Annotated in this window: 56 protein-coding genes and 4 tRNA genes (2 of these 60 cut by a window edge); 47 read left to right on the top strand and 13 right to left on the bottom strand. The window is 69.5% G+C overall.

What is annotated here, in order from left to right:
- Positions 1-260, top strand: partial view of a translocation/assembly module TamB domain-containing protein gene (locus CKY28_RS02995; protein ID WP_095996819.1) — the 3' portion only. 3,859 nt of this gene lie to the left of the window's left edge; only the last 260 of its 4,119 coding nucleotides appear in the window; its start codon lies off the left edge, out of view; the stop codon is at positions 258-260.
- A gap of 45 nt (positions 261-305) precedes the next feature.
- Entirely contained in the window at positions 306-2,081 is a 1,776-nt protein-coding gene (locus CKY28_RS02990) for an SLC13 family permease (RefSeq protein ID WP_095996818.1), read from the top strand.
- A 152-nt stretch (positions 2,082-2,233) separates the two neighbouring features.
- Here the strand turns inward: CKY28_RS02990 and CKY28_RS02985 are convergent, their stop codons facing one another.
- Positions 2,234-3,655 (bottom strand): aldehyde dehydrogenase family protein, encoded by a 1,422-nt coding sequence (locus CKY28_RS02985; protein WP_095996817.1) that lies wholly within the window; start codon positions 3,653-3,655, stop codon positions 2,234-2,236.
- A gap of 83 nt (positions 3,656-3,738) precedes the next feature.
- On the opposite strand from CKY28_RS02985, the gene CKY28_RS02980 reads away from it, so the two are divergent.
- Both CKY28_RS02980 and CKY28_RS02975 read left to right on the top strand, forming a co-directional pair.
- Entirely contained in the window at positions 3,739-4,710 is a 972-nt protein-coding gene (locus CKY28_RS02980) for a quinone oxidoreductase family protein (protein ID WP_095996816.1), read from the top strand.
- Positions 4,711-4,837: 127 nt separating this feature from the next.
- Complete coding sequence (locus CKY28_RS02975; RefSeq protein WP_095996815.1) at positions 4,838-5,518, top strand: TonB family protein; 681 nt, start codon at positions 4,838-4,840, stop codon at positions 5,516-5,518.
- Between the two features lie 10 nt (positions 5,519-5,528).
- On the opposite strand, the gene ruvX is transcribed toward CKY28_RS02975, so the two are convergent.
- Both ruvX and CKY28_RS02965 read right to left on the bottom strand, forming a co-directional pair.
- A complete protein-coding gene (gene ruvX, locus CKY28_RS02970) occupies positions 5,529-5,987 on the bottom strand; it encodes a Holliday junction resolvase RuvX (RefSeq protein ID WP_095996814.1) in 459 nt (152 codons plus the stop codon).
- A complete protein-coding gene (locus CKY28_RS02965) occupies positions 5,984-7,099 on the bottom strand; it encodes a DUF3089 domain-containing protein (protein ID WP_095996813.1) in 1,116 nt (371 codons plus the stop codon). Before CKY28_RS02965 ends, ruvX begins: the two co-directional genes overlap by 4 nt.
- Before the next feature lie 68 nt (positions 7,100-7,167).
- Here CKY28_RS02965 and gatC point away from each other — a divergent pair, with 68 nt between their 5' ends.
- The 5 genes from gatC to CKY28_RS02940 are packed head-to-tail and all read left to right on the top strand — an operon-like array spanning position 7,168 to position 11,405.
- Complete coding sequence (gene gatC / locus CKY28_RS02960; protein ID WP_095996812.1) at positions 7,168-7,455, top strand: Asp-tRNA(Asn)/Glu-tRNA(Gln) amidotransferase subunit GatC; 288 nt, start codon at positions 7,168-7,170, stop codon at positions 7,453-7,455.
- Positions 7,455-8,939 (top strand): Asp-tRNA(Asn)/Glu-tRNA(Gln) amidotransferase subunit GatA, encoded by a 1,485-nt coding sequence (gene gatA / locus CKY28_RS02955; protein ID WP_095996811.1) that lies wholly within the window; start codon positions 7,455-7,457, stop codon positions 8,937-8,939. Before gatC ends, gatA begins: the two co-directional genes overlap by 1 nt.
- Positions 8,936-9,340: a hypothetical protein gene (locus CKY28_RS18140; RefSeq protein ID WP_141243831.1), complete on the top strand. Its 405-nt coding sequence runs from the start codon at positions 8,936-8,938 to the stop codon at positions 9,338-9,340. Before gatA ends, CKY28_RS18140 begins: the two co-directional genes overlap by 4 nt.
- Positions 9,333-10,796 carry an Asp-tRNA(Asn)/Glu-tRNA(Gln) amidotransferase subunit GatB gene (gene gatB / locus CKY28_RS02945; RefSeq protein ID WP_095996809.1) on the top strand — a complete coding sequence of 488 codons (1,464 nt, stop codon included), beginning with the start codon at positions 9,333-9,335 and terminating at the stop codon, positions 10,794-10,796. The genes CKY28_RS18140 and gatB overlap by 8 nt, the downstream gene beginning before the upstream one ends.
- Entirely contained in the window at positions 10,797-11,405 is a 609-nt protein-coding gene (locus CKY28_RS02940) for a hypothetical protein (RefSeq protein WP_141243830.1), read from the top strand.
- A gap of 16 nt (positions 11,406-11,421) precedes the next feature.
- Here CKY28_RS02940 and CKY28_RS02935 read toward each other — a convergent pair whose 3' ends face one another.
- Both CKY28_RS02935 and CKY28_RS02930 read right to left on the bottom strand, forming a co-directional pair.
- The gene (locus CKY28_RS02935; protein WP_342747126.1) at positions 11,422-11,670 is read right to left on the bottom strand and encodes a hypothetical protein; all 249 of its coding nucleotides are present in this window, start codon (positions 11,668-11,670) and stop codon (positions 11,422-11,424) included.
- Positions 11,671-11,681: 11 nt separating this feature from the next.
- Positions 11,682-11,948 (bottom strand): hypothetical protein, encoded by a 267-nt coding sequence (locus CKY28_RS02930; RefSeq protein WP_095996807.1) that lies wholly within the window; start codon positions 11,946-11,948, stop codon positions 11,682-11,684.
- Between the two features lie 94 nt (positions 11,949-12,042).
- Between CKY28_RS02930 and CKY28_RS02925 the strand changes: the two genes are divergently transcribed.
- The 8 genes from CKY28_RS02925 to CKY28_RS02895 all read left to right on the top strand — a co-directional run bounded on the left by CKY28_RS02925 (position 12,043) and on the right by CKY28_RS02895 (position 19,059).
- Positions 12,043-12,127: transfer RNA gene (locus CKY28_RS02925), tRNA-Leu, on the top strand.
- Positions 12,128-12,193: 66 nt separating this feature from the next.
- Positions 12,194-13,894 (top strand): trigger factor, encoded by a 1,701-nt coding sequence (gene tig / locus CKY28_RS02920; RefSeq protein ID WP_095996806.1) that lies wholly within the window; start codon positions 12,194-12,196, stop codon positions 13,892-13,894.
- A gap of 139 nt (positions 13,895-14,033) precedes the next feature.
- Positions 14,034-14,960 (top strand): glycosyltransferase family 2 protein, encoded by a 927-nt coding sequence (locus CKY28_RS02915; protein WP_095996805.1) that lies wholly within the window; start codon positions 14,034-14,036, stop codon positions 14,958-14,960.
- Positions 14,961-15,218: 258 nt separating this feature from the next.
- The gene (clpP, locus tag CKY28_RS02910) at positions 15,219-15,908 is read left to right on the top strand and encodes an ATP-dependent Clp endopeptidase proteolytic subunit ClpP (RefSeq protein ID WP_095996804.1); all 690 of its coding nucleotides are present in this window, start codon (positions 15,219-15,221) and stop codon (positions 15,906-15,908) included.
- A 110-nt stretch (positions 15,909-16,018) separates the two neighbouring features.
- A complete protein-coding gene (clpX, locus tag CKY28_RS02905) occupies positions 16,019-17,275 on the top strand; it encodes an ATP-dependent Clp protease ATP-binding subunit ClpX (protein ID WP_095996803.1) in 1,257 nt (418 codons plus the stop codon).
- 37 nt (positions 17,276-17,312) lie between these two features.
- Positions 17,313-18,395: a calcium:cation antiporter gene (locus CKY28_RS02900; protein ID WP_176472926.1), complete on the top strand. Its 1,083-nt coding sequence runs from the start codon at positions 17,313-17,315 to the stop codon at positions 18,393-18,395.
- Between the two features lie 42 nt (positions 18,396-18,437).
- On the top strand, positions 18,438-18,590 hold the full coding sequence (locus CKY28_RS18500; RefSeq protein WP_176472925.1) for a hypothetical protein: 153 nt from the start codon (positions 18,438-18,440) through the stop codon (positions 18,588-18,590).
- Complete coding sequence (locus CKY28_RS02895; protein ID WP_095996802.1) at positions 18,580-19,059, top strand: DUF2243 domain-containing protein; 480 nt, start codon at positions 18,580-18,582, stop codon at positions 19,057-19,059. Before CKY28_RS18500 ends, CKY28_RS02895 begins: the two co-directional genes overlap by 11 nt.
- Here CKY28_RS02895 and CKY28_RS02890 read toward each other — a convergent pair.
- Together CKY28_RS02890 and CKY28_RS02885 are read right to left on the bottom strand one after the other, a co-directional pair.
- Complete coding sequence (locus tag CKY28_RS02890; RefSeq protein WP_095996801.1) at positions 19,016-19,252, bottom strand: hypothetical protein; 237 nt, start codon at positions 19,250-19,252, stop codon at positions 19,016-19,018. The two genes, CKY28_RS02895 and CKY28_RS02890, sit on opposite strands and share 44 nt — an antisense overlap.
- Before the next feature lie 54 nt (positions 19,253-19,306).
- Complete coding sequence (locus CKY28_RS02885; RefSeq protein WP_095996800.1) at positions 19,307-20,998, bottom strand: M1 family metallopeptidase; 1,692 nt, start codon at positions 20,996-20,998, stop codon at positions 19,307-19,309.
- 112 nt (positions 20,999-21,110) lie between these two features.
- Here CKY28_RS02885 and lon point away from each other — a divergent pair, with 112 nt between their 5' ends.
- From lon to CKY28_RS02860, 5 genes are all read left to right on the top strand, one after another.
- Positions 21,111-23,507, top strand: a complete 2,397-nt coding sequence (lon, locus tag CKY28_RS02880) for an endopeptidase La (protein ID WP_095996799.1) — start codon at positions 21,111-21,113, stop codon at positions 23,505-23,507.
- 169 nt (positions 23,508-23,676) lie between these two features.
- The gene (locus CKY28_RS02875; protein WP_095996798.1) at positions 23,677-23,949 is read left to right on the top strand and encodes an HU family DNA-binding protein; all 273 of its coding nucleotides are present in this window, start codon (positions 23,677-23,679) and stop codon (positions 23,947-23,949) included.
- A 56-nt stretch (positions 23,950-24,005) separates the two neighbouring features.
- A tRNA-Val gene (locus tag CKY28_RS02870) sits at positions 24,006-24,080 on the top strand.
- A gap of 377 nt (positions 24,081-24,457) precedes the next feature.
- A complete protein-coding gene (locus tag CKY28_RS02865) occupies positions 24,458-26,089 on the top strand; it encodes a hypothetical protein (RefSeq protein WP_095996797.1) in 1,632 nt (543 codons plus the stop codon).
- 90 nt (positions 26,090-26,179) lie between these two features.
- Positions 26,180-29,113: a TonB-dependent receptor domain-containing protein gene (locus CKY28_RS02860; RefSeq protein ID WP_095996796.1), complete on the top strand. Its 2,934-nt coding sequence runs from the start codon at positions 26,180-26,182 to the stop codon at positions 29,111-29,113.
- A 141-nt stretch (positions 29,114-29,254) separates the two neighbouring features.
- Here the strand turns inward: CKY28_RS02860 and CKY28_RS02855 are convergent, their stop codons facing one another.
- On the bottom strand, positions 29,255-29,917 hold the full coding sequence (locus tag CKY28_RS02855; protein ID WP_095996795.1) for a prolyl hydroxylase family protein: 663 nt from the start codon (positions 29,915-29,917) through the stop codon (positions 29,255-29,257).
- A gap of 101 nt (positions 29,918-30,018) precedes the next feature.
- On the opposite strand from CKY28_RS02855, the gene CKY28_RS02850 reads away from it, so the two are divergent.
- From CKY28_RS02850 to CKY28_RS02755, 20 genes are all read left to right on the top strand, one after another.
- The gene (locus CKY28_RS02850) at positions 30,019-30,861 is read left to right on the top strand and encodes a type II secretion system protein N (RefSeq protein WP_095996794.1); all 843 of its coding nucleotides are present in this window, start codon (positions 30,019-30,021) and stop codon (positions 30,859-30,861) included.
- Positions 30,858-33,047 carry a type II secretion system secretin GspD gene (gspD, locus tag CKY28_RS02845; protein WP_095996793.1) on the top strand — a complete coding sequence of 730 codons (2,190 nt, stop codon included), beginning with the start codon at positions 30,858-30,860 and terminating at the stop codon, positions 33,045-33,047. The genes CKY28_RS02850 and gspD overlap by 4 nt, the downstream gene beginning before the upstream one ends.
- A 216-nt stretch (positions 33,048-33,263) precedes the next feature.
- The gene (locus CKY28_RS02840; RefSeq protein WP_095996914.1) at positions 33,264-34,799 is read left to right on the top strand and encodes a GspE/PulE family protein; all 1,536 of its coding nucleotides are present in this window, start codon (positions 33,264-33,266) and stop codon (positions 34,797-34,799) included.
- 107 nt (positions 34,800-34,906) lie between these two features.
- Positions 34,907-36,133 (top strand): type II secretion system inner membrane protein GspF, encoded by a 1,227-nt coding sequence (gene gspF / locus CKY28_RS02835; protein WP_095996792.1) that lies wholly within the window; start codon positions 34,907-34,909, stop codon positions 36,131-36,133.
- 8 nt (positions 36,134-36,141) lie between these two features.
- Entirely contained in the window at positions 36,142-36,567 is a 426-nt protein-coding gene (gene gspG, locus CKY28_RS02830; protein ID WP_095996913.1) for a type II secretion system major pseudopilin GspG, read from the top strand.
- Positions 36,568-36,681: 114 nt separating this feature from the next.
- Positions 36,682-37,158 carry a GspH/FimT family pseudopilin gene (locus CKY28_RS02825; RefSeq protein ID WP_095996791.1) on the top strand — a complete coding sequence of 159 codons (477 nt, stop codon included), beginning with the start codon at positions 36,682-36,684 and terminating at the stop codon, positions 37,156-37,158.
- Positions 37,148-37,528 carry a type II secretion system minor pseudopilin GspI gene (gspI, locus tag CKY28_RS02820; protein ID WP_095996790.1) on the top strand — a complete coding sequence of 127 codons (381 nt, stop codon included), beginning with the start codon at positions 37,148-37,150 and terminating at the stop codon, positions 37,526-37,528. Before CKY28_RS02825 ends, gspI begins: the two co-directional genes overlap by 11 nt.
- On the top strand, positions 37,525-38,145 hold the full coding sequence (gene gspJ / locus CKY28_RS02815) for a type II secretion system minor pseudopilin GspJ (RefSeq protein ID WP_095996789.1): 621 nt from the start codon (positions 37,525-37,527) through the stop codon (positions 38,143-38,145). Before gspI ends, gspJ begins: the two co-directional genes overlap by 4 nt.
- A complete protein-coding gene (gene gspK, locus CKY28_RS02810) occupies positions 38,129-39,115 on the top strand; it encodes a type II secretion system minor pseudopilin GspK (protein ID WP_095996788.1) in 987 nt (328 codons plus the stop codon). The genes gspJ and gspK overlap by 17 nt, the downstream gene beginning before the upstream one ends.
- Positions 39,112-40,191 carry a type II secretion system protein GspL gene (gspL, locus tag CKY28_RS02805; protein ID WP_245841524.1) on the top strand — a complete coding sequence of 360 codons (1,080 nt, stop codon included), beginning with the start codon at positions 39,112-39,114 and terminating at the stop codon, positions 40,189-40,191. Before gspK ends, gspL begins: the two co-directional genes overlap by 4 nt.
- Positions 40,188-40,661 carry a type II secretion system protein GspM gene (gspM, locus tag CKY28_RS02800; RefSeq protein WP_095996786.1) on the top strand — a complete coding sequence of 158 codons (474 nt, stop codon included), beginning with the start codon at positions 40,188-40,190 and terminating at the stop codon, positions 40,659-40,661. The genes gspL and gspM overlap by 4 nt, the downstream gene beginning before the upstream one ends.
- A complete protein-coding gene (locus tag CKY28_RS02795; protein WP_095996785.1) occupies positions 40,658-41,383 on the top strand; it encodes a type II secretion system protein N in 726 nt (241 codons plus the stop codon). Before gspM ends, CKY28_RS02795 begins: the two co-directional genes overlap by 4 nt.
- 50 nt (positions 41,384-41,433) lie before the next feature.
- Positions 41,434-41,510 (top strand) — tRNA-His (locus CKY28_RS02790).
- A gap of 29 nt (positions 41,511-41,539) precedes the next feature.
- Positions 41,540-42,589: a Leu/Phe/Val dehydrogenase gene (locus CKY28_RS18495; protein ID WP_095996784.1), complete on the top strand. Its 1,050-nt coding sequence runs from the start codon at positions 41,540-41,542 to the stop codon at positions 42,587-42,589.
- 211 nt (positions 42,590-42,800) lie between these two features.
- A complete protein-coding gene (ccmC, locus tag CKY28_RS02780; RefSeq protein WP_095996783.1) occupies positions 42,801-43,526 on the top strand; it encodes a heme ABC transporter permease CcmC in 726 nt (241 codons plus the stop codon).
- Positions 43,527-43,622: 96 nt separating this feature from the next.
- Complete coding sequence (gene ccmE, locus CKY28_RS02775) at positions 43,623-44,057, top strand: cytochrome c maturation protein CcmE (RefSeq protein WP_095996782.1); 435 nt, start codon at positions 43,623-43,625, stop codon at positions 44,055-44,057.
- Positions 44,054-45,967, top strand: coding sequence for a heme lyase CcmF/NrfE family subunit (locus CKY28_RS02770; RefSeq protein ID WP_095996781.1), 1,914 nt, complete (start codon positions 44,054-44,056; stop codon positions 45,965-45,967). Before ccmE ends, CKY28_RS02770 begins: the two co-directional genes overlap by 4 nt.
- On the top strand, positions 45,958-46,491 hold the full coding sequence (locus tag CKY28_RS02765; RefSeq protein WP_342747125.1) for a redoxin family protein: 534 nt from the start codon (positions 45,958-45,960) through the stop codon (positions 46,489-46,491). Before CKY28_RS02770 ends, CKY28_RS02765 begins: the two co-directional genes overlap by 10 nt.
- Entirely contained in the window at positions 46,488-46,865 is a 378-nt protein-coding gene (locus CKY28_RS02760; RefSeq protein ID WP_095996780.1) for a cytochrome c-type biogenesis protein, read from the top strand. The genes CKY28_RS02765 and CKY28_RS02760 overlap by 4 nt, the downstream gene beginning before the upstream one ends.
- Entirely contained in the window at positions 46,865-47,494 is a 630-nt protein-coding gene (locus tag CKY28_RS02755; RefSeq protein ID WP_095996779.1) for a tetratricopeptide repeat protein, read from the top strand. The genes CKY28_RS02760 and CKY28_RS02755 overlap by 1 nt, the downstream gene beginning before the upstream one ends.
- Before the next feature lie 14 nt (positions 47,495-47,508).
- Here CKY28_RS02755 and CKY28_RS02750 read toward each other — a convergent pair whose 3' ends face one another.
- Positions 47,509-47,727, bottom strand: coding sequence for a DUF3072 domain-containing protein (locus tag CKY28_RS02750; protein WP_095996778.1), 219 nt, complete (start codon positions 47,725-47,727; stop codon positions 47,509-47,511).
- A 100-nt stretch (positions 47,728-47,827) separates the two neighbouring features.
- Positions 47,828-48,928, bottom strand: coding sequence for an alanine dehydrogenase (ald, locus tag CKY28_RS02745; protein ID WP_095996777.1), 1,101 nt, complete (start codon positions 48,926-48,928; stop codon positions 47,828-47,830).
- A gap of 71 nt (positions 48,929-48,999) precedes the next feature.
- Here ald and CKY28_RS02740 point away from each other — a divergent pair, with 71 nt between their 5' ends.
- From CKY28_RS02740 to trxB, 4 genes are all read left to right on the top strand, one after another.
- Positions 49,000-51,009 (top strand): potassium transporter Kup, encoded by a 2,010-nt coding sequence (locus tag CKY28_RS02740; protein ID WP_095996776.1) that lies wholly within the window; start codon positions 49,000-49,002, stop codon positions 51,007-51,009.
- The gene (locus CKY28_RS02735) at positions 51,006-51,524 is read left to right on the top strand and encodes a 2'-5' RNA ligase family protein (protein ID WP_095996775.1); all 519 of its coding nucleotides are present in this window, start codon (positions 51,006-51,008) and stop codon (positions 51,522-51,524) included. The genes CKY28_RS02740 and CKY28_RS02735 overlap by 4 nt, the downstream gene beginning before the upstream one ends.
- Positions 51,525-51,583: 59 nt before the next feature.
- Positions 51,584-51,657: transfer RNA gene (locus CKY28_RS02730), tRNA-Met, on the top strand.
- A gap of 63 nt (positions 51,658-51,720) precedes the next feature.
- Positions 51,721-52,689, top strand: a complete 969-nt coding sequence (gene trxB / locus CKY28_RS02725) for a thioredoxin-disulfide reductase (protein WP_095996774.1) — start codon at positions 51,721-51,723, stop codon at positions 52,687-52,689.
- Here the strand turns inward: trxB and CKY28_RS02720 are convergent.
- The 3 genes from CKY28_RS02720 to CKY28_RS02710 form a co-directional block, all read right to left on the bottom strand.
- The gene (locus CKY28_RS02720; protein WP_095996773.1) at positions 52,674-53,420 is read right to left on the bottom strand and encodes an alpha/beta fold hydrolase; all 747 of its coding nucleotides are present in this window, start codon (positions 53,418-53,420) and stop codon (positions 52,674-52,676) included. The two genes, trxB and CKY28_RS02720, sit on opposite strands and share 16 nt — an antisense overlap.
- Positions 53,408-54,028 (bottom strand): hypothetical protein, encoded by a 621-nt coding sequence (locus CKY28_RS02715; RefSeq protein ID WP_245841521.1) that lies wholly within the window; start codon positions 54,026-54,028, stop codon positions 53,408-53,410. Before CKY28_RS02715 ends, CKY28_RS02720 begins: the two co-directional genes overlap by 13 nt.
- 68 nt (positions 54,029-54,096) lie before the next feature.
- Positions 54,097-54,369 (bottom strand): acyl carrier protein, encoded by a 273-nt coding sequence (locus CKY28_RS02710; RefSeq protein WP_095996771.1) that lies wholly within the window; start codon positions 54,367-54,369, stop codon positions 54,097-54,099.
- A gap of 85 nt (positions 54,370-54,454) precedes the next feature.
- On the opposite strand from CKY28_RS02710, the gene CKY28_RS02705 reads away from it, so the two are divergent.
- Positions 54,455-55,569: the 5' portion of an acyl-CoA ligase (AMP-forming), exosortase A system-associated gene (locus CKY28_RS02705; RefSeq protein ID WP_095996770.1), read on the top strand. Its footprint extends 625 nt past the window's final position; the window shows 1,115 of its 1,740 coding nt (coding positions 1-1,115); its start codon is at positions 54,455-54,457; its stop codon lies off the right edge, out of view.

The raw sequence follows: 55,569 nt of genomic DNA, 5'->3' as shown, positions 1-55,569 counted from the left end.
ACCCGATCAACGCCGTCCGCCGTGCGGCCGGGCTCGACCGCCTCCGCATCCTCCCCGCCGACCCGCAGACGGGGCAGGGGACCTCGGTCGCCGCGGGCAAATACGTGACGCGCCGCCTCTACGCGGAGATCGTCACCGACGGCCAGGGCTACTCCGCGACGCGCGTGGAGTTCCAAATGACGCGCTGGCTCTCCTTGCTGTCCAGCATCTCCACCATAGGCCGCCAAAGCCTCAACGTCCGGGTTTCGCGCGATTATTAGCGGCTGAGCGGAGCGGAACGTCATCCCGCCTGTTCAGCCCCGCACATGACCACGCCCCAGTTGCTGTCCGTCGCCACGCTCATCGGCATGATGGCGCTCTTCATCTGGGGCAGGTTCCGCTACGACGTCACCGCGATCATCGCGCTGCTCACGGCCCTGGCGGTCGGCGTGGTCGAGCCCGAGGACGCCTTCAGCGGCTTCTCCGATGACATCGTGGTTGTCGTCGCCTCCGCGCTCGTGCTCTCCGGCGCGGTGCAGCGCTCGGGCGTGATCGAGCGCGCGCTGGGCGTGGTCGGACGACGGATCAGGCGCATGCGCGGCCAGTTGCTAGTGCTCACCGCGTCAGTCGCTTTCTCCTCGGCGCTGGTGAAGAACATCGGCGCGCTCGCCATGCTCATGCCCGCCGCGGTCCAGATGGCGAAGAAGTCGAACAGCTCGCCCTCCTGCTTCCTCATGCCGATGAGCTTCGCCGCCCTGCTCGGCGGCCTCATGACGCAGGTCGGCACCTCGCCCAACATCATCGTCAGCCGCGTGCGCCAGCAGATGACGGGCGAGCCCTTCACCATGTTCGACTATCTGCCGGTCGGGCTGGGGCTGACGCTGATTGGGCTCGCGTTCCTCGCTTTCGGCTACCGCCTACTGCCGGGCGGGCGACGAGCGGCGCCGACCATGGGCGAGGCGCTGGACATCAAGGGCTACGTCACCGAGGCGGAGGTGACGGAGGGCTCGGCCGCCGCCGGCGAGACGGTGGCGGGCTTCCTCGAACGCCACGACCGGGAGATCACCGTCACGCAGGTGCTGCGCTCCGGCATGCGCAGCGCGCCCATGCCCGACATGACCCTGCGGGAAGGCGACACGCTGATCCTCGGTGGCGAACCCGATGCGCTGGAACGCGCCATTGCGCGCGACAAGCTCAAGCTGGAAGGCGAGCACCGCGAGACGGAGACGGTGTCCGACGAAGACGAGGTCGGCGTGATCGAGGCGGTGGTGAACGTGAACTCGCCATTAGTCGGCAGCAGCGCCGGGCGGCTCGACCTGCAGCGGCGGCACGGCGTCAACCTCGTCGCGGTCTCGCGTCAGGGCGAAAGGCTGACGCGCCGCCTGGCCGAGACGACGCTCAGGGGCGGCGACGTGATCGTGCTCCAGGGCTCGCTCACGCAGCTGCCCGAGAAGCTGCGCGAGCTCGGCTGCCTGCCGCTTGCGGAACGGACGCTCCGGCTCGGGACCAGCCGGCGCGGCTATCTCGCGGTCGGGATTCTCGCGGCGGCGATGGCGGCAACAGCGGTCCAGCTCGTGCCGGTCGCGGTCGCGTTCTTCGCCGCGGCGGGGCTCGTCATCATCACCGGCGCGCTGCCCGTGCGCGAGGCGTACGACCACATCGAGTGGTCGATCCTGGTGATGCTAGGCGCGCTGATCCCCGTCAGCGACTCGCTCCGCAGCACGGGTGCGTCGGACGTGATCGCGACTTGGCTCGCCCAGACCGCAACGATCCTGCCCGCCTGGGGCGCGGTGGCGCTGATCCTGGCCGCGGCGATGGCGGTGACCCCGTTCCTCAACAACGCCGCCACCGTGCTCGTCATGGCCCCGATCGCCGCTACCTTCGCGGGCGACCTCGGCTACCGGCCCGAGGCGTTCCTGATGGCGACCGCGGTGGGGGCGGGGTGCGACTTTCTCACGCCCATCGGGCACCAGTGCAATACGCTGGTGTTCGGCCCGGGCGGCTACAAGTTCGGCGACTACGCCCGCCTGGGCGCGCCGCTGTCGCTGCTCGTGCTTATCCTCGGCACGCCGCTCCTGATCGCAGTCTGGCCGCTGCGCTGATCCTAAATCCTCCCCCCGCCCTACGGCGGGGGAAGGAAACCAGCGAAGCTGGTGGAGGGGGAACAACGGGATGCGGCATCACCCTGTACCCCCTCCACCACTCGCTATGCGAGCGGTCCCCCTCGCCCGCGCCTTCGATGCGGGGGAGGAACTTAGGAAGGCAGTCCCACGACCGTCTTCACCTCCACGAAGTCCGCCAACCCGTACTTCCCATTCTCGCGCCCGTTACCTGACTGCTTATACCCGCCGAAGGGCGCGGCGATGTCGGGACTCCAGCTGTTGATCGTGACCAGCCCCGCGCGGAGCTTGGGCGCGATCTTCGCCGCCTTTTCTGGATCACCGGTGATCGTCGCCGACAAACCGTAGGGTGTGCCGTTGGCGATACGGATCGCCTCCCCCTCGTCGTCGTACGCTGTGATCGTCGCTACGGGGCCGAACACCTCTTCCTGCGCGATGCGCATGTCGGGGGTGACGTCGGCGAACAGCGTCGGGCGGACGTAATAGCCCGCGTTGCGCCCGTCCGGCCGGCCGGGGCCGCCCGTCACCAGGGTCGCGCCCTCGTCGATCGCCGACTGGATCAGGCCCTGGATCTTCTCGAACTGCGCCTTGTTGACGACGGGGCCGATATGCTGGCCCATCTCGGCCGGATCGCCGACGGGCGTCTGCTCCATCATCGACTTGATCACCTGCGTGGCGTCCGCGACCTGGCTCTTGTGGATCAGCAGCCGCGTCGGCGCGATGCAGCTCTGGCCGGAATTGGCGAGCACGCCCGCCACCGTGTTCGGCAGCAGCGACAGGTCCGCGCCTTCGAGCACCAGGTTAGGCGCTTTGCCGCCCAGCTCCTGATGCACGCGCTTGACCGTCGTCGCCGCGGCTTGCGCGACCGCGATGCCGGCGCGGGTCGAGCCGGTGAAGCTCACCATGTCCACGTCCGGGTGCGCCGACAGCGCTGCGCCTACGCCCGGCCCGTCACCGTTGACGAGGTTGAACACGCCCGCGGGCACGCCCGCCGCGTCCAGCACCTCGGCCAGGATGATCGCGCAGGTCGGCGCCTCCTCCGACGGCTTCAGTACCATCGTATCGCCCGCCGCGAGCGCGGGGGCGACCTTGGCGCAGATCTGGTTGAGCGGCCAGTTCCACGGCGTGATCATCGCCACCACGCCCAATGGCTCGTGAACCACCTTGGCGCGGCCGACCTGCTCCTCCCACTTGAAGTCGGCGAGCGCCTTCAGCGTCGCCATGAAGTGCCCGAGCCCGGTCGGTGCCTGCGCCATGGTGGCGAGCCCCATCGGCGCGCCCATCTCCTCGCTCATCGCCTTGGCGAAATCGGGGATGCGCTTCTTATACTCCTCCGCGATCCGCTGGAGCTGGGCGGTGCGCTCCTCCACGCTCGTCTGCGACCAGCTCTCGAACGCGCGGCGGGCGGCGGCGACAGCCTTATCGACGTCGGCGGGGGTGCCGAGCGTTATCTCGGTGACGGGCTGCTCGGTCGACGGGTCGATGACGGCCCAAGTGCGGCCGCCCTCCGACTCGACCCACTGGCCGTCGATATAGTGTCTGAGGTAGCTCTTCATCGCGCCTCTCCATGAGCCTCGTTCGAAAACGCGGTTTGCTGCGGGTGCAGGCCGGTTGCAACCCGAAACGAGAGGTGAGGGGCATGGAACGCGTCGCGATGATCGAGCGGACAGGTGGGCCGGAGGTTATCGGCTGGCGCGAGGTCGAGCTGCCGCCGCCCGGTCCAGGCGAGGTCCGGATGCGGAACACCGCGATCGGTCTCAACTACATCGACACCTACCATCGGTCGGGCATCTACCCGGTCCCGCTGCCGGGCGGGCTGGGCATGGAGGCGGCGGGCTTGGTCGAGGCGGTGGGCGAGAACGTCGATCTACGCCCAGGCGACCGCGTCGCGACCTTCGGGCCGAGCCGGGGCGCCTACGCCACCGCGCGCAACCTGCCCGCGACCGAGCTCTTTCGCCTGCCCGACGACGTGGACGACCGCACCGCGGCCGCCATACTGCTCAAGGGCTGCACCGCCGAATTCCTCATCGAGCGCTGCGCGCATGTGCGGGCGGGCCAGATCGTGCTCGTCTGGGCGGCGGCGGGCGGGGTGGGGCAGATCCTCGTCGGCTGGCTGAAGCGCGTCGGCGCGACGGTGGTCGCCGTCGTCGGCACGGAAGAAAAGGCGGCGCGCGTGCGCGAGCTCGGGGCCGACCACGTGCTGCTGCACAGGCATGAGGACGTCGCCGCTCGCGTGCGCGAGATCACGGGCGGCGAGGGCGCGGACGTGTCGCTCGACAGCGTCGGCCAAGCGAGCTGGGAGGCGTCAATGAACAGCCTCAAACGCCGCGGGCTGCTCGTCAGCTACGGCAACGCGGGCGGGCCGGTGACGGGCGTCAACTTAGGGCAGCTCGCGGCCAAAGGATCGCTGTTCGTGACGCGGCCCACGCTGTTCGACTACTATCGCGAGCCCGGCGAACGTGCTGCCGGCGTCGAGCGCCTGTGGTCGATGCTGCGCGACGGCGCGATCCGGCCGGAAGTTGGGCAGACATTCGCGCTCGCCGACGCCGCCGACGCCCATCGTGCACTGGAAGCGGGCGAGACGCGAGGCAGCACCTTGCTCCTCCCCTGACCTGATCGGCGCGTCGAAGCCGGCTTGCACGGAACAATGTTACACTATAACGTGTTCCGCACGTGATGTTGCAACATCGCGCATGCCGACCGGGCATGAGGCCCGGCGGCGACCGAGGAGAGGTCTCATGGCCTACGCAGACCAGAAGCAGAACAAGACGATCGCTATGGGCTCCGCCGCGCTCGTGCAGCTCGGATTGGGCGCGGCGCTCCTGACAGGTTTCGTGGTGACCACCGCGCCGAGGCCGAAGGCGCCACCCACCGTCGTGAAGCTCATCCCGCTGGACAAGCCGATCGAAACGCCGCCCCCGCCCGAGCCGGTCAAGGAGGTCGTTGAGCGCGTGGACACGCCCGTGCCGCCGCTCCACATCCCCGAAGCCGTCGTGCCTCGGCCCGATACGGTCGATCTCGTCGGCACCACGGTGATCACGCCTCCACCGCCTCCCGTCCCGCCGATCCGGATCGAGATCGCCCCGCCGCCGACCCCGCCCGTCGCGCCGCCCGTGAACCTGTCGCGCGGGCTGCAGCCGCGGGGCGACCAGGGCTACTGGTTTCCGCGGGACAGCTACCCCGCCGCCGCGCGACGGGCCGGCGCGGAAGGGCGGGTGAGCGTCACGGTCGACGTGGGCGTGACCGGCCGCGTCACGGGCTGCCGCGTCGCGGTCTCGAGCGGCAACGAGGACCTGGATCAGACCACCTGCCGGCTGGCGACCCGCAACGGCCGCTTCACCCCCGCGCTCAACGCGGCGGGCGAGCCCGTCCCAGGCACGTTGACGCTGCGACCGGTGCGCTGGACGCTGGAGGAGTAGTCGCCGACGGCTACTGCGCCGCCAGCGCATCGATTGCACCCTGAAGAATGTAGGCGGCCGCCATCTTATCCACCAGTTCCGCCCGCTTGGCCCGGCTCGCATCCTGCTCCAACAGGGTGCGGGTCACGGCCTGGGTGGACCAGCGCTCGTCCCACAGGAACACCGGCCCCAGATCCTCGACGTTGCGCGCAAAGGCGCGCGTCGACTGCGAGCGGGGGCTCTCCGTCCCGTCCAGGTTGAGCGGCAGGCCGATCACGAGCCCCGCCACTTGCTGCTGACGGATCAGGTCGGCGAGCGCGGCCTTGTCCTTCTGGAACTTGGTTCGGCGGATAAGCAGGGCGGGGGAGGCGAAGCTCCACCCCGCGTCGCACAGCGCCGTGCCGATCGTCTTGGTGCCCACGTCCAACCCGATCAGCCGCCCGCCCTCCGGCAGCGCCGCGCGAAACGCGTCGCGGTCGGCGGTGATCACCGCGCCTGGAACGCCCGGAGCCGCCGGCCCACGTCCGCGCGGACATTGGCCCAGAACAGGCTGTAGTCGTACACGTGGTAGTTGTTGCCGGGCAGCACGTAGCGGGTCAGGTTCGGCGGCTCGCCGATGAGGAGGAACCCGCGCCCACCGTCGCACCGGGCCGGAACCGCGTTCGGAACAATGGTGGCCGTGTTCAGGTCTTCGGACGGCACCAGCGTGCCCAGATTCGCGCTCGCCGGGGCCGCGCCGTTCGCCGTGCCCGTCAGCGGGTTGGTGCACACGAACGGCGTACCGCGCCGCGACTGTCCGTTGAAGCCCGTCGTCGCATCGTACGTCTCGGTGATCAGCGACGTATCCGCCGGCTCGGCGAAGCTCTGCCACGACAGGACGCAGCCCGCCTGCTCGCCCGTCCGACACTCCGGCAGTCCGAGCGCGGCGAGGTCAGTCGCGCGCGACACGGGCCAGCCCACGACGTACGCTGCGACCACGCGATCCCGCAGCGCCGGCTCACGCGCCACTCTCTCACGCAGCAGCGTCGTCAAATGCAGCCCACCCTGGCTATGCCCGGCCAGCACGATCGGGCGGTCCTCGTCCACCTGGCGCAGGAACGCGTCGAATGCCGCCTCCACATCACGGTATGCGAGGCCGAGTGCTCGGTTCGAGTCCTCCTCGTTCGTCAGGAACGCGCCGAACGTGGCCTGGCGGTAGCGCGGCGCGTACACGTCGCCGGCTTCGTTGAACGCGCTCGCCTGGCCGCGCACGAACACGCCCGTGCGAAAGCGCGTTTCCCCGTCCGGCTCCATCGGCGCGTTCCAGCTGTCGCGCGAGATGTACGAAGTGGGGTGGATGAAGAACACCGCGGCGGGCGGGTTCGCGGCGCGCTGATAACCCGACGGCGTCCACTGCGCCGGGTTGCCGGCGAGCCGCGGATGGGCGACCCACATGCGCGGGTCGTCATAGGCACGCGAAGCTGTGGCGGCTTGCGCCTTGAACGCTTCGCCCGGCACGAGCGCGGCCTTGATCAGGTCGTTGCCGAACAGGCGGTAGGCGAAGGCGCCGGCGATGAACAACACCGTGATCGCCGCGACGACGTACAGGAACTTGCGGGCCATGTGCCTGCGCCCTTGCCGGAAGCGCGGCGCGCTTGCAACGCCGCTCCCTGCGCGTTAGCCGCCCGCCCATGTCAGTCGACGAAGCAACCGTGAAACGCATCGCGAAGCTCGCCCGCATCGCGATCAGCGACGAAGAGGCGCACCATTACACGCCCGAGCTCAACAACATCCTCGGCTGGATCGAGCAGCTGGGCGAGGTCGACACGTCGGGCGTCGAGCCGATGACGGCCGTGATCCCCAACAAGCTGCGCCTTCGCGAGGACGAGGTGACCGACGGCGGCATCCGCGATCAGGTGCTCGCCAACGCGCCCCAAGCCGAGCACGGCTTTTTCACCGTGCCTAAGGTGATCGAGTAATGGCCGACATCACCGATCTCGGCGTTGCCGGCCTTCGCGACGGCTTCCGCTCCGGCGCCTTCTCCGCGCGCGAAGCCGCCGAGGCATTCAGCGCCAAGGTCTCGCGAGCGAAGGCGCTCAACGCCTTCCTGGTCGAGACGCCCGACCATGCGCTTGGCCAGGCCGACGCCGCCGACCGGGCGCGCGCGGCCGGCGAGGAGCCGAAGCCGCTCGCGGGCGTGCCGCTCGGCATCAAGGACCTGTTCGCGACCCGCGGCGTCGCGACCACGGCCGCGAGCCACATCCTGGAGGGCTTCACGCCGCCCTACGAGTCCACCGTCACGCAGAACCTCTGGAACGCGGGCGCGGGCATGCTGGGCAAGCTCAACATGGACCAGTTCGCGATGGGCTCGTCTAACGAGACGAGCTATTTCGGCAACGTAATCTCGCCCTGGCGGCGCAAAGACGGGAGCAACGCCCCGCTAGCACCCGGCGGATCGTCGGGCGGCAGCTCGGCGGCGGTGGCGGCGCGGCTGTGCCCGGGCGCGACCGGCACCGACACGGGCGGCTCGATCCGACAGCCCGCGGCTTTCACCGGCATCAGCGGCATCAAGCCGACCTACGGCCGCTGCTCGCGCTGGGGCACGATCGCCTTCGCGTCGAGCCTCGACCAGGCGGGTCCCATGGCCCAGGACGTGCGCGACTGCGCGATCCTCTTGGAGGCGATGGCCGGCTTCGACCCCAAGGACGCGACCTCGCTTCAGCTCGACGTGCCGCGGTGGGAGGCGAACCTCTCGTCCGACATGAAGGGCAAGCGGGTCGGCGTGCCCGTCGAGTACCGCGTCGACAACATGCCCGAGGAAATTGAGGCGCTGTGGCGGAAGGGCGTTGAATGGATGCGCGGCGCGGGCGCAGAGATCGTCGAGGTGTCGCTCCCGCACACCAAGTACGCGCTCCCCGCCTACTACATCATCGCGCCCGCCGAGGCCTCGTCCAACCTCGCCCGCTACGACGGCGTTCGCTACGGCCTGCGCGACCTGCCCGACGGAGCAGGGCTGCAGGACATGTACGCCGCGACCCGCGCCGACGGCTTCGGCCCCGAGGTCAAGCGCCGCATCATGATCGGCACCTACGTGCTGTCGGCCGGCTTCTACGACGCCTACTACACCCAGGCGCAGAAGGTCCGCGCGCTCATCGCCCGCGATTTCGAGCAGGCATGGGAGAAGTGCGACGTCCTACTGACGCCCACCGCGCCGAGCGCCGCTTTCGCCCTGGGCGAGAAGTCGGCGGACCCGATCGCGATGTACTTGAACGACGTGTTCACCGTGCCGAGCTCGCTCGTCGGACTGCCCGCGATGTCAGTGCCGGGCGGCCTCGACAAGCAGGGCCTACCGCTCGGCCTGCAGATCATCGGGAAAGCGCTGGACGAGCAGTCCGTGCTGAACGCGGGACTGGCGATCGAAGAACGGGCCGACTTCAAGGCGCGGCCGGAGGCTTGGTGGTGAACCAGCCATCTCGCCGGACACGCGTCGCCGAACTGTTCAAGGTTAGATCGCGGTCCGCTGACCTTGTATTCGGTGGGGCGTTGGGCGCATACATAGGGCTGGGGTTTTCAAGACAGCAGGTTGATCTCGGTAGTGACCTGTTGCTCGCCGCAATCTTGTTCGAGCTCGCGATCGGAGCCAATTTCATCATCTTATTCGGGGAGTATGTCGCTCGCCGCCAAGGTAAGTACGTGAGACGCTATCTTGGTGGCGCGCTGGTATATGTCTTCGTGCTTAGCGTTTCGGCGATCGCAGCCGGCCTGGATTGGCGAATTTTGATGGCCATGATGGGAGCTTGGCTCGCGTTCGCAGGGCTGTCCGGATACGTGACGAGGGTGGACGAGAAGGAACTTGATGTCTGACTATCGTATCCAGGGCGCGACGGGCGAGTGGGAGGTCGTGATCGGCCTGGAGGTCCATGCGCAGGTCACGTCCAACGCCAAGCTCTTCTCGGGCGCGGCGACCGCGTTCGGCGCGGAGCCGAACTCGCAGGTGTCGCTCGTCGACGCCGCCATGCCCGGCATGCTGCCCGTGCCGAATAAGGAGTGCATCCGCCAGGCGGTGCGCACCGGCATGGCGCTGGAGGCGCAGATCAACCGCTGGTCCCGCTTCGACCGCAAGAACTACTTCTACGCCGACCTGCCCCAGGGTTATCAGATCAGCCAGCTCTATCACCCGCTCGTCGGCGAGGGCGCGATCGAGGTCGCGGTGGACGAGAAGAACCCGGACGCGACCAAGACGATCGGCGTCGAACGCATCCATGTCGAGCAGGACGCGGGCAAGCTGATGCACGACCAGCACCCGACACGCTCGTACGTCGACCTCAACCGCTCGGGCGTGGCGCTGATGGAGATCGTCTCGCGCCCCGACATGCGCTCGCCCGCCGAAGCCGGCGCGTACCTGCGCAAGCTCCGTAACGTTCTGCGCTACGTCGGCAGCTGCGATGGCAACATGGAGGAAGGCTCCATGCGCGCCGACGTCAACGTCTCGGTGCGCCGCCCCGGCGAACCGTTCGGCACGCGCACGGAGACCAAGAACGTCAACTCGGTCCGGTTCGTCATGCAGGCGATCGAGCACGAGGCGTCGCGCCAGGTCGACGTGCTGGAGGGCGGCGGGCAGATCGTCCAGGAGACGCGGCTGTTCAACCCGGACACGGGCACGACGCGGTCGATGCGTTCCAAGGAGGACGCGCACGACTATCGTTACTTCCCCGATCCCGACCTGCTCCCCCTCGAGCTGGACGACGCGTTCCTGGAGGAGTGCCGCGCCTCGCTCCCCGAGCTACCCGACGCCAAGCGCCGCCGCTACGAGGCTGCGGGGGTGAGCCCCTACAACGCGGGCGTGCTGACCGCCGAAGTCGAGACCGCCCGCTGGTTCGACGCGCTGCTCGAAGCAGGTTCCGACGCGAAGCAGGCGTCGAACTGGGTCGCGGCAGAGCTGTTCGGCGCGTTGAACCGCCTCGGCCGCTCGATCGAGGACTGCCCCGTTTCGCCGGCCCAGGCCGCCGAACTCCTCAAGCTCGTTGCCGACGGCACGCTGTCGGGCAGCCTGGCGAAGCAGGTCTTCGAGGTTATGCTCGAGACCGGCGACGACGCGGGCAAGATCGTCGAGGAGCGCGGCCTCAAGCAGACCAGCGACACCGGCGCGATCGAGGCGGAAATCGCCAAGGTGATTGCCGCCAATGCCGACAAGGTAGCCGAGTACCGTTCGGGTAAGGACAAGCTGTTCGGCTTCTTCGTCGGCCAAACGATGAAGGCGATGGGCGGCAAGGCCAATCCGGGCGTCGTCAACGAGCTGCTGAAAAAGGCGCTGGGCTGAGTGCCAGCCCGCGTGGTCGCCGTCTCGCTCGCGATCCTGTCGAGCGGAGCCGCGGCCGCGCAGACCTCGACCAGCTACGTCGTCGCGCCGATCCGGTCGGAGCTGTCCGGGTCGGACACGGTCGGCGCGTTGCGCTCCGGCCTGATCTGCGCCCCCGCCGGCAAGCTGCGCTGGTCGGACGTCGCGCATGATCCCGCCCGCGCGGCGCGCCTCGTTGCAACGACTTTAGGCGAGCGCGGCGTCCGAGCCGACATGCCCGCGGACGATCGCATCGGCAGCCCACCCGTGGGCGAGCGACGCATCGTCGGCGACGTAATCCGCCTCGAGGCAAGCGCCTGCCTCAAACAGTACGGCCTGCTACGGAAGCTCAGCCCCAAACGCTCGATGAGCGGTCGCGGCGAGATCGCGATCCGCTGGCGCGTTCACCGCACGGGTGTGCGCGAGCCCGAAGCGACCTACGTCACCTGCGCCGATTTCGCGCTGAACGGCGATGCCCGACAACCGGACGCGCTGCTGGATCAGGGCATCGCGGCCGCCGCTCGCGACTTCGGCGACCTGCTCACGGGCAAGCCGGCGAGCCCGCGCTGCGAGGAAGCGACGGCCTCCTGAGCGCGGGCGGCTTGCACTACTGCTGCGTCAGCCCCTGGTTCTTCACTTCGCCGCCGTCGCCGCTCACGCCCGAATACTCGCCCGACTTGGTCATCGGGTCCGGCTCCGGTCCCCCCTCGCCGCGAGCCATCGCATCGGAGCGGGATTGAACCATCTGCTCCAGGTCCGACCGCGGATCGCCGCGGTCGTCGCCCGTCGGGCGGAGTTCCGGGTCGGTGCCGCTCGCCTGCGGCATGCCGTTCGGCTGCGCTTCCTGATCCTGCATACCCGCGCTCCTCAGCGGCTCGTGCCGGCGAGGCCGCCGGTCTCGCTCGTCATCCGGTCGGTCGAGCCGATATCGTCCGTGTCGCCCGGCTCGCGGTCGCCGACGCGGCTCGATGAGCCGAAGCCCATCGGGCTGGCCGTGCCCGGATCGTCGGGCATGGTGCCGGGCGAGGGCTGATCGAAATCGGGCGAGGGCGCCGGAAACTCGGTCGGGGCGGGATCGGGCGAGACGGGCTGGCTGGGCACGGGCGTCTCGGGCGGGGGCTGGGTGGCCATCATGTTTCTCCTTCGACCCACCAACGCCCCGTGTCGCCCGCGGTTGCGCTCCCGCGCCGCCCGTTATAGGACCGCCCGCGACGGCGGGTCCGTATGTGCGGGCGTGGCGGAACTGGTAGACGCGCTGGATTTAGGTTCCAGTATCGCAAGATGTGGGGGTTCGAGTCCCTTCGCCCGCACCAGTCCCGCCCGGCTCAGCGGGACAACCTCTCCGCCGAACAGGTTTCCACTTCTTTCGAAGGCGTAAGATGCAGACTGTCGAGACGTTGAACGAGGGCCTCCGCCGCGCCTACCGCCTGACCATCACCTCCAAGGAGATCGACGCGCGTGTCGATCAGGAGCTGAAGCGCATCGCGCCGCAGATCCGCATGCCCGGCTTCCGCCCTGGCAAGGTCCCTGCCAACCTCGTCCGCAAGATGCACGGCCCCGCGATCCAGCAGGACGCGCTCAACAGCTCGATCCAGCAGGGGGTGCAGTCGCTCATGGCCGAGAAGCAGCTCCGCCCGGCGATGCAGCCCTCCGTCGAGCTCGGCGAGGGTTACCAGCCCGGCGGCGACGCGGAGGTCACCGTCTCGCTCGAGGTGCTGCCCCAGGTGCCCGCGCCCGCGATCGAAGACCTGAAGCTCGAGCGCCTGACCGTTCCCGTCAGCGACGAACAGGTCGACGAGCAGATCGCCAAGTTCGCCAGCGGCGCAAAGCGGTGGGAGGATGCCGGCGACAAGGCGGCGGAGCAGGGCGATCTTGTCGTCACCGACTTCATCGGCAAGACGATGGACGGCGTCGCGTTCGAGGGCGGCACGGGCGAGGACATGTCGGTCGAGATCGGCTCGGGCCGCCTCATCCCCGGCTTCGAGGACCAGATCGTCGGCGCCAAGGCGGGCGAGGAGCGCCGGATCACCGTGACCTTCCCGTCCGACTACCAAGCCAAGGAGCTGGCCGGCAAGGACGCGACGTTCGATCTCACCATCAAGGCCGTGAAGACCGCGGGCGAGAGCAAAATCGACGACGAGCTCGCGAAGAACTTAGGGTTGGAGTCGCTCGAGCAGCTGCGCGGCCTGATCCGCGGCCAGATCGAGCAGGAGCACAACCAGCTCACCCGCACGCACATGAAGCGCAAGCTGCTCGACCAGCTCGCCGAAGGCCACGACTTCGAGGTCCCGCCGTCGATGGTCGACGCCGAGTTCAACCAGATCTGGGCGCAGCTCGAGCATGAGGCGACGCACGAGGCCGACCCGGACAAGGCGCGTGCCGACTTGGAGTCCGAGCGCGACGATTACCGCCGCATCGCCGAGCGCCGCGTGCGCCTGGGGCTGCTCTTGTCGGAGATCGGCCAGGCGAACGGCGTCGAGGTCAGCCAGCAGGAGATGAACCGGCTGATCGCGCAGGCGGCGCAGCAATACGGCCCCGAGGATCGCCAGCGCTTCATCCAGTACGTCCAGCAGGAGCCGATGGCCGCCGCCCAGCTGCGCGCGCCGCTGTACGAGGACAAGGTCGTCGACTTCCTGTTCGGCAAGGCGGAGATCACCGATCGCGAGACCAGCCGCGAGGAGCTGGAGCGCGCCATCGAGAGCGAGGACGGCTTCGCGACCGGTACGCACGTCCACACGCACGATGACGAGGACGGCCATGTGCACGGGCCGGGCTGCGGCCACGACCACGCCGAGGCCGCTTCCGCCGAGCAGGCCGCGCCGGTGAAGAAGCCGCGCGCGAAGAAGGCGAAGGGTGAAGACGCGGCGGTCGCGCCCGAGGTGATCGCCATTGAGACCGAGGACGCGCCCAAGGCCAAGAAGCCGCGCGCGAAGAAGGGCGCCCCGATCGAGGCGGAGACGCAGGTGCTGGAGTCCAGCCCGGTCGCCGCGGAGGCCGCCGAGGGAACGACCGCCGAAGATGCGACCGTGCCCGTAGCCAAGAAGCCGCGCGCGAAGAAGGCCAAGGCGGCCGAGGCCTAAGCGCGTCGGCTAATCTCTCCCGTCATGCCGGACTTGTTCCGGCATTCATCGTTGTGCGCACGATCCGGCCGGTATGCGCGTACGACGATGGACCCTGGAACAGGTCCGGGGTGACGGCTGGGATGGAGAAAGGGCGGTCATGACTCAACCACGCATCGCCGTTCTGCTCCCCTGCTACAATGAAGAGGCCGCGATCGCGCAGACGGTCGCGGGCTTCCGCGCCGCGCTGCCGACCGCGACGGTCTACGTCTACGACAACAACAGCCGCGACCGCACCGTCGAGGTCGCGCGCGCGGCCGGCGCGGTCGTCCGGTCTGAGCGCATCCAGGGCAAGGGCGCGGTGGTCCGCCGCATGTTCGCCGACGTGGACGCGGACGTGTACGTGATGGCGGACGGCGACGCGACCTACGACGCGGCCTCCGCGCCCAAGCTCGTCGGCAAGCTGCTGGACGAGCAGCTCGACATGATCGTCGGCTCCCGGATCGGCGAGGCGGTCGAGGCGTACCGCCGCGGCCACCGCTTCGGCAACAAGCTCCTGACCGGCATGCTCGCGCGCCTGTTCGGGCGCAGTTTCACCGACATCCTGTCCGGCTATCGCGTCTTCTCGCGCCGCTTCGTGAAGAGCTTTCCCTCGCTCTCCGCCGGATTCGAGATCGAGACGGAGATCAGCGTCCACGCGCTAGAGCTGAAGATGCCCTGCGCCGAGGTGCCCACGCCCTATTTCGCCCGCCCGGAAGGCTCCGCGTCCAAGCTCAGCACCTACGGCGACGGCTGGCGTATTCTGTCCACCATCCTGACGCTGTACCGGATCGAGCGGCCGCTCCTGTATTTCGGCGCATTCGCGGCGTTCCTGGCGGCGCTCTCGGTCGCGCTCGCCATCCCGCTGGCGATCACATACGCCGAGATCGGTCTGGTGCCGCGCTTTCCGACGGCGATCCTCGCGACGGGCCTGATGATCCTCGCCGCGCTCAGCTTCTTCGCAGGTCTGATCCTGGACACGGTCGTCCGTGGTCGCCGCGAGGTGAGGCGGCTCGCCTATCTGGCCCATCCGGCGCCAGGCGCCTGACGGCGGCGGCTTGCCAAGTTGGAGAACCGCGCCCAGCCTTCGGGCATGATCGCCATCTTCGACCCGTTCGGCCGTTCGACCCGCCTTCCAAACCTTGCCTGGGGGCGGTTCCGGCCGGGACGTAGGCTGAAGTTCCTGAACTTCCAGCGCCGCGACTCGGGACCTCCGACTTCACTCAACACCTACCCCGGACGGGGGTTGAACAAGCCTTCCGGGCACGCGATGTAGGCTCGTCCAAAGGGCATAAGAGAGTTTTCCATGCACAATCCGTTCGAGACCGGCGACTTCGCGCAACCGCTCCTGCAGGCCGGCGTCGGCCTCCAGCCCAGCCACGCCGGGCTCGTTCCTATCGTGATCGAGCAGTCGAACCGCGGCGAACGCAGCTTCGACATCTTCTCCCGCCTGCTGCGCGAGCGCATCGTCTTCGTGACGGGCGGCGTGGAGGACGGGATGGCTTCGCTCATCACCGCCCAGCTGCTCTTCCTCGAGTCGGAGAACCCGAAGAAGGACATCTTCATGTACATCAACTCGCCGGGCGGCGTGGTGACGGCGGGCATGGCGATCCACGACACCATGCAGTACATCCGCCCGCGCGTTGGCACGGTGTGCATCGGCCAGGCGGCGTCCATGGGCTCGTTCCTGCTCGCGAGCGGCGAGAAGGGCATGCGCGTGGCGCTCACCAACTCGCGGATCATGATCCACCAGCCGTCGGGCGGCGCGCAGGGCATGGCGTCGGACATCGAGATCCAGGCCAAGGAGATCCTGCGCATCCGTCAGCGCATGAACCAGCTCTACGCCCAGTACACCGGCCAACCGCTGGAGGAGATCGAGCGCCGCATGGACCGCGACACCTTCCTGGAGGCGAACGAGGCCAAGGAGTTCGGCTTGATCGACGAGGTGTTCGACAAGCGTCCCGTGCCGACCGACGAAATGGCCGCGGCGGCCTGAGCTGAACGATTGGGCGTTAACGGCGTATTTCGTTTGTGAGACAAGGGTGGGGCGCTACACTCCCCTCCCGAACCGGCGGCTCCCCCGATCCGCCCCGAATAGGTGACTGAATGACCAAGCTGAGCGGTGGCGACTCGAAGAGCACCCTCTATTGCTCCTTCTGCGGCAAGTCGCAGCACGAGGTGCGCAAGCTGATCGCGGGCCCCACCGTCTTCATCTGCGACGAGTGCGTGGAGCTGTGCAACGACATCATCCGCGAGGAGACCAAGTCCGCGCTCGTGTCCAAGAAGGACGGCGGCGTGCCGACCCCGCAGGAGATTTGCGACGTCCTCGACGACTATGTCATCGAGCAGAAGCAGGCCAAGCGCGTCCTCTCGGTGGCGGTCCACAACCACTATAAGCGCCTCAACCATGGCCAGAAGGGCGCCGACGTCGAGCTCGCCAAATCGAACATCCTGCTCGTCGGGCCGACCGGCTGCGGCAAGACGCTGCTCGCGCAGACGCTGGCGCGCATCCTCGACGTGCCCTTCACGATGGCCGACGCCACCACGCTCACCGAGGCGGGTTACGTCGGCGAGGACGTCGAGAACATCATCCTCAAGCTGCTCCAGGCGTCCGACTATAACGTCGAGCGGGCGCAGCGCGGCATCGTGTATATCGACGAGATCGACAAGATCAGCCGCAAGGCCGAGAACCCGTCCATCACTCGCGACGTGTCGGGCGAGGGCGTGCAGCAGGCGCTCTTAAAGCTCATGGAGGGTACCACCGCCTCCGTGCCGCCCCAGGGCGGGCGCAAGCACCCGCAACAGGAGTTCCTGCAGGTCGACACGACCAACATCCTGTTCATCTGCGGCGGCGCGTTCAGCGGCCTAGAGAAGATCATCGGCGACCGTCTCCAGGGCAAGTCGATCGGCTTCGGCGCCTATGTCGCGGCTCCGGAGGAGAAGCGTACGGGCGAGGTGCTTCGCCAGACCGAGCCGGAGGACCTGCTCAAGTTCGGCCTCATCCCCGAGTTCGTCGGCCGCCTGCCGGTGATCGCGACGCTCGAAGACCTCGACGTGGACGCGCTGGTCAAGATCCTGACCCAGCCCAAGAACGCGCTGGTGAAGCAGTATCAGAAGCTGTTCGAGATGGAGGACGTCCATCTCGGCTTCACCGACGACGCGCTCGTCACGGTCGCTAAGAAGGCGATCGAGCGTAAGACGGGCGCCCGCGGTCTTCGCTCCATCCTGGAGGCGATCCTGCTCGACACCATGTTCGACCTGCCGAGCATGAACGGCGTCGACGAAGTGATGGTCGACAAGGACGTGGTCGAGGGCCGCAAGGAGCCCATCCGCGTTTACGCCGAGAAGGCCGGCGCGGCCTGAGGCCGCGCACCGTCCGAGCTGAACGAGGGGAGCCGGCGTGACCCGTCCCGCCGGCTCTCCGCTCTGGACCTTCCTCTTCCCAGCGGCCGGCGTCGTCGCCGTCGTGCTGGGATTGCCTAAGCTGGGCCTTGTCGGCGTGCTGCTCGCCGCCGCGGTCCTGATCGGCGCGGTCCTGGCCGCGGTACATCACGCCGAGGTCGTCGCGCACCGCGTCGGCGAGCCGTTCGGCACGCTGCTTCTCGCGGTCGCGGTCACCGTGATCGAGGTGTCGCTGATCGTCTCGCTCATGCTGTCGGAGAGCGGCGGGGCGACGACACTGGCCCGCGACACCGTCTTCGCGGCGATCATGCTGATCCTGAACGGGATCGTCGGGCTCTGTCTGCTGGCGGGCGGGTTGCGCCATCGCGAGCAGCACTTCTCGCTCCAGGGTGCCAGCCACGCTCTGACGGTGCTCGCGGCCCTAGCCGTGCTCGCGCTGGTGCTGCCCAACTACACCGCGACCGTGCCCGGGCCGATCTACTCGCCGGCCCAGCTGCTGTTCGTGGCGATCGTGTCGGTTGTCCTTTATGGCGCGTTCGTGCTGGTGCAGACGGTCAGGCATCGCGACTACTTCCTGCCGCCCGGCGGCGACCTGCCGGACGACGCCCACGCCGAGCCGCCGACCAGCCAAGCCGCCTGGATCTCGCTCGCGACCTTGGGAGCCGCGCTGTTCGGCGTAGTCTTCCTCGCCAAGGCACTTGCCGGAACTCTGGAGGCCGGAGTGCGGGCGGCGGGCCTGCCGCTCGCCACGGTGGGCGTCGTCATCGCCGCGTTGGTCCTCGCGCCCGAGAGCCTCGCCGCCTACCGCGCGGCGAAGCGGAATCGGTTGCAGACGAGCCTGAACCTCGCGCTCGGCTCCGCGCTGGCGACGATCGGCTTGACGATCCCCAGCGTAGCCCTGGTATCGCTCGCGTTGGACCTGCCGCTAGCGCTCGGGGTCGAGGCCAAGGGGCTGACGCTGCTGGCGTTGTCGTTGCTCGTCGCGACGCTCAGCTTGGGCACGGGTCGGACCACGATCCTGGGCGGCGTCGTGCACCTAGTGATTTTGGCGACCTACCTTTTCACCACGGTGGTGCCGTAGCGCAGGTCGGGAACCGGCGCGGCGTTCAACCGTCCCGTCTTGATGCTCGCCATCGCCTGCACGCTCTGCCACAGCGACCTCGCGGGACAGGTGCGCGCCGCGCTCTCCGCGCCCGACGCGTTGGCCGCCCTCGCGCCCGCCCCAGCGATCCTGGCGGCTTGGTGGCTGCTGACCGGAGGCGCGCGTGCTCGCTGACGCCCGCGCCGCCGTAGTCCGGGCAGGTACCGCGATCGGCATCGGCATGGGCGGCTTCGTGGACGGAATCCTGTTCCATCAAATTCTGCAGATCCACAACATGCTCTCCGCCCGGATCAGCCCCGACACGCTGGTAGGCGCGAAGGTGAACATGGTGTGGGACGGCCTCTTTCACGCCTTCGTCTGGAGCATGACCGCGCTCGGCGTCGTCCTGCTCTGGCGGGCTCGGAGCCTGGCCGTCGCGGTGCCCGGCCGCGTGTTCGGCGGGGCGCTGCTGATGGGGTGGGGGCTGTTCAACTTGGTCGAGGGCGTGATCGACCATCACCTGCTCGGCCTGCACCACGTCGTCGAGCGCATGGGCCCGAGCGTCTGGGATTGGGTGTTCCTCGCCTCCGGCGTCGCGTTCGCCGCGACGGGATGGATGCTCACCCGCGACGGTGAAGCGGCGCAGCCATCGCGAGGCCGATAGCGACCTGCGCCAGTCCGGCGAGCCGCCGCCGGATCAGGGGCTTGCCGTCGAACTGCCGAACCACCGCGCGAAGGGGCGGAAAGTCGGACCGCCAGAGCGGGATGTGCCGCTTGGGCTGAAGCATCCCGATCAGCCCGTCGCCGATCATCAACATCGCCGCGACCTCTGCGCCGCGCTTCAGGGCAAGGTTCATGTTCCGCTCCCGACTAGTCAGGACGGCAACGCGCCGACGGCCGGCAAGCTCCGGCTAGCGCGCGCCGGCGCGCTGCGCCTGCATCGCCTCGACCGCGAGCGAGCGGCGGAGCACGCGGGCGTGCGGGTCCACGACGACGTGCGCGCCCGCTGGAACGGCCAGCACGCCGCGCCCGCCCGTCATTGGCACGTGCTCGATCCGCCCGTCCACGGCCACCTCAATCGGAAGCGGGAAGGGAGCGCCGGCCGCCGTTCGCCATTCGAGCAGAAGCCGACCGCCTTCGCGCCGTTCGATTAACTCGGGCAGCGCCGCCTGGCGTAGGTAAGTGTCAAAGAACCAGCCGTGATCGCGCCCAGTTACCTGGCGCACATAGCCCTCGAAGTCACGCGTGGTCGCGAAACGCGGGGCGAAGTTGCCCGGCCGCGGATCGGGCCGGCCATACACCAGCAGCCGCGTCGCGTCGAAGAACGCCTTGTCCCCGATCAGCCTACGCAAGGTGTGGAGGATCCACGATCCTTTGTAGTAGATGTCGACGCCCGGCCCGCCCTTCGCCGTCTCGTACACCTCTTCGGAGGTCATCGGCCGACCGCGCACGATCGGGGCCTTGTTGGTGATCTGCTGGCGCTGCAGGTCCATCATCGCGGCGTAGCGCGCCTCGCCCTCGCGCCAGCGGCCGTAGAGCGGCTGCATGTAGGTCGCGAAGCCTTCGTGCAGCCAGAAATCGTCCCAGTCGGCCGCGGTCAGCTGGTTGGCGAACCATTCGTGCGCGAACTCGTGGTGGAATAGCCAGTCGAAGCCCTCCACCGCCTTGCGGTACTCGTTGCCATAGGCATTGATCGTCTGGTGCTCCATGCCGAGGTGCGGCGTCTCGACCACGCCCATCTTCTCGTCGGCGAAGGGGTAGGGGCCGATCACCGCTTCGAAGAAGTCGAGCGTCGGTGCGAACTCGGCGAACAAGCCGCGCGCCTGGGCGGCGCGACCGGGCAGGTGCCAATAGTGCATCGGGATCGCGTTGCCGTAGCGGCTCCGATACGTCCCGCTGACCTGCTCGTACGGTGCGACGTTGAGCGCCAGGCCGTAGGTGTTCGGCCGCTTAACGCGCCAGTTCCACGTCGTCCGCCCGTCCGGCAGCTTGTCGACGCCGAGCAACCGCCCATTCGACGGCGCGCTCAGCCCCGCCGGGACCGTGATGCGGAGCGTAGCCGCCGCCGGCTCGCCCGTCGGAAAGTCGAGGCACGGCCAGAACAGGTCGCAGCCATAGCCCTGCGCCGTCGTCGCGAACCACGTCCGGCCGCCCGGCGCCTGGCTCCAGACCACGCCGTCGTCCCACGGCGCGCGCACCGCGACGTGCGGCGTGCCGGCATAGCTGATCCGCGCCCGGAACGTTCGTCCCGCCGGCACTCGCCCCGGAAGCTTGACGACGAGCCGCCCGTCCGGGTTCGACCAGCTCTCCCGTGGCAGCGCGCGACCGTCGATGCTGATCGCGCTGACGGGCAGGTTGCGGTCGAGGTCGATCCTGAGCTCGTCCAGCGGCGCCGTCGGCGTGAAGGTCAGCGTCGCCGTGCCGTTCAGCCGCCGCGCGTCGGGCAGCAGCTCGAAAGCGAGATCGGCGTCGTCGAACCGAAGCTTCGCCTGCTCCGGGTCGATCGCCCCGCCCGACCGCTTGGTCCGCTCGGTCAGCGGCGGCTCACCCTTTTGCGGCAGTTCGGGGGTGGCGAGCAGCAGGAGCACGAGGGCGGACAGCATCTGCGGCTTGTCGCACGCCCGGCCCAGCGGGGGAACAGCGCGATTGATGCCGCCCGGCGCACGCCCCATATACGGGCGCGACAGGGGGCCGTCGTGTCCCGCCGGAGATTACATGACCCAAACGCTTCCCGTTCTTCCCCTTCGCGACATCGTCGTCTTCCCGCACATGATCGTGCCGCTCTTCGTCGGGCGCGATAAGTCGGTCGCCGCGCTCGAAGCGGCGATGGCGGCGGACAAGGAGATCTTCCTCGTCGCGCAGCTCGATCCCGCCGAGGACGACCCCGGCCGCGCCGAGCTCCACGACCTTGGCGTTAGCGCGACCGTGCTTCAGCTTCTCAAGCTTCCCGATGGTACCGTCCGCGTGCTCGTCGAGGGCAAGGCGCGCGCCAGCCTCGACGCGCTGGCCGAAACCGAGGGCTACCTCACCGCGACCGTGTCGCCGGTCGAGGACGCTACCGCAGGGGGTGCGGAGATCGCCGCTCTGATGCGCTCGGTTGTCACCCAATTTGAGAACTACGCCAAGCTCAACCGCAAGCTGCCCGCCGAGACTGCGGTGCAGCTGGGCGAGATCGACGACGCCTCGCGCCTCGCCGACGCGGTCGCGGCCAACATCCAGGTCAAAGTGCCCGAGAAGCAGCAGCTTCTCGCCGAAGCCGATCCGGCCAAGCGCCTGGAGCGCGTCTATGCGCTGATGGAGGGCGAGCTCGGCGTCCTGCAGGTCGAGAAGAAGATCAAGAGCCGCGTCAAGCGCCAGATGGAGAAGACGCAACGCGAGTATTACCTGAACGAGCAGCTTAAGGCGATCCAGCGCGAGCTGGGTAACTCGGATGAGGAGTCCGACGGTGACGAGATCGCCGAGCTGACGCAGAAGATTGCGACGCTGAAGCTCAGCAAGGAAGCGCGCACGAAGGCGACCGCCGAGCTCAAGAAGCTCAAGACCATGGCGCCGATGAGCGCCGAGGCGACGGTGGTGCGCAACTATCTCGACGTGCTGCTCGGCCTGCCCTGGGGCAAGCGTTCCAAGATCAAGCGCGACATCGCCGTGGCGCAGCAGGTGCTCGACGAGGACCACTACGCGCTCGACAAGGTCAAGGACCGCATTCTCGAATACCTCGCGGTCCAGGCGCGCACCAACAAGCTGAAGGGCCCCATCCTCTGCCTCGTCGGCCCGCCCGGCGTGGGCAAGACGTCGCTCGGCAAGTCGATCGCCAAGGCGACCGGCCGCGAGTTCATCCGTCAGTCGTTGGGCGGCGTGCGCGACGAGGCCGAGATTCGCGGCCACCGGCGCACTTATATCGGCTCGCTGCCGGGCAAGATCGTCACCAACCTGCGCAAGGCGGGTGCGTCCAACCCGCTGTTCCTGCTCGATGAGATCGACAAGCTCGGCCAGGATTTCCGCGGCGATCCGGCGTCGGCGCTCTTGGAGGTGCTAGACCCCGAGCAGAACAATCGCTTCAACGACCATTATCTCGAGATCGACATCGATCTTTCGGACGTGATGTTCGTGTGCACCGCGAACACGCTCAACCTGCCGCAGCCGCTGCTCGACCGCATGGAGATCATCCGGCTTGAGGGTTACACGGAGGACGAGAAGGTCGAGATCGCCGAGCGGCACCTGATCGCCAAGCAGGTCGAGGCGCACGGGCTGAAGCCGGGCGAGTTCACGCTCACGCCCGAAGGCTTGCGTGCGCTGATCCAGCGCTACACGCGGGAGGCCGGCGTGCGCACGCTGGAGCGCGAGATCGCCAAGCTCGCGCGCAAGGCGCTGCGCCAAATCCTGGAGGGCAAGACGCAGTCGGTGACTATCACGCCCGACAACCTCCACGAGTATGCCGGCGTGCAGAAGTTCCGCCACGGCCTGTCGGAGACCGAGCACCAGATCGGCGCGGTCACCGGCCTCGCCTGGACGGAGGTCGGCGGCGAGCTGCTGACGATCGAGTCGGTCACCGTGCCCGGCAAGGGCGCGGCCAAGGTGACCGGCAAGCTGGGCGACGTGATGAAGGAGTCGATCGAGACCGCCTTCAGCTTCGTCAAGGCGCGGGCACCCAGCTACGGCATCAAGCCCAGCCTGTTCGCCCGCAAGGACGTCCACATCCACCTGCCCGAGGGCGCGGTGCCGAAGGACGGCCCGTCGGCGGGCATCGGCATGGTGACGTCCATCATCTCCACGCTGACCGGCATCCCGGTCCGCAAGGAGGTCGCGATGACGGGCGAGGTGACGCTGCGCGGCCGCGTGCTGCCGATCGGCGGCCTGAAGGAGAAGCTGCTCGCGGCGTTGCGGGGCGGCCTCGAGACGGTGCTGATCCCGCAGGAGAACGAGAAGGACCTGGCCGACGTGCCCGCCACGATCAAGAACGGCCTGAAGATCGTGCCCGTCACGCACGTCGACGAGGTGCTGCGCCTCGCGTTGACGGAGCCGCTGGAGGCGATCGACTGGACGGAGGCGGACGAGCTCGCCGCCATGCCGCCCGCGCCGATCCAGCCGGCCGGGGGCGAGCTGCACCATTGATCGCGGGCCAAGTTACCCGCGCTGAACCGATCTGACACACCGACCGCCGCCGTTGACCATGAACGGCGGCGGTTTCGTTTGACAGGCGCTTTCCCGCCCGCTTTTCTGGGAACTTGGGCGCGGGACTCGGAGTCCTCGCGTGTGGGCTCATCGAGGGGATAATCCAGGAATGAACAAGCAGGAGCTGATCGCGCAGGTGTCCGACACCGCCGGGCTCACCAAGGGCGACGCCGTCAAAGCGGTCGAGGCGGTGTTCGACGCCATCTCCGCGGCGCTCAAGAAGGGCGACGAGGTTCGGCTGGTCGGCTTCGGCACGTTCTCCGTGTCGAAGCGCAAGGCATCGACGGGCCGCAACCCGCGCACCGGCGAGCCGATGAGCATCGCCGCGTCAAGCCAGCCCAAGTTCAAGGCCGGCAAGGGCCTCAAGGACTCGGTCAACTAAGAGGCTGGACAGGGTCGCGCCGCCTGGTTAGAGGCGCGGCCTTCCGAACAAGGTTCGGGCGCGTAGCTCAGCGGTAGAGCACACCCTTCACACGGGTGGGGTCACAGGTTCAATCCCTGTCGCGCCCACCATCTTCCGAGCCCGCCGGTCGCGAGACCTGGCGGGCTTCGTCGTTATCGGCACGCGCGATCGCCCCGCCGGCGCACGACCGGCGGGACGCGCTCTTCGGGCTGCCCAGGCACGGCCGATGCGGGGCTCCCGCGACCAGAACGCACGAGCGACTCAAGGGATTCATCGGCAGCGCGTGAGCTGGTCGTTTCAGCCACAAACGTGTGTAGTCGCCCCAAAGCAACGTCACGAAACGGAAACCCACCTGTAACAGTCGAGTCGCCGAACTCTCACGGACCCGTCATCCCGCGCGCCTAACCCGGCCCGGTGATCGACAGGGGCAACCGAGTCGATCCCGGGCGCACGCCCGCATGTCAACGATCGACGGGGAGTTTCCGACATGAGCGTTTCCAAGCGGTTCAACCGCGCCCTCCTGGGCAGCGTCGCCTGCATGGCGCTCGCATCCTGCGACGGCTCCGACAGCGTCGCCTCGCCGGGGGCGGGGAGCGTCACCATCGTCCAGCCGGCGCCCACGCCGACTCCGTCGCCTACGCCGACCCCGACCGCCACGCCGACCCCCACGGCGGTGACCGCCGCGCAGTTCGCGGCGCAGACCACCGTCAACGGCGTCACGATCACGTCCGACGAGCAGCTCGCGCTGGTGAATGCCGGCACCAACAACAACGTCAACGGCGTCGGCTCGGCGCTGAACGGCGTCTACCCGACGTCCGCCACCTCCGTCGTGACCGCGGGCAACCCGGCGACGTTCGGCAACTTCTTTCAATCGACCAACTACGCCGGCGCGCTGAACGGCCCGACCGACACCTCGTTCCAGGGCTGGACGTGCAACTCGTCGACCGCGCAGTTCGGCGGCAGCGGCCAGGCCTGCACCGCGGTGCCGAACATCGGCACGGGCGGCGCGACGGCTGCGTGCCCGACCGGGACCACCGACGACGGCCTGGTCAGCGGCTTCCGCGCCTGCCGCCTCCCGACGGTGGTCAGCACCAGCCTGACGCTGCCGCGCATCGCGGGCGTGTTCTACCGCTTCCGCGGCCAGACGGAGGTCGGCGGCGACGCGGGCACGACGGGCGCGGACACGGGCGTGACGCTGACGATCGCGCCGGGCGTGACCCTGGCGGCGGACTCGAGCGAGGCGACGCCGGACCTGCTCCTCGTCAACCGAGGCTCGCGCATCCAGGCGGTCGGCGACGTCGCCAACCCCATCATCTTCACCGCGCAGCAGAACCTGGCCGCCAACGGCGTCAGCGACGCGAGCCAGGGTCTATGGGGCGGCGTCATCCTGCTCGGCCAAGCGCCCACCCAGGTCTGCGCCACCGGCACCGGGCCGAACAACGCCGCCGGTTCCAGCACCACCTGCCAGCAGAACATCGAGGGCGTGACCGGCCGCTTCTACGGCGGGCCCGACAACGCCGACAACAGCGGCGCGATGCAGTTCGTGCAGATCCGTTACACGGGGATCGCGATCAGCGACGGTAACGAGCTCCAGGGCCTGACGCTGGGCGGCGTGGGCTCGGGCACGACGCTGACCAACATCCAGAGCCACAACTCGGCCGACGACGGCATCGAGATCTTCGGCGGCACTGCGAACCTTCGCTACATCGCGATCACGGGCGCGGACGACGACGGCTTCGACGTCGACAACGGCTATCGTGGCTTCACGCAGTTCCTCGTCGCGGCCCAGCGCCTCACCGGCGCCACCGCCGACTCCTTCGCCGCCGAGATCGAGTCGAACAACAACGAGGACCTGCTGCCGCGCACCTATCCGCGGCTCGCGAACTTCACCTTCATCCAGACGGCGAACGCGCCGGCGGCGATCCGCCTGCGCGGCGGTTCGGACGCGGTGTTCGTCAACGGCATCGTCCGCACGGTCAGCGGCGTCGCAGGCGTCAACATCGTCGCGGGCGCGGGCACGGGCACCGACCGCAGCACGATCCGTGCGGCGAACGAGGGGCTGCAGGACGCCGGCCCGCCGGTGTTCCAGTCGGTCTACTTCGCGGTCAACGGCCGCTGAGCGGCCGACGCGACGTGAAGAGCGTGGGCCGGGGCGCGATCTCGCCGCCCCGGCCCCTGCCACTGACATCCTGACCTGGAAGTTTCGGCCATGACCAAGCGCACGACCTACGCCTCGCTCCTCCTGCTGACGACGCAGCTCGTCGCGCCGGCCGCGCTCGCCCAGACCTCCGGCGGCAGCTCGTCGCCGACGCCGACCACCAGCGGCTCCTCACCGTCGGCGCAGGGGCCGACCTCGACCACCCCGCAGACGGGCGCGGGCACGACGGGCAACCAGACGCAGCAGACGGGCGACGCGTCCGCGACCGAGGCGCAGGCCGAACAGGAGACCGTGGAGGTCTCGACGCCGGGCGCCGATCCGGTCGGCGACGAGATCGTCGTCGTCGGCCGCAACGTGCCCAACGTCGTCCGCGCCACGCCTCAGGTGGTCTCCATCCTGTCGTCCGCCGACATCGCCCGCACGGGCGAGGGCGACATCGCCGGCGCGCTGACCCGCGTCACCGGCCTCTCGGTCGTGGGCGGCGGCTTCGTGTTCGTCCGCGGCCTCGGCGACCGCTACTCCTCCTCGCTGCTCAACGGCTCGCCGCTGCCGAGCCCCGAGCCGCTGCGCCGATCGGTGCCGCTCGACATCTTCCCGACGACCATCGTCAGCTCCGCGCTGGTCCAGAAGACCTATTCGGTCAATTATCCGGGCGAGTTCGGCGGCGGCGTCATCAACCTGACCACGCGCGCCATCCCGGACGAGAACTTCATCGCCGCGGGCGCGTCGATCGCCGCCGACGACATCACCACCTCCGAACTCGGTCTGGTCTATGACGGCGGCGACGCCGACTGGATCGGTTACGACGACGGCACGCGCGACATCCCCGGCTTCGTACGCGGCATCGAGCGCTCGCTCCGCACGGGCGAGGCGAACTCGGGCCTGGTGCCGACCGATCAGGTCGCGCGCCTGAGCAACGCCCAGACTTCCTTGCTGCTACGCAATAACCAGCTTCCGCCCAACTGGTCGGGCGAGCTGTCGAGCGGCACCGCGTTCGACATCGGCTCCGACCGGCTCGGCGTCGTCGCCTCGATCAGCGCGAGCAACACCTTCCGCACCCGTTCGATCGTCCAGCAGGATACGGTGTCGGAGACGGGCGACGTCCGAAACGACTTTCGCACGCTGCTCACCGACAATCGCGTGGTCGCCAACGCGCTGGTCGGCCTGGGCTACGAGTTCGGCGACGACACGATCCGCTGGACCAACGTCTACATTCACGACACGCTGAAGCAGGGCCGCGCCTCCGCGTCCGACAATTACAACAACTTCAGCGGCCTGCGCTTCCAGCAGAACACCAACTGGTTCGAGCGCCAGCTGTTCGAGTCGCAACTCGTTGGCGAGTTCAAGCTGAGCGACAGCTTCGAGGTCGACGTCCGGGGCGCCTACGCCAACTCGAAGCGTAACGCGCCCTATGAGCGCCAATTCGATTACCTGTGCGTCAGCCAGCCCGCGCCCGGCTTCAACGTGCAACCCGGCGCCGAGCCGAACAGCTTCGCGCAGTTCCAGTGCGAGGTGAACGGCGCGATCAACGCCGCCGGCCAGCGCATCCCCGGCGTGTACGCGGTGACGCAGCGCTTCACGCCCTTTGCGTCCATCGTCTTCTCCGAGCTGGACGAGGATCTGTGGAGCGGCCAGGCGGACGCCACCTACAAGTTGAACACCGAGCGGCCCTTCACGCTGTCGGCCGGATATTTCTACTCGGATACGGACCGCACTTCGACGCGCCTGCCGTTCAACTTCCAGCTCAACACGGGCGCGGCGAGCGCGCCGGGTTTCCCGTACAACCTCTATCGGCCCGACCTGCTGCTGTCGCCGGACGTGCTGAACAACGCGACGCCGCTCGTCCCCGGTCCGCGGTCTTCGATCCAGCTACAGTTCAACTCGCCGCTTGGCGCTCCGATCTACGACGCGTCACTGCGCATTCACGCGGGCTATGTCCAGGCCGAAGCGGAAGCCGCCGACGGCCTGCGCGCCACGATCGGCGTGCGCTACGAGACCGCGCGGGAGGAGGTCGTGCCCGTCGGCGCGCCCGGCACCACGCTCGACAACGATTACTTCCTGCCGGCGGCGACGATCACCTGGAACTTCGCCGAGAACCAGCAGCTCCGCGCGAGCGCGTACAAGACGATCTCGCGCCCGCAGTTTCGCGAACTCGCGCCGCAGCAGTTCCGCGACCCGGACTCGGACCGACTGTTCATCGGCAACCCGGGCCTGACCGACTCGGAGCTCTACAACGTCGAAGGGCGCTACGAGTGGTTCTTCGGCCGCGACCAGCGCTTCACGCTGGCGGGCTTCTACAAGCGGATCGACAACCCAATCGAGCAGGTCGGCACCTTCCCGACGCAGGACTCGCCGCTGCAGACCGGCTTCAGTTATCTGCCCTCCGCGACGCTCTACGGCGGCGAGGTCGAAATCCAGAAATACTTCCCGCTCGACTTCCTCGGCGACTTCTTCGCGACCCGCCGCCTGCTCGCGCTCGCCAACTACACCTACACCAAGTCGTCGATCAACGCGTCGGCCGAGTGCGTCCCGAACGCGCAGGACCCGAACCAGACCACCGCGATCGGCGGCTGCCCGCTAGGTTTCGGCCCCGCCGACGCCTTCTTCCGCGACGGCGCGCCGCTGACGGGCCAGTCGGACCACCTCGTCAACCTGCAGCTCGGGATCGAGGACACGGCCTCGTTGTCGCAATTCACCGTGTTGTTCAACTACGCGAGCGACCGCGTGACCAACCGCGGTCCGGGCAACACCAGCGGCGCGGGTTTCCTGCCCGACATCATCGAGCGGCCTGGCATCCGCCTGGACGTGGTGGCGCGCCAGGGCTTCCAGGTGCGCGGCGTCGAGTTCGAGGTGAAGGCGGAGGCGCGCAACCTGACGCGCACGCGCTATCAGGAGCGGCAGGAGTTTGACAACGGCAACGTGGTCTTCACCAACCGCTTCCGCCAGGGCCGCATCTTCTCGCTGGGCCTGAGCACGCGATTCTGATCCTTAAGCCCTCTCCCGCTTTCGCGGGAGAGGGACAGCGGCGCAGCCGCAGGGTGAGGGCACCCTCTTACGTCAGAACGGGCCCTCACTCTGGCACTTATGCGCCTGTCCCTCTCCCGCGAAAGCGGGAGAGGGGAGGGGTCACCCCCACGGCCGCTCCCGATACCACTTCGTCACGATGTATTTCACCCCCGCACGCACCTTCATGCCGTGGTGGAGCGTGGCGGGGTTGAGGCTCCCGTCCGGCCGTCGGTTGTTCCAGGCGAGCAGCTTGCCCGTTTCCGGCTGCACCGTCTTTTCGATCGCCTTGAACCGCGTCGCGCCGCCCGCCTCCGGTTCGTTCAGATAGACCATCACCGTCCAGGTGCGGTTGCCGGCGACCGAGCAGTAGCGATCGTAGTCCGCGCCCGTCGGCTCGAAATAGTCCGTGTGGTTCTTGAACTCCTGGCCGACGGCGTAGCGTTGGCCCTGGATCGGCTCGCCGTACGCGGGGTCGAGGCCGGTCGCCGCGGCGATGCGCCACTCCAGCTCGGCGACGACGGGATCGGCCGCGTCGAGGTCGCCCGTTTCGCTGGTGCGGTAGGCGGCGTCGCCGTTCGGGTCGGCGATGGTGGACGGACGGCGCACCGCGTCGATGCGCCCGATCACCGCCGCGCAGAGCTCCGGCTCCAGGAAGCCGCGCCGGATGAACAGCGTCAGCTTGGGGCTGGGGACCTTCTGCACGCCCGGCTGGCCGGCGAGGTGCGCCACGATCGGCTCGGCGTCGAGGCCGGAGCCGAGGCGGCGTAGGTTGTCCAACTGCATGGCGGCACCTTCCGGTACTGATATGACGGTCACGTTTCAGCTTTGACGCACGGCTGTAACATGGCACATCTAGCCCCGGACCGGGCGGGATCGGAACACCCATGCGATTGCAACTGGACGCGCGCGCGCGCCGCTGGCTGAGGCGGCTGCCCGTCGTCAACCTCTACTCGGCGGCGGAGCTCGCGCTGATGGCCGTGCTGGCGGGCCAGGCGGCGCGGCTCGTCTGGGCGATCGCCACGCCCGTGTCGCCGCTGGGCGAATGGCGGCCCGCGCCCGTGGTCACGCCCGCCTCGCCCGTCGACACGCTGACCTCGTTCGACCCGTTCTTCCGCCTGACCGGCCCCGCCCAGGCCGCCGGGCCGGTGGCGGTCACCTCGCTCCAGCTCACCTTGTTCGGGACACGCATCGACGACGCGACCGGCGGCGGGTCGGCGATCCTCGCCGGGCCGGACGGGGTGCAGAAGAGCGTATCAGTCGGCGAGGAGGTCGCGCCCGGCGTACGGCTCGCGGCCGTGGCGTTCGACCATGTGACGCTCGACCGCGGCGGCCCGCGCGAGGATCTCTATCTAGACCAGTCGCAGGCGCCCGGCGCGACGACGCCCGGAGTCGTGCCGCCCGCCATCACCGGCGCGACCGTCGTGGCGCCTGCGGGGAGCGGCGTCACCGTGCCGCAGCTGCGCCAGGACATCGGCTTCATCCCGCGCATCGACGGCGGGCGCTTGTCCGGGCTCGTGCTCCGTTCGCAGGGCACGGGCGACGCGTTCCGCCAGATCGGGTTGCAGGACGGCGACGTGCTGACCTCAATTGGTGGGCGCGCGGTCACCGGCGCGGACGCGCTGGACGGGCTGCAGCGCCAATACCCTCAGGGCGGCAACGTCCCCCTCACCGTCGAGCGCGGCGGCCAGCCCGTCCAGCTCTCCATCACGATCGCACCACCTCAATGAAGCACCACCTCGCCGCCGCCCTGGCGCTCGCGCTCGCCGCGCCCGCCATCGCGCAAACCACGCTCAACGTCCGCGACGCCGACATCCGCGCGTTCATCGCCGACGCCGCCAAGGTGACCGGCCGCACCTTCATCATCGACAACCGCGTGAATGGGAAGGTGACGGTCGTCACCGACCGGCCGTTGAGCCGCGCCGAGTATCTGGAGGTGTTCCTCTCGACGTTGCGGTCGAACGGGCTCATCGCCGTACCGACGGGCAACGGCGCGTTCCGCGTCCAGCCGCTCGACAACGCCGCGCAGCAGCCCAGCCGCATCGGCTCGGCCGGCGCGTCGCGCAACGCGTTCGTGACTGAAATCATCCGCCTGCGCTCCGTCGACGCGCAGTCGGCGCTGGAGACGGTGCGCCCGCTCGTCAGCCAGCAGGGCTCCGTCACGGCCAACCGCGCTGGCAACAGCTTGGTCGTGGTCGACTTCGCTGACAATATCCGCCGCATCCGCGAGGTGCTGCGGCGCGTCGACAGCGACAATGCCTCTACGCGCGTCGTCACGCTCCAGAACGCCGGCGCACGCGAGATCGCCGCGGCGCTCCAGGCGCTGGGCGCGGCGGGGCAGGGGGCGCAGGGCGCGGGCGGGCAGGCGGTCTCCGTCGTCGCGGTCGAGAGCTCCAACTCGGTCGCGATCCGGGGCGACGCGCCCACCGTCAGCCGCCTTGCCGCGATCGCCGCCGAGCTCGACCGCAAGGCGAAGCTCGGCACCGAGATCCGCGTCGTGTTCCTGGAGAACGCCGACGCCGAGCAGCTCCTGCCCGTGCTTCAGCAGCTCGTGGGCCAGGCGCCCGACCAGCCGCAGGCGGGCCAGCAACTGCAGCGCTCCAGCTTCGGCGCGAGCGACGGGGCGGGGACGAGCGGCGCGGGCGTCGCGCCCTCCGCGCCGGCGCCGATCCCGACCGCCGCGCCGGCGGGAGGCGCTGCCAACCAGCCCGCGATCACCACGCAAGGCGGCCGCACCGCCGCGGTGGTGACCCGCTATCAGGGCGCGAACGCTATCGTCATCGCCGCGCCCGCCGACATCCAGCGCCAGCTTCGCGAGGTGATCGAACAACTCGACACCCGGCGCGAGCAGGTGCTCGTCGAGGCGATCATCGCCGAGGTGTCGGACGCGACCGTCAACCGCCTCGGCGCGCAGTTCCTGCTCGGCGACCTGTCCGGCGGCGCGTTCGCGGCATCGACCTATCAGAACACCGCCCCCAATATCCTCGCCATCGCCGGCGCGATCGGCGCGCGCGAGCTGGCCACGACCACCACTACGACCACCGGCACGACCACGATCACCGGCGTGAACACGGGGGTCAGCGACGAGCTCGCCCAGTCGGCGATCAACTCGATCCTGAACACGTCCGGCGGCTTCGCGGGCTTCGGCGGCACGATCGGCTCGACGGTGTTCGGCGCGATCATCAACGCGGTGAAGAGCGACACCACGTCCAACCTGCTCCAGCAGCCGCACCTGATCACGCTCGACAACCAACAGGCTTCGAGCCTCGTCGGCCAGGAGATCCCGATCACCACCGGCCAAGCGCTGTCGAACAACTTCGACAATGCGTTCCGGACCGTCCAGCGCGAGAATGTCGGCATCCAACTCGACGTCCGACCGCAGATCAACGCGTCGGGCGCGGTCAAGCTCAACTTCCGCCTGGAGGTGAGCTCGATCGCCGGGCCCGTGTCGGCCGACAACACCGAACTGATCCTCAACAAGCGCGCGATCGAGAACAGCTTCGTCGTCGACAACGGCCAGATCGTCGTCATCGGCGGCCTGCTCGACGACTCGGAGCGGCGCACGATCGAGAAGATCCCGTTCTTGGGCGACCTGCCCGCGATCGGCGCGTTGTTCCGGTCCAAGGCGCGGTCACGGACCAAGACGAACCTGATGGTCTTCGTGCGCCCCACGATCCTGCGCTCGCCGGAGGACAGCCGCCGCCACACCGAGCAGCGCTACGGCTATCTCCGCCAGCTCCAGGGCTACGCCCAGCCCGACCAGGAACCGTCCATCGACCAGCTCGTCCGCGATTACATGGGTGCGGCACCCCCGATCCCGTCCGCGCCGCTGCCCGGCAACATCGAGGATCCGAACATCGCCGCGCCCGTGCAGATCCAGTCGACCACGACTACGCGGCGGGTGCGGACGCGCTGAGGCCTGTGCTAGGATGAGCGCGTGACCGACCCGACCAGCCCCGCCGCCCCCGACGGCAAGCTCGCGTTCGGCGGCGCGCCGACCGAGCGCGACGTGATCATCCGTCGCGGCGGCGACGCGGACGACGAGGCGCTGGCCGTGCTGTCCGACGGGCCCGGCGGCGAGCCGCTCGACCTCGCCACGCCCGCGCTGGTGTCCGATCCCGACCGGCCCGTCATCGCCGTCCCGCCGGTCGCGCCGAGCTTCGAAGTGCCGGGCATTCCCTACGCTTTCGCCCGCCGCTTCGGTACCGTCCTACGGGGAGCGGACCCGCTGACGGTCGCGCTGCGCGAGGGCTCCGACCCGCGCGCGTTAATTGAGCTCCGCCGTCATCTCGGGCGACCCTTCGACGTCGAGGTCGTGGACGGGCCGAGCTTCGACCGCCTCCTATCCGACGCCTACGCGATGGACGGCCAGGCGACCGCCATCGCTGCGGTCGGCATGGGCGGCGAACTCGACAGCCTCGCTGGCGACCTCCCCACTGCCGAGGACCTGCTCGACACCGCCGATGACGCGCCCGCGATCCGCCTCATCAATGGCATCATCGCCGACGCCGCCCGCAACGGCGTGTCCGACATCCACATCGAGCCCTACGAGACCGGCCTCGTCGTCCGCATGCGCATCGACGGCGTGCTGCGCGAGACGTTGCGCATGCCGCCGCACGTCGCGCCCGTCGTGGTCAGCCGCGTCAAGGTCATGGCGCGCCTCGACATCGCCGAGCGCCGCGTGCCGCAGGACGGCCGCATGGGCCTGACACTCGGCGGCAAGCTCCTCGACGTCCGCGTCTCCACGCTCCCGAGCCGGGCGGGCGAGCGCGTCGTGCTCCGCATCCTCGACAAGGAGAATGCCGGCATCGACCTGGAGGCGCTGGGCCTCACCCCCGCCGTCGAGCGCGTGCTGAACGAGGTGCTATCCGAACCGAACGGCATCGTCCTCGTCACCGGCCCGACCGGCTCGGGCAAGACCACGACGCTCTACTCGTCCTTGCGGCGGCTGAACGACGGCAGCCGCAACATCCTGACCGTCGAGGACCCGGTCGAGTACGCCGTCGAGGGCGTCGGCCAGACGCAGGTCAATCCCAAGGTCGGCCTGACCTTCGCCGCGGGCCTGCGCGCGATCCTGCGCCAGGACCCGGACGTGGTCATGGTCGGCGAAATCCGCGACCGCGAGACCGCCGAGATCGCCGTGCAGGCATCGCTGACCGGCCACCTCGTGCTGTCCACGGTCCACACCAACGACGCCGTCGGCGCGATCACGCGCATGCGCGACATGAAGGTGGAGCCGTTCCTGCTCGCCTCCACCCTGCGGGCGGTCATCGCCCAGCGCCTCGTCCGCCGCCTCTGCCCCGACTGCCGCCGCCCCGTTCCCGGCCGCGACACGATCGCGCCGATGCTGGGCATTGGGGCAGACAGCGTCGTCTTCGAGCCGACCGGCTGCGGCGCGTGCAACGGCACCGGCTTCAAGGGCCGCGTCGGCGTGTTCGAGGTCGTCCGTGTCGACGAGACCGTCCGCCGCCTCATCAACGAGGGCGGCGACGAGGCCGCCATCGCCGCCCACGCCTTCGCCCGGTCCGACACGCTGGCGAGCGCTGCGCGCGACCTGGTCCGCCGCGGCGTCACCACGCCGGAGGAGGCCGTCCGCGTCACCCGCCGCGACGCGACCGACACACCGGTCCAGGACCTCGCGCCCGAAGCGGAGCCCGTCGGTGCCTGATCACCCTCACCCTTCCGCGGCTTCGCCGCTCCCTCCCTCTCCCGTTGGGAGAGGAAAGGGGCCCGCTCGCCGCAGGCGAGTGGGAAGGATGAGGGTGACCTGACTTCGTGGCCGACTTCGACTATCTCGCCATCGACACCCGCGGCCAGGAGCGCCGCGGCCACGTCGTCGCCGCGAGTATCGACGCCGCCCGCGCCGCGCTCGACGCGCGCCGGCTCTACGTCGTCCGCATCGAACCCGGTAGCGCCCCACCGCCGACGCGCGGCCGCCCGCTATTTGGGCTCAAGCTGGGCGGCACGAAGATGTCGGGTAAGCAGCTCACGCTTTTCACGCGTCAGCTCGCGACGCTGAACCGCGTCTCTCCCCTAGAGGAGTCCCTTCGCACCATCACTCGTCAGACCGAGCAGGAGAGCGTCCGCGCGATCGTCGCGACCGTCCACGCGGGCGTCGTCGAGGGCCGCCGCCTCGCCGACGCCATGGCGCGCGAGCCGCGGTCCTTTCCCCCGCTCTACCGCGCGATGGTCGCGGCGGGCGAGGGGTCGGGCACGTTGCCCACCATCCTCGAACGCCTTTCCGCGCTGCTCGAACGCCAAGCGGAGATCCGCGGCAAGCTCATCACCGCGCTGACCTATCCCGCCATTCTCGCCACCGTCGCGCTGGGCGTCGTCGCCGCGCTGATGATCTTCGTCGTGCCGCAGGTCGTCGAGCAGTTCGACACCGTCGGTCAGGAGCTGCCGCTTCTTACGCGCATCGTGATCGCCCTGTCGAACTTTCTCGGCAGCTATTGGTGGTTGCTCCTCCTGCTCCTGGGGCTTGCGAGCGTTGGTCTCTGGGCCGCGCTGCGCCGGCCCGGCTTTCGGCTCGCCTTCGACACCTGGCTCCTGCGCGTGCCGTTCCTCGGCCGCCTCCTGCGCGATCTCCACGCCGCCCGCATGGCCCGCACGCTCGGCACCATGGTCGCGAGCCGCCTGCCGCTGCTCGAAGGCCTGAGCCTCACCGCCGGCACCATCCACAACCGCCGCCTCCGCCTCGCGTCGGACGAGATCGTGGAGAATATACGCGGCGGTGGCAGCCTGTCGGCTGCCATGCGCCGCGCGGGCGTGTTCCCGCCGCTGCTGACCTACCTAGCCGCCTCCGGCGAAGCCGCGGGCCGCCTCGACGAGATGCTCGAGCGCGCCGCCGACTATCTTGAGCGCGAGTTCGACCGCTTCACCGCGACCGCGCTGTCGCTCCTCGAACCGATCATCATCGTGCTCATGGGCGGCATCGTGGCGACGATCGTGCTATCCATCCTGCTCCCCATCCTCCAGCTCAATACGCTGGCCGGCCAATAGGAATGTTCATGCGTCCCGATCCGAGAAAGCGCCGCCGTCGCGAACAGGGCTTCACGCTCGTGGAGTTGATGGTGGTGATCGTCATTATCGGCCTGCTCGCCACCATCGTCGCGATCAACGTGCTGCCGTCCGGCGATCAGGCCCGCGTGACCCGCGCCAAGGCGGACATCAACACGATCCAGGGCGGGCTCGACCTCTACAAGCTTCAGAACGGCCGCTACCCGTCGACGTCCGAGGGCCTCGCCGCGCTCGTCCAGGGCGGCCGCAGCGGCGGTTACCTTAAGGGCAGCTCGGTCCCGCAGGACCCTTGGGGCCGCGACTACCTCTACGCCTCGCCCGGCCAGCACGGCGAGGCGGACGTGTGGAGCCTCGGCGCGGACGGCCAAGAAGGGGGCGAGGACGCCAATGCCGATATCGGTAGCTGGCAGAGCTGATCGGTGCCGGCGTCCGCCGCCCTCAACTCCACCCCCGTCACCCCGGCCTTGAGCCGGGGTCCACGTGCGTCCGCGTCCGCGAGCAGTGCATCCGTAAACAGCGGACGCGCGTGGATGCCGGGTCAAGCCCGGCATGACGATGAAAACGGGCCGGAACACGGCTTCACCCTTGTTGAACTGATGGTGGTAATCGCCGTCATCGGCCTCGTCGCGGGCGCAGCGGCTTTCGCGCTGCCCGACCCGCAGGGCGGCGTGCGCAACGAGGCGGAGCGCTTCGCCGCGCGAACCCGCGCCGCGCAGGCGGAGGCGATCGTCGCCGCGTCGCCTGTAAGCGTCTGGATCACCGCCGGCGGCTACGGTTTCGAGCGGCGCACCGGCGGTGCGTGGACGCCGGCCGCCGCGCCGTTCCGCGTCGAGCGCTGGCGCGAGGGCACACGCGCCGACCTGCCCGCGAGCACGGGCCGCGTCCGCGTCGTTTTCGACGCGACCGGCCTCGCCGACCAGCCGCTCGACCTGCGTCTCGTCCGCGATCAGGCGTCGGCCGTGGTGCGCCTCGACGCCAGCGGGAGCGTGCGCGTCGATGCGGGCTGAGCGCGGCTTTACGCTCATCGAGATCATGGTCGCGCTGGCCGTGTTCGGCCTGGCCGCGATGGCGCTCATCCGCCTAGAGGGTGCGACGATCCGCGGCGCGTCGATCATCGACCGCACGCTTCTCGCGCAGATGGTCGCGCGCAACGTCGCGATCGACGCGGTCACCGCCGCCCAGCCGCCTCTGGCCGGCACGACGCGCGGCGTCGAGGCGAACGGCGGCGCGGCCTGGACCTGGACGCGCACCGTCGCGCCGACCGGCAACACGCGCATCGTCAGGGTCGACGTGGCCGTCGCCGACCCGCAGGGCCGCGTCCTGTCGCGCGTCAGCATGATCCGGTCACCCGTGCCGACGGTATCGGTCGTGCCATGACGGAGCGCGGCTTCACGCTTGTCGAGGTGCTCGTCGCCCTCCTCATCTTCGGCATGATCGCCGCGGGCGGGGTCGCGATGCTGTCGTTCAGCGTCCGCGCGCAGGCCGCCACGTCCGAGAAGTTCGACGACCTCGCCGCGCTCAACCGCACGCTGTCCGTCCTCTCCGCCGACCTGGCGCAGGCCGTCGACCGGCCAGCCCGCGACGAGCGCGGCGTGCGTCGGCCCGCCTTCACCGGCGAGGCGGGGCCGTCCGACCCCATGCTCCGCGTCGTGCGGAGCGGCTGGACCAACCTGGACGACGCAGGTCGCCCGACGCTCCAGAAAGTCGCCTACCGCGTCGCGAACGGCGCGCTAGAGCGGATCGCCTACCCCCAGGTTGACGGCGCGCCGCCGCTGACGCCCGCCCTGCTGCTCGACGGCGTCACCGACCTTCGCCTTCGGTACCGCTATCGCGGCGCATGGAGCGACCGCTGGGACGGTGCGAACGGCGCGGCGCTGCCCGACGCGATCGAGCTCACCGTGACGCGCACAGACCAACGCCAATATCGCCAGCTCTTCCTCGTCGGCACCGGCTACGCACCGCCGCCTGGGTTCAGCGATGCGCTTCGGACCTGAGCGCGAGCGCGGCGCGGCGCTGCTCACCGTGCTGCTGCTCGTCGCGGTCATCGCGGTGCTCGCCGCGACGATGCTGGAGCGGCTACGCCTGTCCACGCGCCTCGCCGGCAACGCCGCCGCGATCGAGCAGGCGCGCGCCTATGCTTATGCCGCCGAGACGCTCGCGCTCACGCGCATCGACTCGATCCTGAACCAGAGCCCCGACCGCATCACGCTCGCGGGCGGGTGGCAGAACCGGCCGTTCGGCCTGCCGCTGCCCGGCGGCGGCGTCGCGACCGCGCGCGTCGCGGACGGCGGCAACTGCTTCAACCTCAACGGCTTGGTCGGCGAGAACGAGCCGGGCGTCTACTCCAGCGATCCGCCCATGCGCACGCAGTTCTCGCGCCTCCTGCGCCTCACGGGCGTGCCGCCCCAGGTCGCCGAGCAGGTCGCCGCGGGCACGGCCGACTGGATCGACACCGACGACCTCGTCCAGCCTCAGGGTGCCGAGGATGCAGCCTATCTGCGCGGCGAAGTCCCGTACCGCACGTCGGGCACCCTGATGGCCGACGTCAGCGAACTCCGCGCAGTGGCGGGCGTCACGCCCGACCTGTACCGGCGCATCCGCCCGTTCGTCTGCGCGCTCCCTGTCGCACAACCCGCGCGCATCAACGTCAACACGCTCTTGCCCGAACAGGCACCGCTCTTCTCCATGTTCTTCCCCGACGGCCGGCTCCCGCCCGAAGCGGCGCAACAGTACCTGCTCCGCCGGCCGGCCCAGGGTTATGGCGACCCCAACCAGCTCCTCGCCGGGCCCGCGTCCGCAGGGATCACGCCCGACATCCCGCCGCAATTCTCCGCTAAGACCCGTTGGTTTGCGCTACGCGTCGACGTGTCGCTCGGCGGCACGACCGTGGAGGAACGCGCGCTCATCGACGCGAATGCCTTGCCCGCCCGCCTCGTTTCGCGGCAATGGGGCGAGGCGTCGTGAGTCCCACCTATCTCTTCCTGCCCTCGGGCGACCGCCCGTTCCGATGGGCGCGCGTCGAAGGCGACGCTTTGGTCGAAGGGGAGGGCGTGCCCGCCGCCGACGAGATCGTCGCCGTCGCCCCCGCCGACGCGGTCACGCTCCACTGGGCGGAGCTACCGTCGCGCTCGGTCGCGCAGGCGACCGCCGCCGCGCGTTTGCTCGCCGCCGAGGCGAGCGCCGCGCCCGCGACCGACCTCCACGTCGCGGTCGGCGAGCCGGAGGAGCGCGACGGCACCGCGCCCGAGCGCTCGATCGGCGTCGTCGGCCTGGACGCGATGCGCCGCTGGCTCCAGCAGCTTGCCGAGATCGGCGTCGACCCGGTCGCGATCGTGCCTGCGCCGCTGCTCATCCCTGCGCCCCGCGAGGGCTACGCCCGCGCCGAGCTGGCGGGGGAGGGCGTGGTGCGCGGCCCCGCCGCGGGCTTCGCCGACGAGGCGCGCCTGACCGAGCTGCTGACCGGCGGCGCGTCGCCCGCGACGCTCGGCCGTGGCGAGCTGGCGGAGGCGCTGGCGAGCGTCGGCACGCCGCTCGACCTGCGCCAGGGCGCGTTCGCCCGCCGGCGTAAGTTCGCGATCGACTGGCGGCTCGTGCGCCGGCTCGCCTGGTACGCGGGCGCGATCCTGCTCGTGACGCTCGCGATCGACCTGGTGAGGCTCGTCAAATACGACGTGGGCGCGGACATGCTGCAGGCGCGCGCCGACGTGGTGGCGCGCCAGGGCCTGCCGCGCGGCGCCACCGTGACCGACTCGTCGCGCCAGCTTGACGAACGCCTCGCGGGCCTGCGCGGGCCGGGTCAGGGCTTCAGCGCCATAACGGCGGCCGTCTTTGCCGCCGTGCAGTCAATCCCCGGCTCCGAACTGACGTCGCTCTCCTTCGAGCCGAACGGCAACCTCCGCCTTGGCGTGACCACCGCGACCGAGGCCGCGGTCAACGACCTGAAGCGCTCGATCGAGCGCGCCGGCTTCGCCGTCAACGCCGGCACCTTCACCGCGGCCGCCGGGCGCGTCTCGGGCGAGTTCGTGGTGGTGCCGCGATGAGCGCCCGCACCTGGTTCGAGGCCCGCTCCGTCCGCGAGCGCCGGCTGCTCCTTGTCATGTTCGCGTTGCTGGCGGTGACCATCGTCTGGGGCGGGATCATCCGCCCGCTGAACGACGCGCTCGCGAGCGCGCGCACCCGCCACGCCGACGCGGTGATCCGCTTAGGCGAGACGCAGGCGCGCGTCGACGCCGTGCGGCTGGTCCAACGCGGCGGCCCGGTGACGCTCCCGCTGCCGCTCGCGGACGAGATCAGGGTGCGCGCGTCGGAAGGTGGGTTCACGCTTGCCGCCGTCGAGCCGGACGGCGCCGACCGCGTGCGCGTCTCCATCCAGTCCGCCCGGCCCGGCGCGCTCACCGGCTGGCTGGCGCGGCAGGAGGCGAGGGGGCTGATCGTCGACTCGGCCGCGCTCACCCCCGGTCCGGACGGCAATTTCGGCGCGCAGCTCACCATCCGGAGCCGCGCGCAGTGAGGCGTATCGCGCTCCGCACCCGGCCCGCCGCGCTGTTCGGCGCCATGCTGCTGATCGGACTAATCGTGTTCCTACCCATGCGCCTCGCGCTGGGCTGGTTCGGCGTGGGCGAGCAGGGCCTCACCGCTCGCCGCGTATCGGGCAGCATCTGGGGCGCTACGCTGTCCGAAGCGCGCTTCGGCGACCTCTCGCTGGGCGACCTGTCGGCCAGGCTGTCGCCGCTTCCGCTGTTCATCGGGCGCGCGCGCGTGGCGCTGTCCGGTCCCGACGCCGCCGGTGTGCCGCCGCTCCGCGCCGCCGTGACCGTCAGCCGCCACCTGCTGGGCGTCGACGACGCGACCGGCACTTTCCCCACGGGCCGTGTGTTCGCGCCCGTTCCCGTAACCACGCTCGACCTGGAGGACGTCACCCTCCGCTTCCGCGACGGCCGGTGCGAGGCGGCGGAGGGCAGGGTGCGCGCGACGCTCGGGGCGGCCGCAGCGGGCATCACGCTCCCGCCCAGCGTCGCCGGCAACGTCCGCTGCGACCGCGGCGCGCTGCTGCTGCCGTTGACGAGCCAGGCCGGCACGGAGGCGATTACGCTGCGCGTCCAGGACGGCGGCCGCTACGACGCGGAGTTCTCCGTCCAGTCCACCGACCCGCTGCTCAGGCCCCGGCTGGAGGCGGCAGGCTTCGTCGCGACGCCCAACGGCTACCGCCTTTCCGTCCAAGGCAGCCTCTGATAGGGTTGACGATCGGGAGAGCCGCCCGCTAGGGCCGCGGCACCTTTGCGGCGACCGTAGTTCAATTGGTTAGAGCGCCGGCTTGTGATGCCGGAAGTTGCGGGTTCAAGTCCCGTCGGTCGCCCCACCTCCCTTCTTTCGAAAGAGCGGGCGCGCATGACCTTCGGCTGGGGCTTCCCTGATTTCGACGACCACGAAGGCGTGCACCTCTTCACCGATCCGGCGTCCGGCCTTCGCGCCGTGATCGCCGTCCACTCCACCGCGCTCGGGCCCGCGGCGGGCGGGGTGCGCTTCTGGCACTACGCCTCCGACCGGGACGCGATCACCGACGCGCTGCGCCTGTCGCGCGGCATGAGCTTCAAGAACGCGATGGCCGGCCTCGAGCTCGGCGGCGGCAAGGGCGTCGTCCTCGCGGCGAAGCCGGGCGACACGATCACGCACGCGCAGCTGGAGGCGTTCGGCCGCGCGGTCGAGTCGCTCGCCGGCCGCTACGTGACCGCCGAAGACGTCGGCATGTCCGAGGAGCGGATGAAGGTCATCGCCGGCGTGACGCGCTACGTCTCCGGCCTGCCGGTCGAGCAGGGCGCGGCGGGCGGCGACCCCGGCCCCTACACCGCATATGGCGTGTACCTCGGCGTCAAGGCGGCCGCCAAGCGCGCGCTCGGCGCGGACGACATGAAGGGCGTGCGCGTCGCGGTCCAGGGCGTCGGCTCGGTCGGCGGCGGCCTGGCCCGCCTGCTGGCGGAGGACGGCGCGACGCTGACGCTCGCCGACGTCAACGCCGACCGCGCCGCCGCGCTGGCCAGCGAGCTCGGCGCGGAGCACGTACCCGCGGGCGCGATCCTGGGCGTCGATGCCGACATCTTCAGCCCCAACGCGCTCGGCGCGATCTTGACCGAAGCGACGATCCCGACGCTCCGGGTGAAGGTCGTGGCCGGCGGTGCCAACAACCAGCTCGCCACCCGCGAGGATTACGACCGCCTGCACGAGCGCGGCATCCTCTACGCGCCCGACTACGTCATCAACGCGGGCGGCATCATCAATGTCGGCCTTGAGTATCTCGGCCAAGGCGACGAGGCCGAGGTCAACAGCCGCATCGAGCGTATCCCCGGCCGCCTGAACGAGGTCTGGGACGAGTCGGAACGCACTGGCCGCCCTGCGGCTGAGGTTGCGGACGCCATCGCCAAGCGCCTCATCAGTCGCTAGGGCGCACGCGCCGAGCGTAGCTCGAAGCGAGACGCCCAAGCCCGCGGCCGGCGGGTCGGCTTGCCGAACCCGTCCGACGACGCGGCTTTGCCGCGGCGCTCTGGGTGTCTCCGCTATCCCGGCTCAGGGCCGAAACGGCGGACGGCATCTCTACGCGCAGCGCCGACAGGGATGACGAACCGCCCTGGACCTACTATCTAACCGCCCAATCGTGCCCGCCCTACACGCCTTCGCTAACCCTGCGCGTTTCCTCCGGATCGCGCGGCCGCTGACCCCCGTCCTGTTCTGGGCGGGCGCGGTGCTGATCGCGCTCGGCTGCTGGGCGGGGCTGACGCAGACGCCGCCCGATTACCTGCAGGGCGAGACGGTGCGCATCCTCTACATCCACGTCCCCGCCGCCTGGCTCGGTATGGGCGGCTGGACGGGGATTGCGGTCGCCAGCATCTCCTACCTCGTCTGGCGTCATCCGCTGGCTCAGGTCGCCGCGCGCGCGATTGCGCTCCCGGGAGCGGTGTTCGCCGCGATCTGCCTCGCCACCGGCTCGATTTGGGGCAGGCCGACCTGGGGCACGTGGTGGCAGTGGGATGGGCGGCTCACCTCCATGCTGCTGCTGCTCTTCGTCTATCTCGGCTATATGGCGCTCGCCCGCGCCGACGCCGAGCGTGGCGGGGACGGCCGCGTGCCCGCCCTCTATGGTGTCGCCGGCACCGTGCTGCTGCCGATCATCCGCTACTCGGTCGTGTGGTGGAACACGCTGCACCAGGGGCCCAGCATCGGCCTCACGCGCTCCAGCATCGACGCCTCGCTGCTCTGGCCGCTGCCGATCATGCTGGCGGGCTTCAGCCTGTTCTTCGCGAGCGTCGTGCTGATGCGCATGCGCGCCATGCTCGCCACCGCCAAGGCCGAGGCGCGCATGCGCAGGATGGCGCGCGCGTGAACCAGTGGGCGTTCGTGTGGGCCGCATACGCGGTGACGCTCGGCGGTGCGTGCGCGCTCGCGGCCGCGGCGTGGTCTCAGATGCGTGGGGCTGAGCGTGACCGCTAAGAATCAGCGCTTGACCCTCGTCCTGCTCGCGCTCGCCGCCATCGTCGGCGCGGCGCTGCTCGCGCTGTCGGCGCTCAAGGATCAGGCCGCGTTCTTCTACGCGCCTTCCGACGTCTCGCGCCTAGGCCTTCCCCTCGGCCGCGCCGTCAGGCTCGGCGGCATGGTGGAGGCGGGCTCCGTCGCCCGCGAACCCGACGGCGTCACGGTCCGCTTCATCGTCACCGACGGCCGCGCGACCACGCCCGTCACCTTCGCCGGCATCGTCCCCGACCTGTTCCGCGAGCGCTCCGGCGTGGTCGCCGAAGGCCAGTTCCGCCCCGACGGCTCGTTCCTGGCGACCAACCTGCTCGCCAAGCACGACGAGAAGTACATGCCCCCGCAGCTCAAGGGCGCGCTGCACGAGACGAAGACGCTCGAGAAATGATGGCCGAAGCCGGACTTGCCGCGCTCTGGCTCGCGGCCGCGCTGGCGCTGGCGCAGCTCGCATTGGCGGGCTTGGGCCTGCGCCGGCCGGAGCTGCTCGGCTCGGTGCGTCCCGTCGCGGTGACGCAGGGCGCGCTGGTCGCGTTCGCGATGGCGATGCTGATGGGTGTGTTCTGGACGTCGGACATGTCCGTCCGCCTCGTCGCGACCAACAGCCACTCCGCCAAGCCGCTGCTCTACAAGGTGACCGGCGCCTGGGGGAACCACGAGGGCTCGATGCTGCTCTGGGTCACGATTCTGGGGCTGGCGGGCGCGGCGGTCGCCTGGTTCGAGCGGCGGCTGGACGAGCGGACGCTCGTCGCCACGCTAGGCGCGCAGGGCCTGATCGCGCTCGGCTTCTACGCCTTCCTGCTCTTCTCCTCCAACCCGTTCGCCAGGCTCAATCCCGCGGCTCCGGAAGGGTTGGGGCTCAACCCCGTGCTGCAGGACCCCGGCCTCGCGTTCCACCCGCCCACGCTCTACGCCGGTTATGTCGGGCTGTCGGTCGCCTTCAGCTTCGCCGTCGGCGCGCTCGTGACGCGAGATGTGGGGCCCAGTTTCGCGCGCGCGATGCGGCCTTGGGTGCTCGCCGCTTGGGTGCTGCTGACAATCGGCATTACGGCGGGCAGCTATTGGGCGTATTACGAGCTGGGCTGGGGCGGTTATTGGTTCTGGGACCCGGTCGAGAACGCGTCGCTCATGCCCTGGCTGGCCGCGACGGCGCTGCTCCATTCGGTCACCGTGCTCGCGACGCGAGACGGCCTACGCGCCTGGACGGTCATGCTGGCGGTCGTCGCGTTCAGCATGTCGATGCTGGGCACCTTCCTGGTCCGCTCCGGCATCCTGACCTCCGTCCACGCCTTCGCCGTCGACCCGGAACGCGGTGCGTTCATCCTGGCGCTCCTCGGCCTCTATATCGGCGGCGCGCTCGCGTTGTTCGCCGCCCGCATCGGCGCGGTTCGGAGCGGCGCGCCGTTCGACCTCGTCAGCCGCGAGGCGGGGCTGGTCGCCAACAACCTGCTCCTCTCCGTCATCCTCGGCATCGTACTCATCGGGACGCTATACCCCCTCGCAGCCGCCGCCTTCGGCGCGCAGCTCTCGGTCGGACCGCCCTTCTTCAACAAGACGGCGGGCGTCATCGCGCTTGTGCTCGTGGCGCTAATCGGCGCCGGCCCGCTGATCCGTTGGCGACGCGACGACGGCCAGGCGGTGCTCGGCCGCATGACATGGCCGATCGCCGCCACCTTGTTCACCGCGGCGGGGCTGTTCGCGTTCAACGGCCCGATGTCACCGCTGCCGTTCCTGGGACTGTCGCTCGCTGTCGGGCTGGCGGTCGCGAGCATCGTCCCGCTGCTCGGCCGCAACCTGCGCCGCACGCCGCTCTTCACCTGGGGCATGGTGCTCGCGCACTTGGGCGTCGCGGTCAGCCTCGCCGGCATGGCGTCGGACGCCGCCTTTACCGACGAACGCCTCGTCGCCGCGCGTGTGGGCGAGCGAACGAACGTCGGGCCCTACGCCGTCACGCTGCTCGGCATCGCGCCGCGCATCGGCGAGAACTGGACCGCGCTCGAAGGCCGCCTCACCGCCGAGCGCGACGGCGAAGCGACGCCGCTTCACCCGCAGAGCCGCTTCTTCTCCGACCCGGCGACCACCACTAGCGAGAGCGCGATCCTGACCACCGCCGACGGCCAGCTCTACGCCGTGCTCGGCCAGCCGGACGGGCAAGGGCAGTGGCAGCTCCGCCTATGGTGGAAGCCGTACGTCACCTTTATCTGGCTCGGCGGCGCGCTGATCGCGCTGGGTGGCGCGCTGTCGCTGCTGGGCCGGCTCGGTCGCGAGCGCCGCACCCGCATGCGTGAGGTATGGGCGTGAGGCGCTGGCTGATCTGGGCGCCGCTCGCCGCCTTCGCGCTGCTGTTCGCGGTGGTTGCCGCCGGCCTGTTCCGCCCCGCCGAGCGCGTCGTGCGTTCGGGGCTGGTCGGCAAGCCCGTGCCCGAGTTCGCGCTCGACCCGCTCATCCCCGGCAAGCCCGGCCTGTCCTCGGCGACGCTGCGCGGGGGCGAGCCGCGCCTCGTCAACATGTTCGCGAGCTGGTGCGTGCCCTGCATCGCCGAAGCGCCGCAGCTGATAGCGCTCAAGCGGCAGGGCGTGCGCATCGACGGCGTCGCGGTGCGCGACAGCACGGCGGCGCTGCGCGGTTTCTTGCGCCGCAACGGCGACCCGTTCGATCGCATTGGCGACGATAAGGCGAGGGCCGTCCAGCTCGCGCTTGGGTCGGCCGGTATTCCGGAGAGCTTCGTCGTCGACGGCCGCGGCGTGATCCGTCACCAGCATATCGGTTACATCCGACCCGACGACGTGCCGAAGCTGCTCGCTGAGATCGAGAAGGCTCGGTGAGTGCCGTTCTCGCCCTGCTCGCGGCCGTGGCGACCCCGGCACCCTACGCCTATGTCCAGCTGCGCGACCCGGCGCAGGAGGCGCAGGCGCGCGCGCTCATGGCGGAGCTGCGCTGCCTCGTCTGCCAGGGTCAGTCGATCGCCGACAGCGACGCCGACATGGCCGGCGACATGCGCAGCCTCGTGCGCGAGCGGATCGCGGCGGGCGAGGAGCCGGCGGCGGTGCGCGAGTGGTTGATTGGTCGCTACGGCGACTACGTCACCTACGACCCGCCGCTCTCGGCCGCCACCGCGCCGCTCTGGATCGCGCCGATCCTGCTGTTGGGCCTTGGCGCTTGGATCGCCCGCGCCAGCCTGAAGCGCCGGCGCGGCTGATGGGACTGGTCTGGCTGCTCGCGCTCGGCCTGGGCGCGATGGCGCTCATGGTCGCGCTCCGGCTCGGTCGTCCGCTATGGACGTTCGTCGGTGCGGCGTTGATGCTGGGCGCGACCGGCTATGCGCTCCAGGGTTCGCCCAACCTGCCGGCCAGCCCCGTCCGGACGGCTCTGCGTGCCCCGGTGGAGGATCCTGGGCTCACCGACCTGCGTGACCGCATGCTCGGTCGCTACACGTTGGACGCCGCATATCTGACCGCAGCCGACGCTATGATGCGCGCCGGCGATCCGCGTTCGGCGGTCAGGGCGTTGCTGGGCGGCATCAACCGTATCCCGCGCAGCATAGCGCTGTGGACCGCGCTCGGGACCGCCTACTCGATCCACGACGGCGCGGTCTCGCCGCCCGCCCGGTTCGCGTTCGAGCAGGCGATGCGCTTAGCCCCACGCCATCCCGCACCGCCCTTCTTTCTCGGATTGGCGCATGTCCGTGCCGACGACTTCGCCGCCGCGCGCCCGCTATGGGCGCGGGCGGTCGCGCTCTCGCCGGAGCGCGCGTCCTACCGGCAGGACCTCGCCGTCCGGCTGGCGCTGCTCGACCAGCTGCTCGCGGAACAAGCGGCGGCCGGCTAAGTGGGGACGCGGCTTTACTTCTCGCGCCCCGTCTTCTCCTGAAGCTCGTCGATCTTCAGCGACGCCTCCGCCTTGGTCAGGCCGTCGTCGAACTCCTCATGCGCCTCTTCGGACAGCGTCTTGAGATAGCTGGCCTGCGCGCCCGTCATGGGCTCGTCGCCCGTGGTCCAGTCGTGCGGATCCTTCTCGGCGTTCGAGGTCGGATGCGTCTTGGGATTCTCGTGCTCGCTCATGGTAGCTCCTTTCAGCGACCACAAACGCAAGCGTTCACAGTATGTTCCCATGCCCACCACTCCGGTTTGCGACCGGGGTGGTGGGCTAGGGCTAAGCCGATCAGGCCGCGACGAACTCCAGGTCCAGCGCGTCGGCGACCGCCTGATGCCGGATTTTGCCACCCGAGACATTCAGGCCGTTCGCCAGGTGCGGATCGGCCTTCATCGCCGCTTCTGCGCCCATGGTCGCCAGCCTGATCGCGAACGGCAGGGTGGCGTTGTTGAGCGCGAACGTCGACGTGCGCGCGACCGCGCCCGGCATGTTGGCGACGCAATAGTGGATCACGCCGTCGACCTCGAACACGGGGTCCTCGTGCGTGGTCGCGTGACTCGTTTCAAAGCAGCCGCCCTGGTCGATCGCGATGTCTACCATCACCGCGCCGCGCTTCATCGTCTTCAGCATCTCGCGCGTGACGAGCTTGGGCGCGGCCGCGCCGGGGACCAGCACGGCGCCGATGACGAGATGCGCATTCTTGACCGCCGCCGCGATCGCGGCCTTGGAGGCGAAGGCCGTCTTGATCTGGCTGGAGAAGAACATGTCCAGCTCGGCCAGGCGATCGTTGTTGACGTCGTAGATCGTGACGTCCGCGCGCATGCCGACCGCCATCTGCGCGGCGTTGATGCCCGATACGCCGCCGCCCAGGATCGCCACCTTGGCGGGCGCGACGCCCGGCACGCCGCCGAGCAGCACACCGCGGCCGCCCTGCTCCTTCTCCAGGTAGTGCGCGCCGACCTGCACCGACATCCGCCCCGCGACCTCGGACATCGGCTTCAACAACGGCAACCCCCCCTTACCCTGCGTCACCGTCTCGTACGCGATACAGGTCGCGCCCGACTTCATCAGCCCCTCCGCCTGCGGCTTGTCGGCGGCGAGGTGGAGATAGGTGAAGAGCAGGTGCCGCGGCTCGAGCAGCGCTATCTCGCTCTGCTGCGGCTCCTTCACCTTCACGATCATGTCCGCCTGGCCGAACACCGAGCGCGCATCGGGCGCGATCGTCGCGCCGGCGGCGGTGTAATCCTGGTCTGTAAAGTCGATTCCGGAGCCCGCCTTGGTCTCGACCACGACGTCGTGACCCGCCGCGACGAGCTCGGCGACCGACGCGGGCGTTAGGCCGACGCGGTACTCGTGATTCTTGATCTCCTTGGGAACTCCGACCTTCATGCGATCCTCTCTGGATTAGGCTGTGGCGCGCCTATAGCGACGTCTGGCGCGCTTGCCACCGTTGCGTGGGGATGGGGGCGGTGCTAGGCGCGCGGCGTCATGACGGGCCGATCCTGGACCATCTCCGTGCGCCCGCTGGGCTCTCCGCGTCTGTGAACATCACCGCCACCGGAGCAGCCGTCGCCGGCGCCACGCCGGACGCGCCGCATCATCACGGCCACGGCGAGGAAGGGCTGATCAAGCTCGCCATCGGCGCGATCGGCATCGTCTTCGGCGACATCGGCACAAGCCCGCTTTACGCGTTCCGCGAAACCTTCGCCGGCCATCATCCGCTCGCGCTCGACAACCTGCACATCATGGGCGTCATCAGCCTGATGTTCTGGTCAATGATGATCGTGGTGACGTTGAAGTACGTCACCATCATCATGCGCGCCGACAACAAGGGCGAGGGCGGCAGCCTGGCGCTGCTCGCGCTGGTGTCGGGCAAGACCAAGACTAAGCGCTGGGGCAGCGGCATCGTACTGCTCGGCGTATTCGCGACCGCCTTGTTCTATGGCGACTCGATGATCACGCCCGCGGTGTCGGTGCTGTCCGCGGTCGAAGGCATCGCGGTGGCGGCGCCCGCGGCCAAGGGACTGATCCTGCCGATCGCGGTGGGTATCCTAATCTTCCTCTTCTCTATCCAGTCCCGCGGCACGTCCAAGGTCGGCGCCTTCTTCGGCCCCATCATGCTGCTCTACTTCACGACCCTCGCCGTGCTCGGCTTCCTCAGCATGATGCAGAACCCGGAGATCCTCTGGGCGCTGTCACCGTACTACGCGTTCCAGTTCTTCGTGGTCGACCCGCTCGCCGCTTTCCTCGCGCTCGGCTCCGTGGTGCTCGCGGTGACCGGTGCGGAAGCGCTTTACGCCGATATGGGTCATTTCGGGCGCAAGCCGATCGGCGGGTCATGGCTGGTCTACGTGCTTCCCGCCCTTCTGCTCAACTATATGGGCCAGGGTGCTCTCCTCTTCCGTGAGGGCAGGGCGGCGCTGGAAAGCCCGTTCTACAATCTCGCGCCCGACGCGCTGCAGCTTCCGTTGGTCGTGCTCGCCACTATGGCGGCGGTGATCGCGTCGCAGGCCGTCATCTCCGGCGCCTTCTCCGTGACGCAACAGGCCATCCAGCTGGGCTTCATCCCGCGCCTGCGCATCGACCACACGAGCGCGCGAACAGCCGGGCAGATCTACATCCCGATCATCAACTGGGCCCTGATGATCTCGGTCATCCTGCTGGTCTTGTTCTTCCAGACCTCGTCCAACCTGACTGCGGCCTATGGCATCGCGGTCACGGGCGCGATGTTCATCGACAACTGCCTTCTCGCGGTCGTGCTGTTCCGGTTATGGCACTGGCCGCGCTGGCTCTCGATCTCGCTTCTGGCGCTCTTCTTCATCGTCGACGGCGCATACCTCACCGCGAACCTGACCAAGGTGCCTGACGGCGGCTGGGTGCCGCTTTTGATCGGCTTCGTCATCTTCGTGGCGCTGACCACCTGGTCCAAGGGCCGCAAGCTGATGATCGAGCGCATGCGCGAAGCCGCGATGCCGATGAAGATATTCATTGATTCGGCTGTGGGCTCCGCCACGCGCGTGCCGGGTACGGCGGTGTTCATGACGTCGACGCCCGACGGCGTGCCGCATGCGCTGCTGCACAATCTCAAGCACAACAAGGTGCTGCACGAGCGCGTGATCCTGCTGACGGTCAAGATCGCCGATCAGCCCTATTGGCCGGAGGAGGAACGCGCGAAGCTCGAGAGCTTGGGCGACGGCTTTCACCGCCTTATTCTGCGCTACGGCTTCATGGACGAGGTGAATGTGCCCGCGGCGCTCAAGAAGGTGCACCAGTGCGGCGCGGAGTTCCGCATGATCGACACCAGCTTCTTCCTGTCGCGCCAGACTTTGCTCGCGTCCGAGAGGCCGGGTATGGCGCTGTGGCGCGAGAAGCTGTTCGCCTGGATGCTGCGCAACGCGGAGTCGGCGATGGAGTTTTTCCGCCTGCCGTCCAATCGTGTGGTCGAACTCGGTAGTCAGGTCGAGATCTGACGGACGCGCCGCCTTCCGCGCCGATTATCGTCACGGCGCTGTTTAGCCGGCAGGATCAGGCCTTCTTCGACGCGCAGCGCGCCGAGTTCTTCCCGCCCGAGCGCAACCAGCTCTCGGCGCACCTGACGATGTTCCACCACCTGCCGCCGTCCTGCGCCGACGAGCTCAAGCACCGGCTGGTTCAGGAGACGCGCGGCGTGCGTGCGCCGGACGCCAAGGTGGCGGGGCTATTTTCGCTCGGCCGCGGCGTCGCATACCGCATCGACTCGCCGGGTCTGGCGGCGATCCGGGCGCGGTTGGTGGAGGCGTTCGCCGGCCTGCTCACGCCGCAGGACGCGGGCGGATGGCGGCCGCACGTGACGATCCAGAACAAGGTCCAGCCGAACGTCGCCAAGCTGCTGCTCGCGCAGCTCCAGCGCGATTTTCGACCGCGGTCTGTCGAGCTCGCAGGGCTGGCGACCTGGTGGTACCGCGGCGGGCCGTGGGAGCCGCTGTCGCGCCATATGTTCGCTTGACCGCCAGGTCTTGACCAGCTTGCGGGGCCGCTCTTATAGGCCCCGCTCCGACGCGGTTGGGCGGAGTAGCTCAGCTGGTTAGAGCACGGGAATCATAATCCTGGGGTCGGGGGTTCAAGTCCCTCCTCCGCTACCGCGCCGGTTCATTTCCAGCCCGCGACACCCTACATCAAGGGCGAATCAGCAGGGCTTCTCCATGACTACTCACACCACGCGCATGCTCATCCTCGGCTCCGGTCCGGCGGGGCTGTCGGCCGCCATCTACGGCGCGCGGGCGGGGCTGCAGCCGATCGTGGTGCAGGGCATCCAGCCGGGCGGGCAGCTGACGCAGACGACCGACGTCGAGAATTATCCGGGCTTCGCCGACGTGATCCAGGGGCCCTGGCTCATGGAGCAGATGCAGAAACAGGCGGAGCATGTCGGCACGCGCATGATGTGGGATACGATCACCGAGGTCGACCTGACCCGGCGTCCGTTCCGGCTGATCGGCGACGGCGGCGATGTGTACCAGGGCGACGTGCTCGTGATCGCGACCGGGGCGCAGGCGAAATGGCTCGGCATTGATAGCGAGGAGCCGCTGAAGGGCCGGGGCGTCAGCGCCTGCGCGACGTGCGACGGCTTCTTCTACCGCGGCAAGAAGGTGGCGGTGATCGGCGGCGGCAACACCGCGGTCGAGGAAGCGCTGTACCTGACCAACCACAGCCAGGACGTGACGCTGATCCACCGTCGCGACAGCCTGCGCTCCGAGCGCATTCTGCAGGAGCGGCTGTTCGCGAACCCGCACATCACGGTGTTGTGGAACAAGGAGGTCCGCGAGTTCGTGGACGGCGGTCCGCAAGCGGGGCTGGTCGCGCTCAAGCTGCGCGACACCGTCACCGGCGAGATCAGCGAACTAGCGGCGGACGGCGCGTTCGTGGCGATCGGGCATCATCCGGCGACCGAGCTGTTCCGCGGGCATCTGGAGCTCGACACGGACGGATATATCGCGGTCGAGACGGGATCGACGCGGACCAGCGTGCCGGGCGTGTTCGCGTGCGGGGATGTGCAGGACAAGGTGTACCGCCAGGCGGTGACGGCGGCGGGCACGGGCTGCATGGCGGCGCTGGACGCCGAGCGCTTCTTGCAGGCGGCGGAGTTCGCCGAGTTGGCTCAGGCCGCCGAATAGCGGCGGATCGCCTCCAAGATTGCGGTTTCGAGTTCGTCGGCGGCGTCGGCGAAGCTGTGCGAGGCCGTCCGGATGTGCACGAAGGTGCCGCGCATGGCGGCCTTGTAGGCGAGGGCGGTGGCGTCGCCTTCGGCTAGGATCACGGTTGCGGGGAGGGCGAGGTCGGCGAAGAGGCGGGCGTGATCCGGCTCGTGCCGTTTCTGAAGAAGCGTGCTTACGCCTTTGAAGAGTTTGCGGAAGTTGGGGAGGCGTGTCCAACTTGCTGGATCGCGCAGGCGGGCCAGGTAGCGGGCGCGGATGGCGGGGGCGGGGGGTAGGCCGTCGTCTCCGCGGTCGGAGAGCCAGGGATTGGTGAGGATCAGGGCGTCGAGACCGGCGGCCTGTCCGAAGGCCGCTAGTGCGGTGGCGGCGTCGCAGTTTCCGAGTGCGATCAAGCGCTTGAGCTGCGAAGCTTCCATGCGGAAGCAAGTAGCGGCTGTGTGTACTTCCGGTGCACTTCGTGACCAGCCGAGGTTCTCGCCCGTGGAGTCGCCGATGCCGCGGCGGTCGAAGCGGAAGACGGGGACGCCCTGCGCGGCGAGGCGGGCGGCGAGCTGGGCCATGCCGCGGTGCGAGCCCGTGCGAACCTCATTGCCGCCGGAGACGATCAGCAGGCCCGTGTCGCCGTCCGCCTCGTCCAGCGTGCCGACCAGCGTCTCGCCTTCGCATGGGAAGGCGATCAGGCGACGCATGCGTGCACCCAAGCGGCGATGTCGTCGGCGAGCGCCTGCGCCAGCGGTTCGTCGACGTCCGGCTCGCTCGCTCGCCATAGGGGGCGGCCGGGGAGCTTGAGGTCGGCAGGGCGCGGATTGGTGTCGAGGCGCACGGTGCGGACCGGGGCGTCGCTCGACGGCTCGGCGATGTTCATCGCGGCGAGCAGGCCGGGGGCGAGCCGGTTGCCCGCGACCTCAACGTCGAGTTCGGCGATGAAGCGGGCGGGATCGTAGCGGAGCTTCGGGCGGTCGTGGGCGGCCTGGCGAATGCGCCAGAGTTCCTTGACCTGCTCCGCGCCGGTGATCGGCGAGAGACGCCAGAGCGCGCTGACCGGGGCGGGGCCGTCGACCAGCGCGCCGCCGCGGATCGAGACTGTGGCGACCGCGGAGACGTGGCGCGCGGCGGTCGCGAAGGCATCGCGCCAGCCGGCCAGCGTGGCTTGATGGGTGGGCAGGAGGCTTTCGCCTTGGCCGGGCAGGTCGGGAAGCGCGCCGGCGATGCCGTGAACGCCCAGCAAGCGTAAGATACGGACGAGGAAGGCGCGCGTGCGGTTTGCCTCTTCGAACAGCGCGGGAGCGGCGATCACGACCGGGCCGTCCTGAGGTCCGAAGCGGAGCATCGCCTCGGAGCCGCCGGCCCACTCGTAGCGGTCGATCAGAGCAGCGCCTTCTTGCGCAGAAAGTGCGCGAGCTTGCCGAAGGTCTCCAGCATCTCGCCGTCGACCTCGTCGTCCTCGATCGTGATGCCGAGCCGGTCCTCAAGCTCGGTGAGCACGCCGGCGACGGCCATCGAGTCGAGCTCGGGCAGCAATCCGAACAGCGGGGTGGACTCGTCGAAGGCGTTGACGCGGTCCTGGGTCAAGCCCAGCACGTCGCGGAGCACCGCGCGGATGGTGCCGTCGACCTGCCCTGCGCCTTCCTCAATCAACTCACCGTCCCCTGTTCGCGTCGTCGGCGGCTCCGTTAGTCGTCGGGGGTGATTTGGGCAACACTCGCGCGCTACATGGGCCGCCATGGAGCCCGATCCGACGCCGTTCCCGATCGACCATGTGCACCTGCGCGGGCGGGCGGAGGACGTGGCGTTGGTGGACCGGGCGGGGGCTTGGACCTTCGCCGAGCTGGAAGCGGCGGTGTCGGCGGCGGCGGGATGGCTCTCGGCGCAGGGGTTGGCAGCGGGCGATCGAGTCGCGACGTGGCTGCCGAAGACGCGGCTCGCGTGCGTAATGCCGCTGGCGGCGGCGCGGGCGGGGCTGGTGCATGTGCCGGTCAACCCGCAGCTGCGGCGGGGGCAGGTGGGGCATATCCTGCACGACTCCGGGACGCGGTTGTTGGTGACGCAGGAGGCGCGGGCGGGAACGTTGGAGGCGGGGGACGTGCCGGGCGGGTGTGGGGTGGTGGTGGATGGCGATGTACCGCTCACCCCCGCCGGACTTGTTTCGGCATCCAGCGTTGGACCCACATCGCCGGCGGTTCGCCCGCTCGACGATGGACCCCGGAACAAGTCCGGGGTGACGGAGGGGGGTGCGATGGGGCCGTCGTCCGCCGACCCGGGCGGGCTCGCGGCGATCCTTTATACCTCCGGGTCGACCGGGCGGCCCAAGGGCGTGATGCTGTCGCACGCGAACCTGTGGCTCGGGGCGGTGTCGGTGGCGCATTATCTCCGGCTCGCGCCCGAGGATCGGGTGTTGGGCGTGCTGCCGTTGTCGTTCGACTATGGGCAGAACCAGCTGTTCTCGACCTGGTACGCGGGGGCGTCGGTCGCGCCGCTGGATTACCTCGTGCCCAAGGATGTGGTGCGCGGGGTCGAGCGGGTGGGGGCGACGACGTTGGCGGGGGTGCCGCCGTTATGGGTGCAGATGCTGGAAGCCGAGTGGCCGGCGGCGGTGGCGGGCCAATTAAGGCGGCTGACGAACTCCGGCGGGGCATTGACGCCGCGGTTGGTGCGGAGGTTGCGGGAGCGGTTTCCGCGGGCCGACATCTACGCGATGTACGGGCTGACGGAGGCGTTCCGGTCGACGTACCTGGATCCTGAGCTGATCGACGATCATCCGGACGCGATCGGGCGGGCGATCCCGTTCGCGGAGGTCATGGCGGTGCGGCCGGATGGCGCGCGCGCGGAGCCGGGCGA

The sequence above is a fragment of the Sphingomonas lenta genome (assembly GCF_002288825.1).
Taxonomy (GTDB): Bacteria; Pseudomonadota; Alphaproteobacteria; order Sphingomonadales; family Sphingomonadaceae; genus Sphingomonas; species Sphingomonas lenta.
This window is presented reverse-complemented; position numbering and strand designations above follow the sequence as displayed.

Excerpts from the sequence above, each read along its gene's own strand:
- CKY28_RS02990 (WP_095996818.1), top strand. The coding sequence starts at position 306 with ATGACCACGCCCCAGTTGCTGTCCGTCGCCACGCTCATCGGCATGATG.
- CKY28_RS02985 (WP_095996817.1), bottom strand. The coding sequence starts at position 3,655 with ATGAAGAGCTACCTCAGACACTATATCGACGGCCAGTGGGTCGAGTCG.
- CKY28_RS02980 (WP_095996816.1), top strand. The coding sequence starts at position 3,739 with ATGGAACGCGTCGCGATGATCGAGCGGACAGGTGGGCCGGAGGTTATC.
- CKY28_RS02975 (WP_095996815.1), top strand. The coding sequence starts at position 4,838 with ATGGCCTACGCAGACCAGAAGCAGAACAAGACGATCGCTATGGGCTCC.
- CKY28_RS02965 (WP_095996813.1), bottom strand. The coding sequence starts at position 7,099 with ATGGCCCGCAAGTTCCTGTACGTCGTCGCGGCGATCACGGTGTTGTTC.
- gatC (WP_095996812.1), top strand. The coding sequence starts at position 7,168 with ATGTCAGTCGACGAAGCAACCGTGAAACGCATCGCGAAGCTCGCCCGC.
- gatA (WP_095996811.1), top strand. The coding sequence starts at position 7,455 with ATGGCCGACATCACCGATCTCGGCGTTGCCGGCCTTCGCGACGGCTTC.
- gatB (WP_095996809.1), top strand. The coding sequence starts at position 9,333 with ATGTCTGACTATCGTATCCAGGGCGCGACGGGCGAGTGGGAGGTCGTG.
- CKY28_RS02935 (WP_342747126.1), bottom strand. The coding sequence starts at position 11,670 with ATGCAGGATCAGGAAGCGCAGCCGAACGGCATGCCGCAGGCGAGCGGC.
- CKY28_RS02930 (WP_095996807.1), bottom strand. The coding sequence starts at position 11,948 with ATGATGGCCACCCAGCCCCCGCCCGAGACGCCCGTGCCCAGCCAGCCC.
- tig (WP_095996806.1), top strand. The coding sequence starts at position 12,194 with ATGCAGACTGTCGAGACGTTGAACGAGGGCCTCCGCCGCGCCTACCGC.
- CKY28_RS02915 (WP_095996805.1), top strand. The coding sequence starts at position 14,034 with ATGACTCAACCACGCATCGCCGTTCTGCTCCCCTGCTACAATGAAGAG.
- clpP (WP_095996804.1), top strand. The coding sequence starts at position 15,219 with ATGCACAATCCGTTCGAGACCGGCGACTTCGCGCAACCGCTCCTGCAG.
- clpX (WP_095996803.1), top strand. The coding sequence starts at position 16,019 with ATGACCAAGCTGAGCGGTGGCGACTCGAAGAGCACCCTCTATTGCTCC.
- CKY28_RS18500 (WP_176472925.1), top strand. The coding sequence starts at position 18,438 with ATGCTCGCCATCGCCTGCACGCTCTGCCACAGCGACCTCGCGGGACAG.
- CKY28_RS02890 (WP_095996801.1), bottom strand. The coding sequence starts at position 19,252 with ATGAACCTTGCCCTGAAGCGCGGCGCAGAGGTCGCGGCGATGTTGATG.
- CKY28_RS02885 (WP_095996800.1), bottom strand. The coding sequence starts at position 20,998 with ATGCTGTCCGCCCTCGTGCTCCTGCTGCTCGCCACCCCCGAACTGCCG.
- lon (WP_095996799.1), top strand. The coding sequence starts at position 21,111 with ATGACCCAAACGCTTCCCGTTCTTCCCCTTCGCGACATCGTCGTCTTC.
- CKY28_RS02875 (WP_095996798.1), top strand. The coding sequence starts at position 23,677 with ATGAACAAGCAGGAGCTGATCGCGCAGGTGTCCGACACCGCCGGGCTC.
- CKY28_RS02865 (WP_095996797.1), top strand. The coding sequence starts at position 24,458 with ATGAGCGTTTCCAAGCGGTTCAACCGCGCCCTCCTGGGCAGCGTCGCC.
- CKY28_RS02860 (WP_095996796.1), top strand. The coding sequence starts at position 26,180 with ATGACCAAGCGCACGACCTACGCCTCGCTCCTCCTGCTGACGACGCAG.
- CKY28_RS02855 (WP_095996795.1), bottom strand. The coding sequence starts at position 29,917 with ATGCAGTTGGACAACCTACGCCGCCTCGGCTCCGGCCTCGACGCCGAG.
- CKY28_RS02850 (WP_095996794.1), top strand. The coding sequence starts at position 30,019 with ATGCGATTGCAACTGGACGCGCGCGCGCGCCGCTGGCTGAGGCGGCTG.
- gspD (WP_095996793.1), top strand. The coding sequence starts at position 30,858 with ATGAAGCACCACCTCGCCGCCGCCCTGGCGCTCGCGCTCGCCGCGCCC.
- gspG (WP_095996913.1), top strand. The coding sequence starts at position 36,142 with ATGCGTCCCGATCCGAGAAAGCGCCGCCGTCGCGAACAGGGCTTCACG.
- CKY28_RS02825 (WP_095996791.1), top strand. The coding sequence starts at position 36,682 with ATGCCGGGTCAAGCCCGGCATGACGATGAAAACGGGCCGGAACACGGC.
- gspI (WP_095996790.1), top strand. The coding sequence starts at position 37,148 with ATGCGGGCTGAGCGCGGCTTTACGCTCATCGAGATCATGGTCGCGCTG.
- gspJ (WP_095996789.1), top strand. The coding sequence starts at position 37,525 with ATGACGGAGCGCGGCTTCACGCTTGTCGAGGTGCTCGTCGCCCTCCTC.
- gspK (WP_095996788.1), top strand. The coding sequence starts at position 38,129 with ATGCGCTTCGGACCTGAGCGCGAGCGCGGCGCGGCGCTGCTCACCGTG.
- gspM (WP_095996786.1), top strand. The coding sequence starts at position 40,188 with ATGAGCGCCCGCACCTGGTTCGAGGCCCGCTCCGTCCGCGAGCGCCGG.
- CKY28_RS18495 (WP_095996784.1), top strand. The coding sequence starts at position 41,540 with ATGACCTTCGGCTGGGGCTTCCCTGATTTCGACGACCACGAAGGCGTG.
- CKY28_RS02770 (WP_095996781.1), top strand. The coding sequence starts at position 44,054 with ATGATGGCCGAAGCCGGACTTGCCGCGCTCTGGCTCGCGGCCGCGCTG.
- CKY28_RS02765 (WP_342747125.1), top strand. The coding sequence starts at position 45,958 with ATGGGCGTGAGGCGCTGGCTGATCTGGGCGCCGCTCGCCGCCTTCGCG.
- CKY28_RS02755 (WP_095996779.1), top strand. The coding sequence starts at position 46,865 with ATGGGACTGGTCTGGCTGCTCGCGCTCGGCCTGGGCGCGATGGCGCTC.
- CKY28_RS02750 (WP_095996778.1), bottom strand. The coding sequence starts at position 47,727 with ATGAGCGAGCACGAGAATCCCAAGACGCATCCGACCTCGAACGCCGAG.
- ald (WP_095996777.1), bottom strand. The coding sequence starts at position 48,928 with ATGAAGGTCGGAGTTCCCAAGGAGATCAAGAATCACGAGTACCGCGTC.
- CKY28_RS02740 (WP_095996776.1), top strand. The coding sequence starts at position 49,000 with ATGGGGGCGGTGCTAGGCGCGCGGCGTCATGACGGGCCGATCCTGGAC.
- trxB (WP_095996774.1), top strand. The coding sequence starts at position 51,721 with ATGACTACTCACACCACGCGCATGCTCATCCTCGGCTCCGGTCCGGCG.
- CKY28_RS02720 (WP_095996773.1), bottom strand. The coding sequence starts at position 53,420 with ATGCGTCGCCTGATCGCCTTCCCATGCGAAGGCGAGACGCTGGTCGGC.